Origin of the sequence: Kitasatospora sp. NPDC057015, assembly GCF_042673745.1 — a bacterium.
Classification (GTDB): Bacteria; Actinomycetota; Actinomycetes; order Streptomycetales; family Streptomycetaceae; genus Kitasatospora.
This window is the reverse complement of record NZ_JBHUSG010000061.1, coordinates 1-55,253: the sequence shown is the minus strand read 5'-3', so window position 1 is coordinate 55,253 and position 55,253 is coordinate 1. Positions and strand designations below refer to the sequence as shown.

The 55,253-nt window shown below is 73.7% G+C and carries 48 protein-coding genes and 1 tRNA gene; 32 read left to right on the top strand and 17 right to left on the bottom strand.

The window, feature by feature from the left end; translation table 11 throughout:
• Positions 1-189: 189 nt before the first annotated feature.
• Positions 190-2,007, bottom strand: coding sequence for a SpoIIE family protein phosphatase (locus tag ACFTWP_RS36725; protein ID WP_380269427.1), 1,818 nt, complete (start codon positions 2,005-2,007; stop codon positions 190-192).
• Between the two features lie 229 nt (positions 2,008-2,236).
• Between ACFTWP_RS36725 and ACFTWP_RS36720 the strand changes: the two genes are divergently transcribed.
• Entirely contained in the window at positions 2,237-2,872 is a 636-nt protein-coding gene (locus ACFTWP_RS36720; RefSeq protein WP_380269426.1) for an O-acetyl-ADP-ribose deacetylase, read from the top strand.
• A gap of 247 nt (positions 2,873-3,119) precedes the next feature.
• On the opposite strand, the gene ACFTWP_RS36715 is transcribed toward ACFTWP_RS36720, so the two are convergent.
• Complete coding sequence (locus tag ACFTWP_RS36715) at positions 3,120-3,950, bottom strand: class I SAM-dependent methyltransferase (RefSeq protein WP_380269425.1); 831 nt, start codon at positions 3,948-3,950, stop codon at positions 3,120-3,122.
• Positions 3,951-4,431: 481 nt separating this feature from the next.
• On the opposite strand from ACFTWP_RS36715, the gene mshA reads away from it, so the two are divergent.
• Positions 4,432-5,796 (top strand): D-inositol-3-phosphate glycosyltransferase, encoded by a 1,365-nt coding sequence (gene mshA, locus ACFTWP_RS36710; protein WP_380269424.1) that lies wholly within the window; start codon positions 4,432-4,434, stop codon positions 5,794-5,796.
• Positions 5,797-5,971: 175 nt separating this feature from the next.
• Positions 5,972-6,526: a YbjN domain-containing protein gene (locus tag ACFTWP_RS36705; RefSeq protein WP_380269423.1), complete on the top strand. Its 555-nt coding sequence runs from the start codon at positions 5,972-5,974 to the stop codon at positions 6,524-6,526.
• 46 nt (positions 6,527-6,572) lie between these two features.
• On the opposite strand, the gene ACFTWP_RS36700 is transcribed toward ACFTWP_RS36705, so the two are convergent.
• The gene (locus tag ACFTWP_RS36700; protein WP_380269422.1) at positions 6,573-8,027 is read right to left on the bottom strand and encodes an MDR family MFS transporter; all 1,455 of its coding nucleotides are present in this window, start codon (positions 8,025-8,027) and stop codon (positions 6,573-6,575) included.
• A 148-nt stretch (positions 8,028-8,175) separates the two neighbouring features.
• Between ACFTWP_RS36700 and ACFTWP_RS36695 the strand changes: the two genes are divergently transcribed.
• Together ACFTWP_RS36695 and ACFTWP_RS36690 are read left to right on the top strand one after the other, a co-directional pair.
• Positions 8,176-8,934: a phosphoglyceromutase gene (locus ACFTWP_RS36695; RefSeq protein ID WP_380269421.1), complete on the top strand. Its 759-nt coding sequence runs from the start codon at positions 8,176-8,178 to the stop codon at positions 8,932-8,934.
• Positions 8,935-9,246: 312 nt separating this feature from the next.
• Positions 9,247-9,834, top strand: a complete 588-nt coding sequence (locus ACFTWP_RS36690) for a lytic polysaccharide monooxygenase (protein WP_380269419.1) — start codon at positions 9,247-9,249, stop codon at positions 9,832-9,834.
• Between the two features lie 646 nt (positions 9,835-10,480).
• Here the strand turns inward: ACFTWP_RS36690 and phoU are convergent.
• Entirely contained in the window at positions 10,481-11,161 is a 681-nt protein-coding gene (gene phoU / locus ACFTWP_RS36685; protein ID WP_380269418.1) for a phosphate signaling complex protein PhoU, read from the bottom strand.
• Between the two features lie 302 nt (positions 11,162-11,463).
• Between phoU and ACFTWP_RS36680 the strand changes: the two genes are divergently transcribed.
• A complete protein-coding gene (locus tag ACFTWP_RS36680) occupies positions 11,464-12,747 on the top strand; it encodes a sensor histidine kinase (protein WP_380269417.1) in 1,284 nt (427 codons plus the stop codon).
• A complete protein-coding gene (locus ACFTWP_RS36675) occupies positions 12,744-13,439 on the top strand; it encodes a response regulator (RefSeq protein WP_380269415.1) in 696 nt (231 codons plus the stop codon). Before ACFTWP_RS36680 ends, ACFTWP_RS36675 begins: the two co-directional genes overlap by 4 nt.
• Positions 13,440-13,518: 79 nt before the next feature.
• Here ACFTWP_RS36675 and ACFTWP_RS36670 read toward each other — a convergent pair whose 3' ends face one another.
• Positions 13,519-14,193 carry a DUF461 domain-containing protein gene (locus ACFTWP_RS36670; protein ID WP_380269413.1) on the bottom strand — a complete coding sequence of 225 codons (675 nt, stop codon included), beginning with the start codon at positions 14,191-14,193 and terminating at the stop codon, positions 13,519-13,521.
• A 523-nt stretch (positions 14,194-14,716) separates the two neighbouring features.
• On the opposite strand from ACFTWP_RS36670, the gene ACFTWP_RS36665 reads away from it, so the two are divergent.
• From ACFTWP_RS36665 to ACFTWP_RS36635, 7 genes are all read left to right on the top strand, one after another.
• Positions 14,717-15,199, top strand: coding sequence for a CarD family transcriptional regulator (locus ACFTWP_RS36665; protein WP_030244332.1), 483 nt, complete (start codon positions 14,717-14,719; stop codon positions 15,197-15,199).
• Between the two features lie 162 nt (positions 15,200-15,361).
• Positions 15,362-16,114 carry a 2-C-methyl-D-erythritol 4-phosphate cytidylyltransferase gene (gene ispD / locus ACFTWP_RS36660; protein WP_380269430.1) on the top strand — a complete coding sequence of 251 codons (753 nt, stop codon included), beginning with the start codon at positions 15,362-15,364 and terminating at the stop codon, positions 16,112-16,114.
• On the top strand, positions 16,104-16,622 hold the full coding sequence (gene ispF / locus ACFTWP_RS36655; protein WP_380269412.1) for a 2-C-methyl-D-erythritol 2,4-cyclodiphosphate synthase: 519 nt from the start codon (positions 16,104-16,106) through the stop codon (positions 16,620-16,622). The genes ispD and ispF overlap by 11 nt, the downstream gene beginning before the upstream one ends.
• 162 nt (positions 16,623-16,784) lie before the next feature.
• Positions 16,785-17,180, top strand: coding sequence for a PPOX class F420-dependent oxidoreductase (locus ACFTWP_RS36650; protein ID WP_380269411.1), 396 nt, complete (start codon positions 16,785-16,787; stop codon positions 17,178-17,180).
• 107 nt (positions 17,181-17,287) lie between these two features.
• Complete coding sequence (gene cysS, locus ACFTWP_RS36645) at positions 17,288-18,682, top strand: cysteine--tRNA ligase (protein WP_380269410.1); 1,395 nt, start codon at positions 17,288-17,290, stop codon at positions 18,680-18,682.
• Between the two features lie 121 nt (positions 18,683-18,803).
• On the top strand, positions 18,804-19,799 hold the full coding sequence (rlmB, locus tag ACFTWP_RS36640; protein ID WP_380269409.1) for a 23S rRNA (guanosine(2251)-2'-O)-methyltransferase RlmB: 996 nt from the start codon (positions 18,804-18,806) through the stop codon (positions 19,797-19,799).
• Between the two features lie 211 nt (positions 19,800-20,010).
• A complete protein-coding gene (locus ACFTWP_RS36635; RefSeq protein ID WP_380269408.1) occupies positions 20,011-21,573 on the top strand; it encodes a DoxX family membrane protein in 1,563 nt (520 codons plus the stop codon).
• Positions 21,574-21,867: 294 nt separating this feature from the next.
• On the opposite strand, the gene ACFTWP_RS36630 is transcribed toward ACFTWP_RS36635, so the two are convergent.
• The 3 genes from ACFTWP_RS36630 to ACFTWP_RS36620 form a co-directional block, all read right to left on the bottom strand.
• Complete coding sequence (locus tag ACFTWP_RS36630) at positions 21,868-22,641, bottom strand: NDP-sugar synthase (RefSeq protein WP_380269407.1); 774 nt, start codon at positions 22,639-22,641, stop codon at positions 21,868-21,870.
• 215 nt (positions 22,642-22,856) lie between these two features.
• Positions 22,857-23,303 (bottom strand): hypothetical protein, encoded by a 447-nt coding sequence (locus tag ACFTWP_RS36625; protein ID WP_380269406.1) that lies wholly within the window; start codon positions 23,301-23,303, stop codon positions 22,857-22,859.
• Between the two features lie 229 nt (positions 23,304-23,532).
• Positions 23,533-24,624: an ABC transporter ATP-binding protein gene (locus ACFTWP_RS36620; RefSeq protein ID WP_380269405.1), complete on the bottom strand. Its 1,092-nt coding sequence runs from the start codon at positions 24,622-24,624 to the stop codon at positions 23,533-23,535.
• A gap of 283 nt (positions 24,625-24,907) precedes the next feature.
• Here ACFTWP_RS36620 and ACFTWP_RS36615 point away from each other — a divergent pair.
• The 3 genes from ACFTWP_RS36615 (at position 24,908) to ACFTWP_RS36605 (ending at position 25,964) form a co-directional block, all read left to right on the top strand.
• A tRNA-Thr gene (locus ACFTWP_RS36615) sits at positions 24,908-24,981 on the top strand.
• A 279-nt stretch (positions 24,982-25,260) separates the two neighbouring features.
• The gene (locus tag ACFTWP_RS36610) at positions 25,261-25,398 is read left to right on the top strand and encodes a hypothetical protein (protein ID WP_380269404.1); all 138 of its coding nucleotides are present in this window, start codon (positions 25,261-25,263) and stop codon (positions 25,396-25,398) included.
• A complete protein-coding gene (locus tag ACFTWP_RS36605) occupies positions 25,395-25,964 on the top strand; it encodes a hypothetical protein (RefSeq protein ID WP_380269403.1) in 570 nt (189 codons plus the stop codon). The genes ACFTWP_RS36610 and ACFTWP_RS36605 overlap by 4 nt, the downstream gene beginning before the upstream one ends.
• A 40-nt stretch (positions 25,965-26,004) precedes the next feature.
• On the opposite strand, the gene ACFTWP_RS36600 is transcribed toward ACFTWP_RS36605, so the two are convergent.
• A complete protein-coding gene (locus tag ACFTWP_RS36600) occupies positions 26,005-27,777 on the bottom strand; it encodes a histidine decarboxylase (RefSeq protein WP_380269402.1) in 1,773 nt (590 codons plus the stop codon).
• Positions 27,778-27,966: 189 nt separating this feature from the next.
• Here ACFTWP_RS36600 and ACFTWP_RS36595 point away from each other — a divergent pair, with 189 nt between their 5' ends.
• Positions 27,967-28,458: an Lrp/AsnC family transcriptional regulator gene (locus ACFTWP_RS36595; RefSeq protein ID WP_380269400.1), complete on the top strand. Its 492-nt coding sequence runs from the start codon at positions 27,967-27,969 to the stop codon at positions 28,456-28,458.
• A gap of 83 nt (positions 28,459-28,541) precedes the next feature.
• On the opposite strand, the gene ACFTWP_RS36590 is transcribed toward ACFTWP_RS36595, so the two are convergent.
• The 3 genes from ACFTWP_RS36590 to ACFTWP_RS36580 all read right to left on the bottom strand — a co-directional run bounded on the left by ACFTWP_RS36590 (position 28,542) and on the right by ACFTWP_RS36580 (position 31,453).
• Positions 28,542-28,976, bottom strand: coding sequence for a hypothetical protein (locus ACFTWP_RS36590; RefSeq protein ID WP_380269399.1), 435 nt, complete (start codon positions 28,974-28,976; stop codon positions 28,542-28,544).
• Between the two features lie 51 nt (positions 28,977-29,027).
• On the bottom strand, positions 29,028-30,662 hold the full coding sequence (locus ACFTWP_RS36585) for a SulP family inorganic anion transporter (protein ID WP_380269398.1): 1,635 nt from the start codon (positions 30,660-30,662) through the stop codon (positions 29,028-29,030).
• Between the two features lie 119 nt (positions 30,663-30,781).
• Positions 30,782-31,453, bottom strand: a complete 672-nt coding sequence (locus ACFTWP_RS36580; RefSeq protein WP_380269396.1) for a GAP family protein — start codon at positions 31,451-31,453, stop codon at positions 30,782-30,784.
• A gap of 400 nt (positions 31,454-31,853) precedes the next feature.
• On the opposite strand from ACFTWP_RS36580, the gene ACFTWP_RS36575 reads away from it, so the two are divergent.
• The 5 genes from ACFTWP_RS36575 (at position 31,854) to ACFTWP_RS36555 (ending at position 35,526) form a co-directional block, all read left to right on the top strand.
• Positions 31,854-32,258 (top strand): SHOCT domain-containing protein, encoded by a 405-nt coding sequence (locus ACFTWP_RS36575; protein WP_380269429.1) that lies wholly within the window; start codon positions 31,854-31,856, stop codon positions 32,256-32,258.
• 340 nt (positions 32,259-32,598) lie between these two features.
• The gene (locus ACFTWP_RS36570) at positions 32,599-33,189 is read left to right on the top strand and encodes a histone deacetylase (RefSeq protein ID WP_380269428.1); all 591 of its coding nucleotides are present in this window, start codon (positions 32,599-32,601) and stop codon (positions 33,187-33,189) included.
• 91 nt (positions 33,190-33,280) lie between these two features.
• Positions 33,281-34,438: a hypothetical protein gene (locus tag ACFTWP_RS36565; protein ID WP_380269395.1), complete on the top strand. Its 1,158-nt coding sequence runs from the start codon at positions 33,281-33,283 to the stop codon at positions 34,436-34,438.
• 126 nt (positions 34,439-34,564) lie between these two features.
• Positions 34,565-34,798, top strand: a complete 234-nt coding sequence (locus ACFTWP_RS36560) for a hypothetical protein (RefSeq protein WP_380269394.1) — start codon at positions 34,565-34,567, stop codon at positions 34,796-34,798.
• Positions 34,799-34,962: 164 nt separating this feature from the next.
• On the top strand, positions 34,963-35,526 hold the full coding sequence (locus ACFTWP_RS36555) for a methylated-DNA--[protein]-cysteine S-methyltransferase (RefSeq protein ID WP_380269393.1): 564 nt from the start codon (positions 34,963-34,965) through the stop codon (positions 35,524-35,526).
• A 78-nt stretch (positions 35,527-35,604) separates the two neighbouring features.
• On the opposite strand, the gene ACFTWP_RS36550 is transcribed toward ACFTWP_RS36555, so the two are convergent.
• The gene (locus tag ACFTWP_RS36550) at positions 35,605-36,675 is read right to left on the bottom strand and encodes an ATP-grasp domain-containing protein (protein ID WP_380269392.1); all 1,071 of its coding nucleotides are present in this window, start codon (positions 36,673-36,675) and stop codon (positions 35,605-35,607) included.
• Positions 36,676-37,199: 524 nt separating this feature from the next.
• Here ACFTWP_RS36550 and ACFTWP_RS36545 point away from each other — a divergent pair.
• The 5 genes from ACFTWP_RS36545 to ACFTWP_RS36525 all read left to right on the top strand — a co-directional run bounded on the left by ACFTWP_RS36545 (position 37,200) and on the right by ACFTWP_RS36525 (position 44,301).
• Positions 37,200-38,627: a family 2B encapsulin nanocompartment shell protein gene (locus ACFTWP_RS36545; RefSeq protein ID WP_380269391.1), complete on the top strand. Its 1,428-nt coding sequence runs from the start codon at positions 37,200-37,202 to the stop codon at positions 38,625-38,627.
• Positions 38,628-39,093: 466 nt separating this feature from the next.
• Positions 39,094-40,143 (top strand): family 2 encapsulin nanocompartment cargo protein polyprenyl transferase, encoded by a 1,050-nt coding sequence (locus ACFTWP_RS36540; RefSeq protein ID WP_380269390.1) that lies wholly within the window; start codon positions 39,094-39,096, stop codon positions 40,141-40,143.
• Between the two features lie 214 nt (positions 40,144-40,357).
• Positions 40,358-41,116 carry a hypothetical protein gene (locus ACFTWP_RS36535; protein ID WP_380269389.1) on the top strand — a complete coding sequence of 253 codons (759 nt, stop codon included), beginning with the start codon at positions 40,358-40,360 and terminating at the stop codon, positions 41,114-41,116.
• A 286-nt stretch (positions 41,117-41,402) separates the two neighbouring features.
• Positions 41,403-42,728 carry a DUF1254 domain-containing protein gene (locus tag ACFTWP_RS36530; RefSeq protein WP_380269388.1) on the top strand — a complete coding sequence of 442 codons (1,326 nt, stop codon included), beginning with the start codon at positions 41,403-41,405 and terminating at the stop codon, positions 42,726-42,728.
• Between the two features lie 238 nt (positions 42,729-42,966).
• Complete coding sequence (locus ACFTWP_RS36525) at positions 42,967-44,301, top strand: DUF1254 domain-containing protein (RefSeq protein ID WP_380269387.1); 1,335 nt, start codon at positions 42,967-42,969, stop codon at positions 44,299-44,301.
• A gap of 43 nt (positions 44,302-44,344) precedes the next feature.
• On the opposite strand, the gene ACFTWP_RS36520 is transcribed toward ACFTWP_RS36525, so the two are convergent.
• Positions 44,345-46,786 (bottom strand): hypothetical protein, encoded by a 2,442-nt coding sequence (locus ACFTWP_RS36520; RefSeq protein WP_380269386.1) that lies wholly within the window; start codon positions 46,784-46,786, stop codon positions 44,345-44,347.
• A gap of 222 nt (positions 46,787-47,008) precedes the next feature.
• Between ACFTWP_RS36520 and radA the strand changes: the two genes are divergently transcribed.
• Together radA and disA are read left to right on the top strand one after the other, a co-directional pair.
• Positions 47,009-48,535: a DNA repair protein RadA gene (gene radA / locus ACFTWP_RS36515; protein WP_380269384.1), complete on the top strand. Its 1,527-nt coding sequence runs from the start codon at positions 47,009-47,011 to the stop codon at positions 48,533-48,535.
• A gap of 179 nt (positions 48,536-48,714) precedes the next feature.
• Positions 48,715-49,773 carry a DNA integrity scanning diadenylate cyclase DisA gene (gene disA / locus ACFTWP_RS36510; protein WP_073924767.1) on the top strand — a complete coding sequence of 353 codons (1,059 nt, stop codon included), beginning with the start codon at positions 48,715-48,717 and terminating at the stop codon, positions 49,771-49,773.
• Positions 49,774-49,804: 31 nt separating this feature from the next.
• On the opposite strand, the gene ACFTWP_RS36505 is transcribed toward disA, so the two are convergent.
• The gene (locus tag ACFTWP_RS36505; protein ID WP_380269383.1) at positions 49,805-50,257 is read right to left on the bottom strand and encodes a hypothetical protein; all 453 of its coding nucleotides are present in this window, start codon (positions 50,255-50,257) and stop codon (positions 49,805-49,807) included.
• A 135-nt stretch (positions 50,258-50,392) separates the two neighbouring features.
• Positions 50,393-51,298, bottom strand: a complete 906-nt coding sequence (locus ACFTWP_RS36500; RefSeq protein WP_380269382.1) for a hypothetical protein — start codon at positions 51,296-51,298, stop codon at positions 50,393-50,395.
• Between the two features lie 316 nt (positions 51,299-51,614).
• On the opposite strand from ACFTWP_RS36500, the gene ACFTWP_RS36495 reads away from it, so the two are divergent.
• Entirely contained in the window at positions 51,615-52,508 is an 894-nt protein-coding gene (locus ACFTWP_RS36495) for an A/G-specific adenine glycosylase (RefSeq protein WP_380269381.1), read from the top strand.
• Between the two features lie 174 nt (positions 52,509-52,682).
• Here the strand turns inward: ACFTWP_RS36495 and ACFTWP_RS36490 are convergent, their stop codons facing one another.
• Positions 52,683-54,311 (bottom strand): MDR family MFS transporter, encoded by a 1,629-nt coding sequence (locus tag ACFTWP_RS36490; RefSeq protein ID WP_380269380.1) that lies wholly within the window; start codon positions 54,309-54,311, stop codon positions 52,683-52,685.
• A 217-nt stretch (positions 54,312-54,528) separates the two neighbouring features.
• Between ACFTWP_RS36490 and ACFTWP_RS36485 the strand changes: the two genes are divergently transcribed.
• Entirely contained in the window at positions 54,529-55,146 is a 618-nt protein-coding gene (locus ACFTWP_RS36485) for a TetR/AcrR family transcriptional regulator (protein ID WP_380269379.1), read from the top strand.
• The last annotated feature ends 107 nt before the right edge of the window (positions 55,147-55,253 follow it).

The following is a 55,253-nucleotide window of genomic DNA, read 5'->3' as shown; positions in this document are numbered from 1 at the left end:
CCGCTCCTCCGGGACGTTCGTCAGCCTCGACGCCTTCAGCGTGAGGTAGTACTCCGTCACCTCGGACCGCGGCGCCCCACGCGGGGCCGGGGGCCCCGGGGGGCCGGGGGGGCGGGGGGCCCCGGGCCGCCGGGTGCGCCCGGCGACCGCCGGGGGACGCAGTCGGGGCCCGGCCCCGGACCGGCGGCGTCAGCCCAGGATCAGCGGGGCGGGGTTGCGTTCGAGCAGCAGCACGGCGACGTCGTCCGTGAGCGCGCCGCCGTTGAGCTCCTCCACCTCGGCGATCGCGCTGTCGACCAGCCGGCCACGGGTCAGCCCCGCGGCCTGGTGGTCGCCGATCAGCTCGGCTAGCCCGTCCTGGCCCAGCCGGCGTGAGCCCGCGCCGACCCGGCCCTCGACCAGCCCGTCGGTGTAGAGCAGCAGGCGCCAGCCCGGGCGCAGTTCCAGCCGGTGGGCCGGCCAGGCGGCCTCGCAGTCGTCGCAGGGGAGCAGCCCCAGGGCGGGCCCGGCCTGGTCGGCGGGCAGCAGCTCGGGCGCGTGGTCCGGGCCGAGCAGCAACGGGACGGGGTGCCCGGCGAGGTACAGCCGGGCGTGCTCGACGGTGTCCTCGCCCGGCGCGGTCGGCGTGGCCCGGTGGGCCCCGGGGCCTCGCCCGGCCTTGGAGGGCTGCCCCACCCTGGAGACCTGCCCGGCCTTCCCGGCCCGGCCGGACTTCGCCGTTCGGTCGGTGAGTGCCGTGTCGCCACCCTGCTCGCCGCCGGGTTCGATGACCAGCATGCAGAGGGTCGCGAAGATCTCGTCGCTGCGGCGCTCGTGCTCCAGCACGTGCTGAAGCGTCGTCAGGAGTGCTTCGCCGGTGAGGCCGGCGAACACCAGGGTCCGCCACGCTATCCGCAGGGCCACGCCCAGGGCGGCCTCGTCGGGGCCGTGGCCGCAGACGTCGCCGATCACCACGTGGACGGTGCCGTCGTCGGTGCGCACGGCGTCGTAGAAGTCACCGCCGAGCAGGGCGCGGCGGCGGCCCGGGCGGTAGCGCCGGGTGAAGGCGAGCCCCGCGCCGTCGAGCAGCGGGGTGGGCAGCAGGTGCCGTTGGAGGCGGGCGTTCTCCTGTCCGCGCAGCTCGGCCTCGACCAGTCGCCGCTGCGACTCGTCGGCGCGCTTGCGCTCCACCGCGTACCGCAGGGCCCGGGCCAGGAGCGGGCCGTTGGTCTCGTGCTTGATCAGGAAGTCCTGGGCGCCGGCGGCCACCGCGGCCGCGCCGAGTTCCGCCCCGGCGGCGTCGGTGAGCACCACGACGGCGGTCTGCGGAGCCCGCTGCAGCAGCTCGCGCAGCCCGTCCAGGCCCGAGGCAGGGGTCGGACCCGGCCGGCCCGCCGGTCCGTCGCCGGCCGTGGGCTCGGCGGGGTGCGGGCCGGTGGAGGGACGCTCGCCGAGGGTGGGGGCGGCGGTGGGGGCGCCGGGCGCCGCGAGGTCGAGGAGCACGCAGCCGAAGTCGGTGGCGCGCGCACGGGTCCGCCGGGCCCAGGAGGGCGCGGGGGTGAGCAGATCGACGGCGTGGTCCAGGCCCCGGGCCCAGTGGATCTCGATGGACGCGCCGCTGCCGGCCACGGCTGCCTTGATCAACTCGGCGTCGGAGGCGTCGTCCTCGATCACCAGCACCTTGAGGGGCGCGGCTTCGACGGGGGGCGTGCCGGTGGTGGACGCGGTGCCGTCCGCGGGCACGGCGGCCCTGCGCGCCTCGGGTGCATTCGCGCCGGCCGGGCCCGCACGGGTCGCGTCCGGGTGCGCGGTGTCCGGGCGCGCCGCGTCCGGGTGGGCCCTGTCCGGGCGGGTCGGACCCGGCGCGGGAGTGGCGCGCGGATGCGGTATCGGGGCGGTGGCCAGCGCGGCGGTGGCCGGTCGCTCCTCGCGGACCGTCCGGTTGAGGGCACGCCCGTCGTGGGCGCCGGCCAGGGCGCCCGGCAGGTCACCGGCGCCAGGTGCCCGCCCGTCTCCCGTTGCGGGCATCGGTCGATCCTCCCTTTCCCCGACTGGGCAACGGTCAGCGTCCGTGCGCAGTGCCCGCCTGGCACCGCGTGTCGGGGAACTTCTCGCGACCATAACGTGATCTCCGGGGATTTCTGTGGCTCGTCGGTCTGGGTGTGGTTATCGCCACGCAGGTGCGGGCGCGGCTGAGTAGCGTCGAAGGCGTGGGCGGCCCGGCGAATCCGGGCCCTGGACGGAGGGCGGTGCGGCGATGCGGATCACGCTGGTCGAGGGTGACATCACGGAACAGCAGGTGGACGTGGTGGTGAACGCCGCGAACTCCTCCCTTCTGGGTGGCGGCGGGGTGGACGGAGCCATCCACCGCAGGGGCGGCCCCGAGATCCTGGCGGAGTGCCGCGCACTGCGGGCCTCCCACTACGGCCGGGGGCTGGGGACCGGTAGGGCGGTGGCGACGACGGCCGGCCGGCTGCCGGCCCGCTGGGTGGTGCACACGGTGGGGCCGGTGTACCGGGCGGAGGACTACGAACGGCGGGCTGAGCTGCTGGCCTCCTGCTATCGGGAGTCGCTGGCGGTGGCGGTGGGGCTGGGTGCTCGGACGGTGGCGTTCCCGGCCGTCTCGGCCGGGGTGTACGGCTGGCCGCTGGACGACGCGGCGCGGATCGCGCTCACCACGGTGGCGGAAGCCGGGGTCGGGTCGGTGACGGACACGCCGGACACGGGGGACGGGGCGATCACCGCCCCGGAGCCGGGGCCGGTGTCGGACTCGGTGTCCAGGACGGAGCCCGCGGTGGGTTCGGTTCCGGAGGAGGTGCGGTTCGTGCTGTTCGGGGCGGAGTCGTACGCCGCCTTCGAGCGGGCGTTGCGGGCGCTGGAGCAGTGGGACTGACGTCGGGTCAGGGTCGGAGCGGAAGCGGTCGGGCGGGTGGCGGCGAGGGGCCGATGGCGGCCCCGGCCGGCTGGACCCATGGTGGCGTGACGGGACGTCAACACGCCAGAGTTATTCGATAACTCGTTCGAGTGAATCCCCGCGTTCGCTCACCAGCACCCGAACGGGGCCGGACGTCGACCGCTCCCGGGCGGCGCCCACCGTGCCCGGATCTCGCCCGCCCCGCCCGGGCCGACCCCGGCCGCGCCTACGGCGCCAGCGCCGCCCAGGGCACGGTGACCTCGCCCTGCCGCCACCGGCCCCGCGCGTCGACCAGCGGCCAGTCGCCGCTCAGCGCCGTGCACGCCGCCACCCACCGCTGCCGGGCGCCGAACGCCCCGTACGGCGCCGCCGCGGCCCAGGCCCGGTCGAAGTCCGCCAGGAAGCCGTGCACCTGCCGGCCGGGCACGTTGTGGTGGATCAGGGCTTTCGGGAGCCGTTCTGCCAGGTCGGACGGCTGCCCGAGGCCGCCGAGGCGGGCGGCGAAGGTGACGGTCCGAGGGCCCTCGGGGCCGATCGCGACCCAGACGTGCCGCCGCCCGATCTCGTCGCAGGTCCCCTCGACCAGGAGTCCGTCGGGCGCGAGCCGGCCCCGGAGCCGGTCCCAGACGGCGGCCACGGCGGACTCCTCGTACTGCCGCAGCACGTTCGCCGCCCTGATCAGCTGGGCCGGCGCGGCGCCGTCGAGCGGGACCTCGAAGCCCCCGCGCCGGAAGGTCAGCAGCGGCGGCAGCGCGTGGGGGAGGGCCGCGGCGACGCGCTCCGGCTCGATCTCGATCCCCACCACCCGGACGTCCGGTCGAACCGCGCGGAGCCGGGCGGACAGCTCCACCGCCGTCCACGGCGCGGCTCCGTAACCGAGGTCGACGGCGATCGGCGGCCGCCCGGCCGCGCGCAGCGCCGGGCCGAGCGTGTGGGCGATCCAGCGGTCCATCCGTCGCAGCCGGTTGGTGTTGGTGGTGCCACGGGTCACCGTGCCCACCGGTCGGGCCGCCCGGCCGCGGGCAGTCGGGGGCGCTGGGTCGAAGGAAGCGGCCATCCCAGCAGGGTACGCGGCGGCCCCGTGCGGATCTTGCGGGGCGGGACGGGAATGCGGATCGAGGGTCCGGTGGTTGGCACACTGGTGGCGACGTGTGTCCGACCGGCCCTGCGGTCGGCAGACGCCGCCGAACGGTGTGCGCCCACGGTTGCCGACGGGCGGACGACCGAGCGGTGGCCCCCGTCACACCGGGGGCGATCCGGCGGGGGGAGAGCCGCAACGGCGCGGCACACCGCGGCAGCGTCGCCGCGGCAGGGACGGCCCGACAGCAGTACGGCCCGACAGCAGTACGGCCGGGGCGTCACCACAGCCGGGGCATCCGGTCGCGGCCCAGGTCCGGGGCACACGTCCAGGGCGGCGGCACGGCCGGGCACTACCACGGCCGGGCAGTACCACGGCCGGGCCGGCAGCGGCCCGGGGCAGCAGTACCGCAGGAAAGCAGTAGCAGGCAATCGGGGAGCACAGAGGAGGCTTCAACCAGGTGATCCAGCACCCCGTCCGTTCGGTCCGCCGTGTCCCGGGGCGGCCCAGTCGTCGCCGGCTCCAGACGCTGGTCGGCGGCAGGTCCCGCGGGCCGCGCCGGATAGCCATGCTGAGCGTCCACACCTCGCCGCTGCACCAGCCGGGTACCGGCGACGCGGGCGGGATGAACGTCTACATCGTCGAGCTGGCCAAGCGCCTCGCCGAGCTCAACATCGAGGTCGAGGTGTTCACCCGGGCGATCTGCTCGGACGACGAGCCCACGGTGGAGCTGGCCCCGGGCGTGCTGGTCCGGCACGTCACCGCCGGGCCGTACGAGGGCCTGCTCAAGGAGGACCTCCCGGCGCAGCTCTGTGCCTTCACCCACGGCGTCCTGCGCACCGAGGCCGGCCACCGCCCCGGGCACTACGACCTGGTCCACTCGCACTACTGGCTCTCCGGCCAGGTCGGCTGGCTGGCCGCGCAGCGCTGGGGCGTGCCGCTGGTGCACACCATGCACACCATGGCCAAGGTCAAGAACGCCGCGCTGGCCGAGGGCGACAGCCCCGAGCCGCCGGCCCGGGTGATCGGCGAGACGCAGGTGGTGGAGGCCGCCGACCGGCTGATCGCCAACACCGCCGAGGAGGCGGCCGAGCTCTCCCGGCACTACTCCGCGCGCCCCGACCAACTCGCGGTCGTCCACCCGGGCGTCAACCTCGACGTCTTCCGGCCGGGGGACCAGCGCTCCGCCAGGTCCCGGCTCGGCCTCCCGCAGGACGCCGCGGTGCTGCTCTTCGCGGGCCGGATCCAGCCCCTGAAGGCGCCGGACGTCCTGCTGCAGGCGGTGGCGGTGCTGCTCGACCGGGAGCCGCGGCTGCGGGAGCGCCTGGTCGTCCCGGTGGTCGGCGGCCCCTCCGGCTCCGGGCTCGCCAAGCCGGAGAGCCTGCACAAGCTCGCCGCCCAGCTCGGCATCGGCGACGTGGTGCGGTTCCACCCGCCGGTCGGGCAGGACCGCCTCGCCGACTGGTACCGCGCTGCGACGGCCCTGGTGATGCCCTCGTACAGCGAGTCCTTCGGCCTGGTCGCCCTGGAGGCGCAGGCCTGCGGCACCCCGGTGGTCGCGGCCGCCGTCGGCGGCCTGCCGGTCGCCGTCCGCGACGGTGTCACGGGCACCCTGGTGGCCGGGCACGACCCGCAGGACTGGGCCCGGGCGCTCGCGGCCTACGCCACCGAGCCGGACATGGTGGGCCGCCAGGGCCGCGCCGCCGCCCGGCACGCCGCCGAGTTCGGCTGGGGCACGGCCGCCGCCGCCACCGCGGAGGTGTACGCGGACACGCTGGTGCGCCCCTCGGGCCGTCTCACCGGCTCCCGCCTGCGGCTGGCCTGAGCACTCTCGCCCGGGGCCGGGGCGCACCGCCCCGTCCCCGGGCCGGCCGCGCCCCGGCACCGAGGACCCCCGGCTCCGACGGGTGCGGCCGGACCGCACGAGTGGCCCCCGGGCGACCGCGCCGTCGTGCGCCCGCTGCTGCGCGGGGCCGGTACCGCCGAGTAACGTCACTCCCATGGCAATCCGCACCAAGGACGAGGCCCTGACCCTCCTGCGTTCCGCCCTGGACGAAGCCGGGGTGGCCTGGGAGCCCGCCGCCACCGACCCGTTCACGCTGGTGGCGGCGCTGCCGGGGACGCGCAAGCTGAGCACCGCCTGCGCCCTGCGGGTCGGGGACCACACGCTGTCCGTGAACGCGTTCGTGATCCGCCGGCCCGACGAGAACCACGAGGGCGTCTACCGCTGGCTGCTGGAGCGCAACACCCGGCTGTACGGCGTCGCGTACGCCATCGACGCCCTCGGGGACGTCTACCTCGCGGGCCGGCTGCCGCTGGAGGCGCTGACCACGGACTCGGTGGACCGGCTGCTCGGCACGGTGCTGCAGAACGCGGACGAGCCCTTCAACACCCTGCTCGAACTCGGTTTCGCCTCCGCGATCCGGCGCGAGTGGGAGTGGCGCACCAAGCGGGGCGAGTCCACCCGCAACCTGGACGCCTTCGCCCACCTGGCCGGGCCCGTCCACAACGGCCCGGTGCCCGTCGAGGACGCTCCGGCCCCGGCTGGCGACTGATCCCCACGGGCGGCCGATCCCGGCGGGCGATCGATCTCGGCCGGCCTCAGTCGCGCGCCACCCTGGCCGCGCCGGCACCGTCCGCCGCGACGGCACTGCCCACCGCGACGGCACGGTTCGCCGCGCCGGCACCGTCCAACGCGGGCGCGTCCGGGAGACCGTCCGCGGCGAGGCCGGGCGCGACGTCGGGCCGCTTCGACGGCGCCGGGACGGCCCCGGTCGGAGCCGGCAGCGCCCGTGCCGGGGAGGTCCACCGGCCGAGCGCCAGGTAGCCGGCCGCGGCGAGCGTCCCGCAGAGCGCGCAGGCGCCCCAGACCGCGCCACCGCCCGCGTGCTGGAGCAGCAGGCCTCCCACCGCGGGGCCGAGGAAGGACGCCAGCGACCAGGAGAGCGAGTAGACGCCCTGGTAGCGGCCGCGGGCGTGGGCCGGGGAGAGTTCGGCCACCAGGCCCATCATGGTCGGCGCGTTCATGATCTCGCCGATCGTCCAGACGGCGACGGTGACCGCGAAGAACATCGCCGAGGAGCCGGCCAGCGCCGTGAGGCCGAAGCCCCAGCCGGTCAGCAGCGCGCTGGCGACCAGCAGCGCCGTCCGGTTGCGGCCCTCCATCAGCCGGGTCACCGGAATCTGGAGCAGCACGATGAGCAGGCCGTTGAGGCCGATCACCAGCCCGTACCCGGAGGCGGAGATGCCCGCCTGGCCCATGTCGACGGCCAGCGTGGTGCTGCCCTGCTGGGCGACCAGCGCGAGCAGCAGGGTGAGCCCGACCACCGTCATGAAGCGGCCGTCCCGGAAGACGGTGCCCAGGCCGACCGTGTGAGCGCCGGCCGTTCCGCCGACCGTGCCGGGACGGGCGGCGTCCGCCCCGGCGGCCGACCCCTCGTGCGGTGCGGCCGGCGCCTCGGGCCTGGTCTCCGGGATCCGCACGAAGATGATCACGGCGCAGAGCAGGGTGGAGAGCGCGTCCAGCAGGAAGAGCGTGAGGTAGCCGTGGGTGGCGATCAGGCCGGCCGCGGCGGCGGAGACCCCGAAGCCGATGTTGATCGCCCAGTAGTTCAGCGAGTAGGCGCGGACCCGGTCCTCGGCGGGCACCAGGTCCGCGATCATCGCGGAGACGGCGGGCCGGGAGGCGTTGTTGAAGAGGCCGACCAGGAAGGCGACGACGGCGATCGCCACCGGGCCGTCCGAGAAACCGAGCACCGCCGTGAAGACGGCCGTCCCGAGCTGGGCGGTGACCAGGGTGGGACGCCGGCCCACCCGGTCCGCCAGCACCCCGGCGCCGAGGGCCGCGACGGCCGAGCCGAGTCCGAAGAGCGAGGCGACCAGCCCGGCGTAGGAGGCCGAGTAGCCGCGGTCGGCGGTCAGGTAGAGGGCCAGGAAGGTGACCACGAAACCGCCGAGCCGGTTGACCAGCGTCGAGGTCCAGAGCCACCAGAACTGTCGGGGGAGGCCACCCGTCGTCTCGCTCGCGATTCTGCTGATACGGGCGGGGACGGGCATGGCGGGACTCCCGGACGACAGGTATCGCGGTGAGCGGTACGGGGTGGACCGGACACCGGGACAGTAAGTGGCGCGTGCGATGCGCACACATTACACAGCAGCCCTGGCCCCTGCCAGGCCTTAAATCGCCTCCACTAAGCTGGGGGCCATGGCTGATACGACCTACCGACTGATCCTGCTCCGCCACGGCGAGAGCCAGTGGAACCAGAAGAACCTGTTCACCGGTTGGGTCGACGTCGACCTCAACGAGAAGGGCGAGAAGGAGGCCGCCCGTGGTGGCGAGCTGCTCGCCGCCGAGGGTTTCCTCCCGGACGTGCTGCACACCTCGCTGCTGCGCCGCGCCATCCGCACCTCGCAGATCGCGCTCGACAAGGCCGAGCGGCACTGGATCCCGGTCAGCCGCAGCTGGCGGCTGAACGAGCGCCACTACGGTGCGCTGCAGGGCAAGGACAAGGCCCAGACCCTGGCCGAGTTCGGCGAGGAGCAGTTCCAGCTCTGGCGCCGTTCGTACGACACCCCGCCGCCGGTGCTGGCCGACGACAACGAGTACTCGCAGGCCGGTGACGCCCGCTACGCGGAGATCCCGAGCGAGCTGCGTCCGCGCACCGAGTGCCTCAAGGACGTCGTCGACCGGATGCTGCCGTACTGGTACGACGCGATCGTCCCGGACCTCGCCGCCGGCAGGACCGTGCTGGTCACCGCCCACGGCAACAGCCTGCGCGCGCTGGTCAAGCACCTCGACGGCATCTCCGACGAGGACATCGCCGGCCTGAACATCCCCACCGGGATCCCGCTGGTGTACGAGCTCGACGCCGACTTCAAGCCCGTCACCAAGGGTGGCCGCTACCTCGACGCCGACGCCGCGGCCGCCGCCATCGAGGCCGTGAAGAACCAGGGCAAGAAGTAACCCCTCACGTGATCAGGCCCCCCATCGGCGAGTGCTCGCCGGTGGGGGGCCTTCGACGTTCCGCGGGCCGTCCGCTCCGGGGAGCGCGGGCCGGGGGGCGCGGGCATGCGCGCTCATCTTCCGTGCGGACGGCCGGTGGTGACCGGGAGTCAACGGCCGGTGGCCAAAATGGTTCAGACCATTGACGGGTCGAGCCCCCGGCTTCTAGCGTGGGGGTACTGGCCTGGCGCAGGCATGCCAACGATCGCTGTCGGCCGCTCCCCACACGCGGCCTGTGTCCGGCGTGTTCATCCACCCCCACGGAGGAGCACCATGCGCAAACGTCATGTTCTCGCGGCGACCCTGGCGGCCGCCGCCGTCCCGCTGGGTCTCGCGTTCCCCGCCCAGTCGCACGGCTACATCTCCACCCCGCCCAGCCGCGCCGCCCTGTGCGCCGCCGGCACCGTCACCGGCTGCGGTGACATCCAGTGGGAGCCGCAGAGCGTCGAGGGCCCGAAGGGGTTCCCCTCGGGCGGCCCCTCCGACGGCACCATCTGCGCCGGCGGCAACTCGCGCTTCGCCCAGCTGGACGCCCCCCGCAACGGCAACTGGCCCAGCACCAAGGTGACGGCGGGGCAGAAGCTCACCTTCACCTGGAAGTTCACCGCGCGGCACGCCACCACGTCGTTCCGCTACTTCCTGACCAAGGCCGGCTACAACGCCACCCAGCCGGTGACCCGGGCCAACCTGGACCTCACGCCGTTCCTCACCGTGCCCTACAACGGCGCCCAGCCGCCCACCACGCTCAGCCACACGGCGACCCTGCCCGCCAACCGCACCGGGCACCAGGTCGTCGTCGCGGTCTGGGAGATCGCCGACACCGGCAACGCCTTCTACTCCTGCACCGACCTCACCTTCTGAACGGTCCGGAGCAGTCCTGAACGGACCCCGAACGGTCCGCGGCTGCGGACCCCGCCCTGAGCACGACCACGACGTGCTCCTGAAGCTGTCCCGGGCCTGGTCCTGAGCCTGCCCGGGCAGAGTCGGCCGGCCGAGTGCCCCGCGTGTGGCGGTGGCACCCGGCCGGCCGATGGTCGTCTCCGCCGGTGACCGTCCGGCCCGTACCGGGCGTCGGTCGCCCGTCGGCGGGCGGTGGTCCGTGGGTGTCGGTGGTTCCCGCGCCGGTGGTCCGCCGCGGGCGGGGTGCTGCCGGGGAGCGGGCGGCCGGGTGGGTCAGTGCCCGCCGCAGCATCCGCCGCTGGCGCCGCCGCACTGGCACGGCGCGCCGCTCTGGCAACCGCAGCCGCAACCGGGGCCGCACCCGCAGCCGGCGGCGAGGACGGGCAGCAGTCGGGGGGCGGGGGATTCGGTCGGACGGGTCGGCGGGGCGGGCCGGACGGGGGTTGCCTTCATGGCGCTGGACCCTCCTTGTGACGGGCACGCTTCCGTGCCTACACCTTCGAGTGAAGCGTCGCGCCGGAGGAGCGTCAACGGGCGCGCGGGGGTGGAGGGCCGGGCGAGCCGTGCTCCTCCACCCCCGCGGTGCGCAGGTTTAGGCCGGTCGGCCTTACTCCGCGCCCGCCCCGTCGGTCGAGGCGACGAACTCGTCCACGTGCTCGCCGGTCACCAGGTAGACGACCCGCTTGGCGACCGAGACCGCGTGGTCGGCGAAGCGCTCGTAGTACCGGCCGACCAGGGTGACGTCCACGCCGGTCTCGATGCCGTGCTGCCAGCGGTCGTCGATCAGGTGGGCGAAGAGCTCGCGGTGCAGGGCGTCGATGGCGTCGTCGTCCCGCTCCAGCTCCAGCGCCGCGTCCACGTCCTTGGTGGCGATCACCAGGCCGGCCTTGGCCACCAGGCGCTGGGCGAGCTGGCCCATCTCCAGGACGATCGGGTGCAGGTCGTTCGGCACCGCCGAGGCGGGGTAGCGCAGCCGGGCGACCTTGGCGACGTGCCGGGCCAGGTCGCCGCAACGCTCCAGGTCGGCGCTCATCCGCAGCGAGGTGACCACGATCCGCAGATCGGTGGCCACCGGCTGCTGGCGGGCGAGCAGGTCGATCGCCCGGTTCTCCAGATCGTGGTGGAGGGCGTTGACCTTCTCGTCGGCGGCGATCACGCTCTCCGCGAGCGCCAGGTCCGCGTCCAGTAGCGCGGTGGTGGCGCGGCCCATGGCCGAACCGACCAGCCGGGCCATCTCGACCAGACTGTCGCCGATCGAGTCGAGTTCCTCGTGGTACGCGTCGCGCATGCTCTCTCCTCAGAAGCTGTGTCGGTGGCGGTGCCGACCGGTCGCCCCGCAGTCCGGGGACTGGCGGGACGGCCGCTGCTGGTGGCGCGAATCGTACGCGCGCACCAGGGGCGGCGTGCGGGAGTCCGCTGCCGCCGCCCCGTCCCACACGGGCCGTGCGACCACAGTGGGCCGTCCGGGCGACGATGCCCGCGCCAGACAGTGAATCGGCGGCTACCTGAAGGTGAATTCTCGGCAACGTCACGTCGATCCCTTGATCGGACCCCGGGGGAGGCCCGCCGGGATGCGCTTACGCTGGCCACATGGACGTGAATGTGGCCGCCGCCGCTGCCTGCGCCATAGCCGGGCTCGGCGTCGGCCTCACGGCCGCCATCGCCTTCCGTTGGAGCGAACGCGAACAGGCCCGCGACCGGTACGGCAGCAGCGGCAAGAACGCGAACGGCACCACCGGCACCCAGGAGTCCCCGCTGCCTCCCGGCGTGGACACGGTGCTGTCGGTGCTGCGCTCCTGCGCGATCGTGCTCGGGGACGGCGACGAGGTGGTCAAGGCGAGCTCCGCCGCCTACGCGATGGGTCTGGTCAGAGGCGGCGCGGTGGCCGTGGACCAGATGCTCTCGCTCGCCCGGGCGACCCGCCGCGACGGCGAGATCCGCCAGGCGGAGCTGGAGCTGCCGCGCCCCGGCGTGGCCCGCGCGGCCGATCCGCTGGCGGTGTCGGTCCGGGTCGCGCCACTGGGCTCCCGGCTGGTCCTGGTGCTGGTGGAGGACCTCACCGAGCGCCGCCGGGTGGAGGCCGTCCGCCGCGACTTCGTCGCGAACGTCAGCCACGAGCTCAAGACCCCGGTCGGCGCCCTGTCGCTGCTCTCGGAGGCGGTCGCCGACGCGTCCGACGATCCGGAGGCGGTGCAGCGCTTCGCCGGCCGGATGCAGATCGAGGCGACCAGGCTGGCCAGCCTGGTCCAGGAGATCATCGACCTCTCGCGGGTCCAGGACGACCGGTTGATGGTCGACCCGGAGCCGGTCCCGGTGGACGAGCTGATCGCCGAGGCGATCGACCGCTGCCGGCAGCAGGCCGCCGCCAAGCAGATCCACATAGCGGCCGGCGGCATCGCCGGGCTGTACCTGCACGGCAACCGCGGCCAGCTGGCCGCCGCGCTGGGCAACCTGGTCGAGAACGCGGTCAACTACAGCCCGCCCCGGACCAGGGTGGCCATCGCCACCCGCCGGATCTCCAGCGCCGCGGCGCTCGGCGAGGCGGACGGCGAGCTGATCGAGATCTCGGTGACCGACCAGGGCATCGGCATCTCCGAGAAGGACCGCGAGCGGGTCTTCGAACGCTTCTACCGGGTGGACCCGGCCCGTTCCCGCCAGACCGGCGGAACCGGCCTCGGCCTCTCCATCGTCAAGCACGTTGCCGCCTCCCACGGCGGCACCGTCTCGGTCTGGAGCGTCGAGGGCCAGGGATCCACCTTCACCGTACGGCTGCCCGCCGGGCAGGCCCCCACGGACGGCACGCCCCCCGGCGGGCCGTCCGCCCACCCCCTGTCATCCACATCCCCCCAGCTTGCCCCGGAGGCCCGAAAGTGACCCGAGTACTGGTGGTCGAGGACGAGGAGTCGTTCAGCGACGCCCTGTCGTACATGCTCCGCAAGGAGGGCTTCGAGGTGGCCATCGCCGCCACCGGCCCCGACGCCCTGGAGCAGTTCGAACGCAACGGCGCCGATCTGGTCCTGCTCGACCTGATGCTCCCGGGCCTGCCCGGCACCGAGGTCTGCCGCCAGCTCCGGGTGCGTTCCAACGTGCCGGTGATCATGGTGACCGCCAAGGACAGCGAGATCGACAAGGTGGTCGGCCTGGAGATAGGGGCGGACGACTACGTCACCAAGCCGTACTCGACCCGCGAGCTGGTCGCCCGGATCCGCGCGGTGCTCCGCCGCCGGGGCGAGGACGGCGGTCCGGGTGCGGACGGCGGCGGCCCCGGCGCGCTGGAGGCCGGCCCGGTCCGGATGGACGTCGACCGCCACGTGGTGACGGTGGACGGCGGCAAGGTCGACCTGCCGCTCAAGGAGTTCGACCTGCTGGAGATGCTGCTGCGCAACGCGGGCCGGGTGCTGACCCGGATGCAGCTGATCGACCGGGTCTGGGGCGCGGACTACGTCGGCGACACCAAGACCCTGGACGTGCACGTGAAGCGCCTGCGGGCCAAGATCGAGCCGGACCCGGGCGCCCCGCGCTACCTGGTGACGGTCCGCGGCCTCGGCTACAAGTTCGAGCCGTAGACCGCGACCGCGTGACCTTCGGGCCGACGGCCCCCGCCCCCGTGAGGGGACGGGGGCCGTCGTACTGCCGCGGGGGTGCTCAGTGCGCGGCGGCGATCGGGCTGCCCGAGGGATTGGGCGAGGTGGAGCCGGTGGGCTTCGCGCCGGCCGCGGCCGTGGCCGACGCCGCGGGCGAGGCGGTGGGGCTGCCCGAGGCGGACGGGGAGGCGGTGGCCGACGGGGACGCCGAGGCGGAGGGCGCGGCGCTCGGGCCGAAGCCCTTGTAGTAGCCGAGGTCGGGGTTGACCGAGGCCTGGGTCTCGGCCGTGCCCGCGCCCTCGAAGGCGAAGGTGGCCGGCACGAAGCCGCCGACCTGCACGGTGACCGAGGACACCTGGGCCGAGGGCTGGCCGGGGCCGCCGAGCAGGACCGCCGCGCCGGGCGCGATCACGAGTTCCTTGACGGAGGCGCCGGTCGCGTCGCTGAGGTTCGCGGTGGTGCCGGCGACGGTGACGTTCTGCAGCTTCGCGGGCGCGCTGCCGGTGTTGCTGATGTTGACCGTCACGTTGGCCGGTCCGGTGTGCTCGCCCGAGGACTCGACCCCGGTGACGACCACGACGTTGTTCAGCGTGAGGTTGTCGCCGAGGTCCACCGCGGCGCTGTCCGGCTTGACCTCCAGCGTCTCCGCGTTGTTGCCGGCCGCACAGGCGGACAGCGAGGCGATGGCGATGGCGGCGATGGCGGCGAGACTGCCGCGTCGAAGGCTGCGGCTCACGGCGGCGGCTTCTCCTTGGTGACGTTTCGGATGGTCAGGGCTCAGGTTACCGACCGCTGTTATCGGCTCCTCACGGGGTGGCCCCGTGTCGCGGGCCGAGTGCCGGACGTGCCGTCCGCGGTGGCGGACGGGGCGGAGGGGTGAATGTGCCGCCGTCCCATGACAGCACGAGTGGTGCACGCACGCCCCCGGGTGCCCCCGCGCGCCGCGCCCGGGCATTCGCCGTCCACGAACCAGGCCCCGGCCCGGGCGGCCGCCACCGACCAGGATCGGATCACGATCCGGAAACGGCGGGATAAAGAGCAAAAACTCAAGATCCAATCATGGTTTCGCGAGTGTTGCAGCATGTTTCACTCGGCGCCGGAACCGCCTCCGACCTGCGGGAAGCCCCCGCCGGCGACCGGTCGCAGCACGTCATGGGGGTGCTTGTCAAGCCCCGAGACCGGCCCTGACCTGCGAAAACGCCCTTCGGGTGCGCCGAAAAGCGTGTTATTCTGGAAAGCCACGGAAGGGGTCCTGTCACATGACGTTCAAGGTTGGCGACACGGTGGTCTACCCCCATCACGGGGCTGCGCTGATCGAGGCCATCGAAATTCGCCAGATCAAAGGTGTGGACAAGACCTACCTGGTGCTGAAGGTTCAGCAGGGAGACCTGACGCTGCGCGTGCCCGCCGAGAACGCGGAGTTCGTCGGCGTGCGTGATGTGGTCGGCCAGGAGGGTCTGGACCGGGTCTTCGAGGTGCTTCGCGCACCGTACACCGAAGAGCCGACCAACTGGTCCCGCCGCTACAAGGCGAACCTCGAAAAGCTCGCCTCGGGCGACGTTATCAAGGTCGCCGAGGTTGTGCGCGACCTTTGGCGTCGCGAGCGCGAGCGCGGTCTGTCGGCCGGCGAGAAGCGCATGCTCGCCAAGGCGCGCCAGATTCTGGTCAGCGAGCTCGCGCTGGCCGAGAACACCAACGAGGACAAGGCGGAGACGCTGCTCGACGAGGTGTTGGCCTCGTAGTTCCGCGTTCCACGTTCACAGCGCCCGATGCCGGCGCGCCGCTCAGGGTGCACACGCTCCCCGATGTGGTGCAGTGGCACTTCGGGCGCTGAGGCGTGTCCGGAAGGGGTCGCGTCCGTTGTGCACGCCATGGCCATACCCACTTCTCCGAAGGAGTGAAACCTGAACGCCGCACCAGCAGTCGCAGCAGCAGTGGTGCCCGCCGCCGGCCGCGGGGAGCGACTGGGGCCCGGAGCCCCCAAAGCCCTGCGGGAGCTCGGCGGCGTCCCGCTGCTCGTGCACGCCGTCCGCGCCCTGGCGCGCAGTCGCGCGGTCGGCCTGGTCGTGGTCGCCGCGCCGCCCGACGGGGTGGCGGAGGTGGTCGCCCTGCTCGCCGGCCACGGACTGGACACCGCGGACGTCCGGGTGGTGGCCGGCGGCGCGACCCGCCAGGAGTCGGTGCGGCTCGGGCTCGCGGTGATCCCGGCCGAGGTCGACGTCGTGCTGGTGCACGACGCGGCCCGCCCGCTCGTCCCGGTCGAGGTGGTGGACGCCGTGGCGGCCGCCGTTCGCGGCGGGGCGCAGGCCGTGGTGCCCGCGGTCCCGCTCGCCGACACCGTCAAGCGGGTCGAGCCGCAGGCCGGCGGCGGGCCCGAGCCGGTGCTCGACACCCCCGACCGCGCCACCCTGCGCGCGGTGCAGACCCCCCAGGGTTTCCGTCGCGAGGTGCTCGCCGAGGTGCACGCCAAGGCGCTGGCCGAGGAGGCCGGCGGCGGGCTGCCGCCGGTCACCGACGACGCCGGCCTGGTCGAGCGCTACGGCGGCCGGGTGGTCGTGGTGCCCGGCCACGAGGAGGCCTTCAAGGTGACCCGCCCGCTGGACCTCGTGCTCGCCGAGGCCGTACTCGCCCGACGGAGGGCCTCCGATGGCTTCTGAGCCGCAGACCGCCCCGCTCCCGCTGATCCCCAGGGTCGGCATCGGCACCGACGTGCACGCCTTCGAGGCGGGCCGGCCGCTGCGGGTGGCCGGTCTGGACTGGCCCGGCGCCGAGTTCGGCCTGGCCGGACACTCGGACGCGGACGTCGCCGCGCACGCGGCCTGCGACGCGCTCTTCTCGGCCGCCGGGATCGGCGACCTGGGCGCGCACTTCGGCACCGACCGTCCGGAGTGGTCCGGCGCGTCCGGGGTGACGCTGCTCGGCGAGGCGGCCCGGCTGGTGCGGGCGGCCGGGTACGAGATCGGGAACGTCTCGGTCCAGGTGATCGGGGTCCGCCCGAAGATCGGCAAGCGCCGGGCCGAGGCGCAGGAGGCCCTGTCCGCGGCGGTCGGCGCGCCGGTCTCGGTCTCCGGCACCACGACCGACGGCCTCGGGCTGACCGGGCGGGCGGAGGGGTTGGCGGCGATCGCCACCGCACTGGTCTACCGGCTGCCCGTTCACCCGTAGGAGTGAATGTCCCCGGAGGCGAACAATCCGGGAATGGGCCGGAAGTGACGGGTGTTCAGCGATGGTGACCGTGGTGCCCGGCCCCTGGGGCCGCCGCGCCGTGGTCGGCGCACTTCGTCAACCTTCGGCCCCGACGGCCGAGCGAACGAGAAGAAGAGGCTCATGGCGGCACAACTCTCCGACCGCGCGAAGGCACTGATCGACGGCAAGGCGTTCGCGGTGATCGCCACCGTCCAGCCCGACGGCAGCCCGCAGGCGTCCGTCGTCTGGATCAAGCGGGACGGCGACGACCTGCTCTTCTCCACGGTGGAGGGGCGCCGCAAGCACCTCAACCTGCTGAAGGACCCGCGGATCTCGGTGGTGATCTACCCGACCGACGACCCCTACGCCTACGTGGAGGTCCGCGGCGAGGTCTCGTTCACCCGGGAGGGCGGGCGGGAGCTGATCGACGAGCTGGAGCTCAAGTACCGCGGCAACGAGACCTACGACTTCGACGGCCCCGACGACGTCCGCGTCGTGGTCCGCCTGACCCCCCGCAAGGTGGTCGGGAACCTCTGAGCGGAGGGGCCCCCTCCGCCCGGCCACATCCGGGGAACGACCCCGCGGCAGCATTGACATTCCAGAATGTCGCGGGGCACCCCCCTCTGCCCACTACGCTTGACGCTGTGAGCATTCGCCTGTACGACACCGACGCCCGCCAGGTACGCGACTTCGTCCCGCTTGTACCGGGTTGTGTCTCGATCTACCTGTGTGGCGCCACCGTCCAGGCGCCCCCGCACATCGGGCACATCCGGTCCGGCCTCAACTTCGACATCATGCAGCGCTGGTTCGCCTACCGCGGCTACCAGGTCACGTTCGCCCGCAACGTCACCGACATCGACGACAAGGTGATCGCCAAGGAGCGCCAGCTCGGCACGCCGTGGTGGCAGATCGCCTACGCCAACGAGCGCGCCTTCAACGACGGCTACTCGGTGCTCGGCTGCCTGCCGCCCACCGTGGAGCCGCGCGCCACCGGGCACATCCCCGAGATGATCGAGATGATGCAGGTCCTGATCGCCAAGGGTCACGCCTACGAGGCGGACGGGAACGTCTACTTCGACGTGAAGTCCTTCCCCGACTACCTCTCGCTGTCCAACCAGAAGCTGGAGAACCTCCGCCAGCCCGAGGGCGACGGCGAGACCGGCAAGCGGGACAGCCGCGACTTCGCGATGTGGAAGACCACCAAGCCGGGCGAGCCCAGCTGGAGCACCCCGTGGGGCAGCGGCCGTCCCGGCTGGCACCTGGAGTGCTCCGCGATGGCGCACAAGTACCTGGGCAGCTCCTTCGACATCCACGGCGGCGGCCTCGACCTGATCTTCCCGCACCACGAGAACGAGATCGCCCAGTCGAAGGCCTACGGCGACGGCTTCGCGAACTTCTGGGTGCACAACGCCTGGGTCACCATGAGCGGCGAGAAGATGAGCAAGTCGCTCGGCAACTCGGTGCTGGTCTCCGAGATGGTCCAGCGCTGGCGCCCGATCGTGCTCCGCTACTACCTGGGGGCCCCGCACTACCGGTCCATGATCGAGTACAGCGAGGAGTCGCTGCGCGAGGCCGAGGCCGGGTTCGGCCGGATCGAGGGCTTCGTCCAGCGGGTCGTGGAGCGCTGCGGCATGGTCGAGGCGGCGCCCGAGGTGCCGCCGGCCTTCGCCGAGGCGATGGACGACGACCTGGGCGTTCCGCAGGCCCTGGCCATCGTGCACACCGCCGTTCGGCAGGGGAACAGCGCGCTGACGGCGGACGACAAGGAGAACGCGGTAGCACGTTTGGCCGAGGTCCGTGCGATGCTCGGTGTTCTGGGCCTCGACCCGCTGGACCCGCAGTGGTCCGGCGCGGAGCGCGGCGAGGACCTCCACGGGGTGGTCGACTCGCTGGTCCGGCTGGTCCTGGACCAGCGGCAGGCGGCCCGGGCCCGCAAGGACTTCGCCACCGCGGACGCCATCCGCGACCAGCTCGGCCTGGCCGGGCTGGCGATCGAGGACACCCCGTCCGGCGCGCGCTGGACGATCAACAACCAGTAACCCCTCGCGCTGGAGGGGTGAGGGTGGGCCGCACCGGATCGGTGCGGCCCATCCACATGACGCAGAGCAGGTCGCGGACGGAATCGCCGTCGGACGTGCGAGACAGACAGGAAAGACAGCCATGGCCGGCAACAGTGCACGCAGGAACCGTCGCAACCCCGGATCGAAGAAGGGCGCGAGTGTCGGTACCGGCGGCCACAGCCGGAAGGCACTGCAGGGCAAGGGTCCCACCCCGCCCGCCTCCGCGCGCAAGGGGCACGTCAAGCAGCGCCAGGCCAACGCGGCCGTCAAGCGCGAGATGGACGCCAAGTCGCGGGCCGGCATGCGCCGCAGCGGCGGCGGCGGCCGCGGCGGGCGCGGCGGTGCCGGTGCCGCCGAGCTGGTGGTCGGCCGCAACTCCGTGGTCGAGGCGCTGCAGGGCGGCGTGCCCGCCACCGCGCTCTACGTCATGCAGTTCATCGACACCGACGACCGCGTGCGCGAGGCCTTCCAGGCCGCCAACGAGCGCGGCATCCCGCTGATGGAGGCCCCGCGCCCGCAGCTGGACCAGATGACCAGCGGCCTGAACCACCAGGGCCTGGTGCTCCAGGTCCCGCCGTACGAGTACGCGCACCCCGAGGACCTGCTGGGCGTCGCGGCCGACCTCGGGCAGGACGCGCTGATCATGGCGCTGGACGGCGTGACCGACTCCCGCAACCTCGGCGCGGTGGTCCGCTCGGCCGCCGCCTTCGGCGCGCACGGCGTGGTCATCCCCGAGCGCCGGGCGGCCGGGATGACGGCGGGCGCCTGGAAGACCTCCTCGGGCGCGGCGGCGCGCCTGCAGGTGGCGCGCGCCACCAACCTCACCCGCGCGCTGGAGGCGTACCAGAAGGCCGGCTGCCTGGTGGTCGGCCTGGCCGCCGACGGCGAGGCCGAGATCGGCGAGCTGGACGCGCTGACCGGCCCGGTCGTGATCGTCGCGGGCAGCGAGGGCAAGGGCCTGTCCCGGCTGGTCTCGGAGACCTGCGACATCCGGGTGCGGATCCCGATGCCGGGTGCCACCGAGTCGCTGAACGCCGGCGTCGCGGCGGGCATCGTGCTCTACGAGGCTGCCCGTCTGCGGTCCAGGACCTCCTGACCGGCACGTTTTTGGGTGAAAGCGATCGGGCCTGACCGGGCTCGATCGCTTTTCTCATGATCACTTCAAGTGGCCGCCAAGAATCCACCCGGGAGAGTGTCCTAATCGGCCGTCACCCGGTTAGACGGGTGTGGACACCAGAACACCTCGGTTCCCCGGGCAGGGCGGTACGGCGGGGATAGATTCCGGCCCCGGTCTCAACACGGTCAAGGTGCCGTCCGACCCCGCCCGGCTCAGCAGCACCCAGGCGAGCTTCCGGCTCAGACTCGGCACCCCCGTGGCGCCGCTGATCGACGCGCCCCACGACCTGCTGTCGTACGGCGCCGCCTTCGGCGACCCCTACGCCGGCCAGGGCTACCTCCGGCGCCCGCTGACCACCCCGCAGGTGGTGGTCGACACGGCCCAGGTCCCGCTGCTCGCGGGCGCGGCCGTCGGCGCACCGCGCCGCAAGGGCCGGGTCACCGCCGTCACCTGGACGGGCCAGGCCGCACCCGGCGACGTGGCGGCCACCCGGCTGCTGGAGGCCGTCCGGCTCAGCACGGTGCCCGCCCCGGCCGGCGCGCCGCGCGGTCCGGGCGCCCGGGCGGACGACGACACCCGGGTGATCCCGGCGTACGGCGGATCGGCGACCGTGCCGCGCCAGCCCGGCTCGCCCGGCCACGCCGCGGGCGGCCCGAAGGGCTGGACGCCGGCCGGCGAGCTGCCGGAGGTCTCCGCCACGGCGGCGGGCGACTCCAGGCACGCCCGGTACCCGGGCCGCCGCGTCGACCTCGGGCTCGTCCTGCTCCCGCTGCGCGTGCTGCTCGGCTCGCTCTCCGTCTACGCCGGCTTCAGCAAGCTGTGCAACCCGGTGTACTTCGACGGCGGCGACCGCGGCTCGATGATGCGCTGGCTGGCCTCGCTGCACCCCTGGCGGGTCGCCGAACCACTGCTGGACCTCGCGATGGCCCACCCGGTGGGCGCCGGCCTCGGCGTGGCCTTCACCGAGATCGTGGTCGGCGTGCTCTCCATCCTCGGTCTCTGGCAGCGGCTCGCGGCCGGCGCCGCGATGGTGCTCTCCGCCTCGCTGCTGTTCACCGTCAGCTGGCGGTCGGTGCCGGTCTACGACACGCCCGACCTGATCTTCCTGGCCGCCTGGAGCCCGCTGCTGATCGCCGGCGCGCCGTTCGGTTCGCTGGACGGTCGCCTCGCCCTGGAGGCCTGGCGGCGGTACGGGGCCGGCGCGCCCGGCGCGCTGCGCCGGCGGGTCCTGCGCCGCGGCGCCGTGGTCACCTCGCTGGTGGTCGGAGTGACCCTGCTGCTCGGCTCGATGCTCGGCGCGGCCGTGCGCACCGGCGGCCGCCCGGCCCCCGGACCGGCCACGCCCAGCAGCGACTACGGCACCCCGCTCTGGCCCGGCACCGCCTCGACGGCCCCGAGCCCGGCGGCGACCCCGACCAGCAAGCCCTCCGCCACGGTCTCGCACCCGCCCAGCCCCACCGCGACGCCCTCGGCCTCCGTCCCGGCCTCGCCGAAGGCGAGCCAGAGTCCCAAGCCGCGGACGTCCAAGACCGACTCCGCCCCGTCGGCCGGTACGCCCAACGCCCCCGCCGCCGGAACCTCCTCCAGCGGCCGCACCACGGCCCCCGGCGGAGCGGCGCCCAAGCCGAGCCAGAGCAGCGGCGGGTCCGGCCTGCTCGGCGGGGTGCTGGGCAGCGGCCCACTGGCGGAGCTGCCGACCCTCGGAGCCCAGCAGGGCGGGCGCCCGCAGCCCGGCACGGTGGTGTCGACCTGACGGCAGCGGTCGCCGGTACGAACAGCGACGAGCCGGCCGGGACACTCCCCGTGGAGTGTTCCGGCCGGCTCGTCGCTGTGCTCGTCGCTGTGCTCGTCGCTGTGCTCGTCGCTGTGCTCGTCGCTGTGCTCGTCGCTGTGCTCGTTCGCCGGCCGTGCGCGGAGCGGGCCGCTGGCGGGCCTTCCCGGCCCCCTCAGCGGCCTGTCCGGCGCTGCCGGGGCCGCGGGCGCCTGAACCGCGGGGTGGAGCGGCTCCGGGCCCGCCGGGGCCGCGGGGGCCGCGCGGGGGCGGACGCTACTGGGCGGCGGGCCGCGGCGTCACCGGGCTGAGCCCGGCGGCGGAGGCGAGCTCCTTGGCGGCCTCGGTGAGGTCCTTGGCGGTGTCGATCGCCCGCCAGTACACGCCCTGCGGGAGCTGGTACCCGGCCAGCCGCTTGCCGCGCGCCAGCTGGGGGAAGGTCGTGCGCTCGTGGTCGCCGACGTCGGGCAGCAGCGCGGCGAACTCCGGGCTGAAGACGTACAGACCGGCGTTGATGAGGAACGGCGAGGGCGGCGCCTCGATGAAGTCCAGCACGTTGCCGAACTGGTCGGTCTCCACGGCGCCCCACGGGATCCGGGGCCGGGCCAGGGCGAGCGTCGCGACGGCGTCCCGCTCGTGGTGGAAGGAGGCCATGTCGCGCAGGCTGAAGCGGGTCCAGATGTCGCCGTTGGTGGCGTACCACGGCTCGTCGGGGCGCGGGAGCGCCCTGGCCGCGTACTTGAGGCCGCCGCCGCGTCCGAGCGGTTCGTTCTCGACCACGGTGCTGACGTTCAGCGGCAGGTCGGCCCGGTCGAGCCACTCCTGCAGCACCTCGGCCAGATGGCCGCAGGAGATCACCGCGTCGGTGACGCCCTCCGCGGCCAGCCAGGCGAGCTGGTGACCGAGGATCGGCGTGCCGGTGCCGGGGATCTCGACCAGCGGCTTGGGCCGGTCGTCGGTGTACGGGCGCAGCCGGGAGCCCTGGCCGCCGGCCAGGATCACGGCCTGGGTGACGACGGGGGCTGCGTGGGGAGCGGATTCAGCGGTCATGCCGAGAACAATAGGTCCGCACCGTTCGGCGGGTACGGGCGCCCGGACGCCGGCACCGGGTGCCCGCACCCGGCCGCCGTCCGAGCGGTCGAGCAGGGGAGAGGGCACCGGCCCTCGTTGGCGGGTTCAGCGGGTTCGGAGGGTTCATCCGGTTCAGCGGGCTTCGCCCGGTGCCGGGCGGCGCCGGGCCGCTCCGGGCCGCCCGGCGGAGGCCGTCAGCCAGCCGCGGCGCCGGAGGCGAAGGAGCCGTCGCAGACCGGGCGGGCGAAGGAGCGGGCCCGCTGGACGTCGCCCTGGTACTTGCGCACGGCGGCCTTGCCCAGGTCGGAGGCGAGCGTGCTGCAGTAGGGGGTGAGCGAGGGCTTCTCGCGCATCGTCCGCTCCAGCAGGTCCAGCGCGGTGCCGGGGTTGTTGGAGCGCAGCTCGTCCAGCAGGTCGGCGCGGAGCGCGTCCTGCGGGGCGAGGCCCTGGGCGGCGGCCTGGCCGCTCGGGGCGCGCCCGATGCCGGCGCCGTCGTTGCTGGACGCCGCGACCACCTGCTGGTCGAGCGAGGTCGGCGGGGCCCAGGGCACCCGGGTCACGGCGAGGGTGCCGGTGGTCACCAGGATCACGGGCAGGGTGAGGGCGACGGTCTGGCCGATGCGGCGCACGAGCTGTTTCACGCTCAGGAGCGTAGCGCTGGGTATGCCCGGTATCGCACTCCGTTACCCCAACGAGTGACCGGTGTCCCGATTCGTCCCGTCACCGTGTTGACGGCGCGGTGCCGGCGGCGCCCGGCCCGGGACGCGACTGAGCCCTGCCGGACCGCCGTCCGGCAGGGCTCACTCGTACGTCAGGGTCGGTACCGCGTCAGTGCCGCGGGTACCGCGGGGCGCGTCGCCCCCGAGGCCGTCAGGCGCTCAGGCGGGCACCGGTGGTGGTGTTGAACACGTGGGTCTCGTGGCCGATCGGCACGACGTGGATGGTCTCGCCGCGCTCGGGGATCTGACGGCCGTGGACGCGCACGACGATGTCCTTGTCGTCGCCGCCGATCTTGGTGGTGCCGTAGACGAAGCCGTCGGCGCCGAGCTCCTCGACCACGTTCACGGTGACGGCGACGCCCTCGATGCCGCCGGCCGGGACGATCTCGAAGTGCTCCGGACGGATGCCGACGGTCACGGTCTTGTCGGTGCCCGCACCGGCCAGCTCGTCACGCGAGATGTTGATGACCGAGCCGCCGAACTTCACGCCGCCGTCGACCAGCGGGACCTCGACCAGGTTCATCGCGGGGGAGCCGATGAAGCCGGCGACGAAGAGGTTCGCCGGGCGGTCGTACATGGTGCGCGGGCTGTCGACCTGCTGCAGCAGACCGTCCTTGAGGACCGCGACGCGGTCACCCATGGTGAGGGCCTCGACCTGGTCGTGGGTGACGTACACGGTGGTGATGCCCAGGCGGCGCTGCAGGCTGGCGATCTGCGTACGGGTCGACACGCGGAGCTTCGCGTCCAGGTTGGACAGCGGCTCGTCCATCAGGAAGACCTGCGGCTCGCGGACGATCGCGCGGCCCATCGCGACACGCTGGCGCTGACCGCCGGAGAGCGCCTTCGGCTTGCGGTCCAGGTAGTCGGTGAGGTCGAGGATCTTCGCGGCCTCCTCGACCTTGCTGCGGATCTCGGCCTTGTTGACGCCGGCGATCTTGAGCGCGAAGCCCATGTTGTCGGCGACGGTCATGTGCGGGTACAGCGCGTAGTTCTGGAACACCATCGCGATGTCCCGGTCCTTCGGCGGCAGGTGCGTGACGTCGCGGTCACCGATGCGGATGGCGCCACCGTTGACGTCCTCCAGGCCGGCCAGCATGCGGAGGCTGGTCGACTTGCCACAGCCCGAGGGGCCGACGAGGACGAGGAACTCGCCGTCCTCGACGTGCAGCTCAAGGGCGTCGACGGCGGGCTTGGTGCCGCCCGGGTAGAGGCGGGTCGCCTTGTCGAACGTGACAGAAGCCATGGCTGTGTTCTCCTTCACCGGCAGGAACGTGCCGGACGATCCGAGTAAAGGGCGGGGTGCCTGTTGCGCCGGCCCGTGCTGGTCTGAACCACTGCACGAACCAACTCCGGGCGACGCTACCTCCCTGCTCCGCCGCTTGTCAGCCCCCCACGGCCCCCGATTTGCGCATCGGTTCGGTCACGCGGCCCCCGCACCCCGTAGTGGGCCAATTGCAGACAACGTCCCACCGCCTCCCGGTAGACTGCCCCCGGTGCCGCCGTGGTCCGCCGCGGACGGTCACCATGCCTCCTTAGCTCAGCTGGCCAGAGCACCGCTCTTGTAAAGCGAAGGTCGTCGGTTCGAATCCGACAGGGGGCTCACCGCACCACCCCGGACGAGCTGCGGCTTCGGCCGCCCGGGGGCTCCACCGCCGGCCCCGGACGACTCGTCCGGGGCCGTTCGCGTGCGCGGGGCCGGCCGTGGGGCGCGGAGGGTGGTCCGCGCAGTGCTGCGCGCGATCCCACGGCACGGTCGCCGGTCGTGACGATGACCGGACGCGGTCGGCGAAACCGGGTGGTGCCCGGGCTCCCGGCGCGGAATGCTGACCCGCGGGGACACCCGTCCGGGATTGACGGCATCGACCGACAGGAGGTCGCCGTGGCGATCGCAGGTCTCACCGCGGAAGTCCGTTCCCGTCTGGGGGAGTTGCGCGACGATCCGCTCGCCCGGGAGGTCCGCCGGGGGCTGCGCCGGCGCCTCACCGGGCCGCCGGCCGGTTCGGGACCGGCCCGGTGACCCCGCCGAAGCTGACGGTCGACGAACTCGAACTGGCGGTCCGTTCGCTGGTCGGCCGACGGATCGCCAGGGTGGTCTACTACGACCTCCCCTCCTACGGTGGGTCGGAGCCGGTCTGGGACCTCGGCCAGTGGCACGACGTGGTGATGGGCGTCGAGTTCACCACCACGGACGGCGGCGTGCACTCGGCGAGTTGGGACAACTCCTTCTTCGAGTACGGCATCGAACTGGTGCCGGCACCGATGGCCCACTACCTGCTCGGCATCGGTGCTGCGGACGGCCCCCGGGTGTGGGAGGTCACGGACCACCCCCGGTGGAGCGCGTTGCTCGCCGATCCCGTCGCCGCGGCGAGGGTGCTGTGGGACCAGGACCCCGCTGACCGGTCTCGCATCGTCCCGCTCGCGATCCACCTGGGCTTCCCGGCCGGAGACGCCTGGGTGGTCGCCGGCCGTTCGGCGGTCTGGCCCCCGGACGGGAGGTTCCACCTCGGTACCGACGACGTCATCGTCGGCTTCACCGAGGAGTTCGTCGGTCGTCTGGGGCTGGAGTCCCGCGGGAGTTCGTAGCTGGGCGGGCGTCACACCGGCGGGTGTCACGTCGCGGGCGTCACACCCCGTCGAGCTCCGGGAGGCCGAGGATGACGGGGTCGTTGCCGAGATCCTCCAGCAGGGCGTCCAGCTTGGAACGGTCCACCGAGGACATCAGGAAGACGTGCACGTAGCCGCGCCGGGTGCTCTCGTCGCCCGGGACGGGCAGGACGTCCTGGGAGGAGAGCGACCACTTCGCCACCAGCTCGGGGCTCGGTTTGCGGAACCGCACCGTGATGGTGCCCGGGGTGCGGGCCGGCCAGAGCTCGACGCCCTTCTCCCGCTCCAGGAGGCGCAGCCGCCGTTCGAGGTAGGCGGCCAGCTCCTGGGCGTGCCGGATCCGGTCGACCTGGTCCTGGTAGGAGTGCCGCGACAGGTGGTCCCAGAGCACCAGCGGCGAGAAGCCGTTGCGCGACCCGGCGAAGGTGGTGTCGGGGGCGCCGATGTACTCGGGCTGCGAGGGCGGTGAGATCTGGTACTTGACCTTCGTCATGTAGATGCCGCAGGGCCACGGCGCGCCCGGCCACTTGTGGCCGCTCATGGCGATCGAGGACACCATGTCGAGGTCGCCGTGCTCCCGGGTGGGCAGCGTGATGCCGAAGTCGAACTCCGGGATGTCGGTGTCGGGGGTCCAGCCGAACCGGGCCGGGTCCTCGGCGGCCATCCGCAGGAACGGCGCGTATCCGGCGCCGAGCGCGCCGTCCACGTGGATCCAGAACCGCCTGCGCAGGTCGACCGGCGGCCCGCCGGCGCTCCGGGCCCCGCCCCGGGCCACCTCGGCCTGGATCAGCCCGTGCTCCTCGAAGATCGGCAGCAGGCGCTCGCAGACCTGCCGGACGTCGTCGTGGGCGCCCTTGAAGGTGCTGCCGAGGTTGAGGCTGATGAAGATCGGGTGCCCCTTCGCGGCGAAGAACTCCACCAGCACCGCCAGGGCGTCGACGTCGATCTCGCCGGTGCCGTCCCAGGACCGGCCGGAGGGGCCGCCGCGGGAGGGCACCTCGGCGGGCCACGCGCCCGGTCGGCCGGTCGGGTCGGCCAGCGGGCACTCACCGGGGTAGTTCTCGGTGCCCACGGTGTGGAAGGTCTCGACGCCCAGGACGTGGACCGCCTTGGCGAAGGAGTAGTGGGTGTCCTCGGAGTAGAAGGCCACCGGGCGGTAGGCGTTGGGGTTGCTCGGCTCGGGCGGGGCCTGGACGTACCGCGGGGCGACCGACGGAGCGGTGGGCTGCTGGATCAGCGCCTTGCCGCTCAGGTAGTCCCTGGCGTTCCAGAGCGCGTACATGTTGCCCTCGGTCGAGCCCATGGAGAGCACGTACCCCCAGTACGACTCGGGGTCGTCCGCGTCGTACGGCCGCGCGGCGTGCCACAGGGCGGCGTAGTAGTCGAGCACCGCCCGCTCGACGATCTTGGTGTTGGGCTTGTAGCCGCCGCTCTGGAACGGGTCGCCGAGGTTGTTGATGTTGTGCTGCATGAACCGGCCGAGGTCGAAGGCGCAGCCGCCCGTCTCCTGGGTGGCCTGGTAGCCGAGCAGGGACCGGCTCTTCCTGGTGAGGTACTCGTCCATCGTGTCGAGGGCGCGCAGCCGCTGCGTGTTGCCGAGGCCGCCCGCCGGCAGTGCGAAGTCGGCGGCGTCGGGCTCCTCGACCGGGGGGCGTGACCCGTGGCGGGCGGTCGTGCGCGGGGACGCCGTCCGGACACCCGGCCGGGCGGGCTCCTCCCGGGGCGCCGGCAGCGGCACCTGCGCGGGCGGGGAAGCCGGTGCGGGCACGGGCAGGGTGTCGGTTCGGCTCATGGCGCAGCACTCCCGGGTCGCTGGGGGTCGGACGATCCGCCGGGCGAGTCCGGTGGGGTGGCGAGGGCCGATCCGATCGACGGCCAGGATGGAACCCGTGACGCCGCAGGGGGAAGGGATCCGCAGATAATTCGGAATCCGTTCGCCGTACCTTGCGAATCATCGGGATGGCTTGCGACCCTGGGTCACGTGCCGAACATTCCTCACACCCGGCGGGACCCCCTCGACGAGGTGGACCGGGCGATCCTGCGCATCCTCGCCGACAACGCCCGCACGCCGAACAACGCGCTCGCGGACGCGGTCGGCATCGCCCCCTCGACCTGTCTGGCCCGGGTTCGGGCGCTGCGCGAGCGCGGGGTCATCCGGGCGTTCCGGGCGGAGATCGCCCCGGCCGCGATCGGGCTGCCGCTCCAGGCGATGATCTCCGTCCGGCTCCGGGCCCACACCCGTGAGCAGAACGAGAGCTTCCGCGACGCCGCCCCCGACATGCCCGGCGTCGTGGCGGTGTTCCACATGGCCGGGTCCGACGACTACCTGCTCCACGTCGCCCTCGCGCACCCCGACGCCCTGCGCGACTTCGTGGTGGACCACCTGACCACCCATCCGGCGGTGGCGCAGACCCGCACCAACCTGATCTTCGAGCAGATCGCCGGCCGCCGGCACCTGGCCTCGGACCTGTGAGGTCGTGCGGGCGCCCCGGGCCGCGGCCGGCCCGGGGCGCTCCGCGTGCTGATCGGTTCGGGCGGTGAGGCGGTGTCGGCCCGTCAGAGGACGGAGTCGTCCTTGCGGTAGACGCAGAGGGCCCAGATCACGAAGACGTCCAGCGCGATGACGACCAGGTTCCACACCGGGTAGTAGGGGAGCCAGAGGAAGGCGCTGATCGCGCTGAGCGAGGCGAGGGCGATCCCGGCGACGCGGCCCCAGAGTGCTCCCCGCAGCACGCCGAGGCCGGCCAGCGCGACCAGGGCCCCCAGCACGATGTGGATCCAGCCCCAGGAGGTGGCGTCGAAGCGGAAGGCGTAGCGGGGAGTCGTCACGATGAGGTCGTTGGTGAGGACGGCGACGATGCCCTGGCAGAAGTCCAGGATGCCGTTGACGAGCATCATGACGCCGGCGAAGAGGGCGAGCCCGGTGACCCAGCCGCTGTTGGCGGGCGGGCCGGCGGTGGTCCGGTAGGAGGCGCGCGGGGTGGTGGTCATGGTGGGTCCTCTCTCTCGGTGGCTGCGGGCCGGCTGACGGTCGATCGGGACTCACGGGGCCCGCGGGTTGGACGGGCCCGCGTCGCCGCGGGCGATCCACCGCCGGCCGCGGGAGACGGCCTCCTGGAGGGATTCGCCGAGTACGGGGGTGGCGGCGACCACGGCGTCCTCGCCGAGCCGTTCGGTCAGTCCGGTGGTGCGGATCACCTGCTCGAAGGCCGGTTCGGCGCCGGCCAGGACGAGCCGGCCGCCCTGCGCGTGCAGCTCGTCCGCCCGTCGGCCGAGCCACTTGATCACCGCGGAGGACGGGACGTCCGGCAGGCCGCGGACCACCAGGACCAGGACGGCGCGGTCCGCCCCCGTGGAGTCCGGCCAGTCGCTCTGGATCCTGGGCAGCTCGGCGAACAGGCTGACGCCGCTGTAGTGGAGGACGGTCACCTCGGCGGGCGGGAGCCGCTGGGGCAGGGGCGCGGTCCGCCAGCGGCCGTCGCCGACGGGGGCCAGGGCGGTGAGCTTCGCCTGCCGGGCCGCCTGGACGCAGTACAGCAGCAGGGACAGGACGGCGCCGATGATGATGGTCCGCTGCAGCGGCAGCTGGGTGGTGAGCGCGAAGGTCAGCACCATCGAGGCCGCCGACAGCCAGGAGGTGCGCAGGACGAGCATGATGTCGTGGCGCTTGCCCCAGATCAGTTCGGCGCCCACCACGATGATCAGCCCGCCGATCACCGGCATCGGGATGCGTTCGGCGAGCGGGGCGAGGGTCAGCACGATCAGGGCGAGCCAGACTCCGGAGAGGACGCCCGCCCAGCGGGTCCGGGCGCCGGCGGACACGGCGACCCCGGTGCGCGACAGCGAGCCGCCGACGGGGAGGGACTGGAACAGGCCGCCGGCCAGGTTGGCCAGCCCCTGGGCGGTGAAGTCCCTGTTCATGTCGGGCTTCGAGCCGTCCGGGTTGGGCACGGTCGGAGCGATGCCGGCGCCCTGGGCCAGTGCGACCAGGGCGATCGAGAAGGCCCCGCCGGCTAGCGCGGGGAGGGCGGACCAGTCGGGGGCGGTGAAGTGCGGCAGCGCGGAGGGGATGTCCGCGATGCTCCGGACCAGCTCGACGTCCACGTCCAGCAGCGCCACCACCAGGCTCACCGCGACCATGGCGATCAGCAGGGCGACGGTGCGCAGCCGGGGCACGGCGTGCGCCACTGCCCAGACGGCGATGGTCGCGGCCGCCACCAGGGCGCTGGAGACCTGCCAGGCGTCGGGGTGCACCAGCCAGTCGAGCAACTGCGCGAGCTTGTTGTGCCCCTGCGGCTGGTAGCCGGTGGCGTCCTTGAGCACGCCGGTGATGATCTGGAGGGCGATGCCGGTGGCGAAGCCGGTCATCACGGCGTTGGAGACGAAGCTCAGCACCACGCCGAACCGCAGCAGGCCCATCAGCAGCATCACCACCCCGGTCATCAGGGAGATCAGGGCGACGTTGCCGGGGTCGAGCGGATCCAGCCCGGCCTGGCTGAGGACGCTCTGCGCGGTCAGGGCGATCGCGCTGGTCAGCGTGGTGATCATCAGGACGGTCCGCGCGGTGAGCGAGCCGACGATCGCGGGCACCACGCCCGCGAACAGGCCGGCCACCGGGTTGAAGCCGGCGATCGACGCGTACGCCATGCCCTCGGGGATCGAGAAGAGGCCGGTCACGAAGCCTGACGAGACGTCGGCCCGCTGCGGTCGCCCGATGCTCCGCCACCGGGACCGGAGCGTGCGCCACCGGCCGGCGTACGACCGCTCGGGTGGGGCGTTGCGCCGCGGGGGCGGGGTCACGTGGTCAGGCCGGAGATCGCGTCGCCGACGTACTTGGCGCCGAGGACGACCAGGACGACCATCATGATCGCCGCGTTGTGGGCGGACATCCAGGCCTTCCAGCCGCCCAGCACCCTGGCCGCCTCCGCCCCGCCGAAGAGGTAGACGCCGAGCGGCAGCAGCGTGCAGAGCGAACCCACCAGCACCATCAGCACCACGGCCACGGTCTTCCCGCCGGCGGAGGCGGTGCTGGTCGCGATCGACACCGCACCGCCGACGGCCAGCACCAGGTTCTTGGGGTTCGCGGCCACCAGGACGGCGGCGAGGCCCGCCGACTTTCGCGGTGTGAAACGGTCGATCGCCCGCATCCACTTCGGCGGCTCGGCGACGCGGCCCTCGCGCGGGCGGTCGCTCCACTGCTTGGCACCGAGCACGAGGAAGAGCGCACCCAGGGCCAGCTTGAGCCAGTACGACCAGTCGGGTTTCGCGGCGTCGGTGTCGATGGAGGAGCCGGCGAGCACCACCACCGTGGTCACCGCGGCCAGTGCCAGGATCCAGCCGACCGTGAACGCCGTCCCGTTGGCGCGGCCCCGCGGGGTGGCCAGCATCAGGATCACCGCGATCAGCGGTACCGGGCTGATCGCGATGCCGACCGCGGAGGCCAGCATCTGGCCGACTGCATCTCCCACTGCACACTCCCTGGAGCCTGGTCGGGCCGGGGCCCGGTGGGGGCCGCGTCGTCGTCCGACGCGTCACGCCGGCGTCCCACTCCCGCGGTCACCGCCTCCGGGTCGGAGGCCGGCTCCCGCGGTGTCGCCGTCGGGTGCGGCGGTGGACTGGTCGGTGGCGGCTCCTTGGGCTGTCCGGGGTCGGTGCGCTGCTCCAATCTCCCGTGCCGCGGGCGTGATCGGCACGGTGGCTTGGGCCTTCCGGGTGAACCGCTCCCCGTTCCCCGTAGTACGACCGAGGACGGCAGGCCAAGGTCAATATCTGGTGATATGACTCGATTCAGTGCCGCCTCTGTCACCGGCGACGCTGTTGGAATTGAGTGGTCACCGGGAGCCGGTGGCCGGCTGGGACGGGAGCACCATGGACGACTATCCGCTGCTCAACGTGTTCTGGACCATGCTGTGGTTCTTCTTGTGGATCCTCTGGTTCTTCCTGCTTTTCAAGATCATCACGGACATCTTCCGCAGCAACGACATGGGCGGCTGGGGCAAGGCGGGATGGATCATCTTCGTGATCCTGCTCCCCTTCCTCGGCGTGTTCGTCTACCTCATCGCGCGCGGCAAATCCATGGGTGAGCGCGACGTCGAACAGGCGCAGAAGGCCGACGCCGCCTTCAAGGCCTACGTCAAGGACGCGGCCGGCTCCTCGGGCGGCGGCCAGGGCCCCAGCCACGCCGACGAACTCGCCAAGCTCGCGGAGCTCAAGAGCAGCGGTGCGATCAGCGAGGCGGAGTTCCAGAAGGCGAAGGACAAGCTGCTCGCCTGACGGGCGCCGGCTCCCGCGGTGTCCGACGGGCTGCCGGCCCGCCGGGCACCGCTGTCGTCGTGGCGGGGAGGGGCGGCGGCCCGGCCCGTGCCCTCCCGCCCGCGGCGGGTCGGCGGTCCGCCGAGCCGGGAGTGGTGCTGCTGCGCGGGCGGCCGGGCGGGGATGGCATCGGACGGACGGTCACTCCGCCGGTCCGGCACCGGCCGCCGGGACGTCCGGCACCGGAGCGGGCCGCGGATCGAGGGAGGACGACTCGGTGGAGCCGCTGCGCCCGGCCGCCGCCCCCGCGGCCGGGATCCTGCCGACGGACCAGGTCTGGTACGCCGCGTACGCCTCGAACATGCACCTGGCGCGGCTCTCCTCCTACCTGTCCGGCGGCCGCGCGCCCGGTGCGGCCCGCGTGCACCCGGGGTGCCGGGACCGGCGGCCGCCCCGGCGGGCGGTGCCCGCCCTGCTGACCGGGCAGCTCTACTTCGCGCTGGAGTCGCGGACCTGGACGGGTGGCATGGGGTTCTACGACCCGTCGGAGGAGGGTGAGCTGCCCGTCCGCGCCTACCTGCTGTCGACCCGGCAGTTCGCCGACATCGCGGCCCAGGAGATGGCCAGGGCGCCCGGCGCCGAGCTGGACCTGCGCGAGGTGCTGACCGCCGGCCGGGCCCGGCTGGGGCCGGGCCGCTACGAGACGCTGGTCTGCGCCGGGCTGCTCGACGGCCTGCCGGTGCTGACCTTCACCGCTCCCTGGCGGCGCGCCGACGCCGCGCTGAACCGCCCGGCCGCGGCCTACCTCGCCCACCTGGGCGCCGGTCTGCGCGAGGCCCACGGCTGGGGGAACGGGCGGATCGCGGCGTACCTCAGCAGCAGGCCGGGGGCGGCGGGGGAGTGGACTCCCGCGGAGGTGGAGGGGCTGCTCCCTGCCGACGACCGGCCCTGACGGCCGGACGCCCGGACGGCCGGGTTCACCGTGCCACGAAGAATCCCGGTCGGTGCCATTACCGATCGCCCTTTGGCCCGTTGGCAGATACGTGGACAAACCTCTTTCGCTGACCGGTGGCAGCGAGGGCCGCGACGGCAGTGGCTTCGGCGGGTACGGCGGATACGACGGGCGCAGCGAGGGCCCGGTGCGCAGCGGGTACGGCGGCTTCGCCGGCCCGGTGCTGAGCCTGCGCCCGCTGCGCCTGACGCGCTTCGACCGGGGGTGGGCGCTCCAGGTCCCGGCCGGCGAACTCGCCGGGCTCGCGGCCGGGCCGGCCGCCGCCCAGCGGCTCGGGGCCCGTCGCGGCTTCCTCTCCGAGAGCGCCCACAACCGGGAGCTCGCCGAGCTGCTCCGCCTGCGGCCGGAGGAGTTCGGGCGGGTGGGACTGCTGGCGCTCGGCACGGAGGGGATCCGGATCCAGGGCGGGGTGGTCGAGCTGATCCGGCCCGAGTCCATCGACGGATTCCAGCGGCTGACCCTGCTGGCGCGCGCCGCGGCCGAGCGCGGCCGGCCCCACCTCGACCGTTCGACGGTCCGCCTTGAGGTGTTCACCAGCCCCGAGCGGGAGCACGTCCGGCGGCTGCACGACATCGCGGACCTCTACCTGAATCCGGCCACCGCCCAGGACTGCCTCCGGCGCTGCCCCGAACTGCGCCGACTCGCCGAGGAGTTCGAGTCCGAGGGCTGGTTGCCGCGGTTCTCGATGGCGGACGTGACCCGGGCGCTGGCCTGCCTGTCCACGGCGCCCACGCCCTACCTGTCGCAGCTGGTCTCCACGGACCGGGGGCTGGACGTGCTCTGGGCGGACATCGCCTCGCCGCACTACGGCGCGCTGATCCACCCGGGCGTCCACCCGCTCGGCGTGCTCCGGGCGCTGGAGGCCCGTCGCACGGCCCGGGAGGCGCTGGCCCGGATCCCCAAGGCGGCCAGGACCGGGCCCGCGCGGCTGCTCGACGACGCGCCGGACCTGATCTGCTGGGCGGCCTGCCGCCACCTGCCGCTGCACCAGCTCCACGACGAGCGCAGCACCACCAAGTGGGACCGGCTGATCGACCAGGAGCTCCCGGCCTGGACGGTGAGCGCCGCCCACGACTACATCGGCCGGTACCGGCGCGCGGAGCCGGCGCACTCGCCCGGATCGGCGGACCGGACGGGCCTCGCGCTCTGGCTGCAGTTGGCGGGAGCCGGGCCGGGGCCCGTGCGCTGACCTCCCCGGGCGGCGCACCCGCCGGCGGGGCCCGCCCCGGCCGGCCCCGCCGCCGCTTCCCGGGCGCGGCGGCGGCGGGCGCCGTACCGTGGGTGCAGGAACAGGGGGTGTACGGAGGAGGTTGCGATGCCCGGTTCTGTCACCATCAGTCATCACGAGAACGCGGTAACGATCGGCGCCGCGGATGCCCACCGGCTCGGGTCGATGCTGGCGGAGATCGCCTATCTGCTGGAGATCCCGGGGCCCAACCGGCTCACCGACGCCCAGCTCACCGTCCTCTGCGACGGCCGGATGGCCGACCGGGACGAGGTCATGGAGTGGGCGCGCGGGCTCGCGGGGGAGCTGAAGGCCCGGCACTGACCCCGGCCCACGGACGGGTCGAATCGCCCCGCACCGCGCGCGGGACGGTCGTACCATGGCCCCGGAGGCGGCCGCGACGGCCGGCTCCGGGGCCTCGGAGCGCTACGGACCCGGCGCGGGGCCCCGACGCGCGGGCCGGGGCGGACGAGGGCAGGGCGGCCGGAATGTCGATCTCCTGGATCACGGTCGGCACACCGCTGCCCAGCGGGCCGATGCGGTTCGCCGTGACACCGGCCGGCGTGGCGGCGGTGGCCTACCTCGCGGCCGACGCCGACCCCCGGGGCCCGGAGTGCACCGACCCGGCCAAGATCGACGCGGTCACCGGCCGGATCACCGACTACCTGGCCGGACGGAGCCGCGAACCGGGCCTGCCGATCGACTGGGACCGGGCCGTCGGCCCGCACCGCGTGGTGCTGCGCACCCTGCTCACCGAAGTCCCCTACGGACGGACCATCACCTACGGTGAACTGGCCGCCCTCAGCGGGGTGTTCGAGGGTGTCTCGGAGCCCGGGCTGGCGGCCCGGACGGTCGGGCAGATGATGGCCGCCAACCCGCTCGCCCTGCTGGTGCCCTGCCACCGGGTGGTCGCGGCGGACGGCATCGGCGGGTTCGGCGGCGGCCGGGTGGGCATCGAGGTCAAGCGCTGGCTGCTCACCCTGGAGGGCGTGCTGGAGCCGACCCTGGACTGGAACGGCCCCGACTGGGTCGAGGCCGTCCGGCCGCTCTAGGGTCTGCCCGGCGGATCCCGGCGGATCCCGGCGGATCCCGGCGGATCCCGGCGGATCGCCCGGTGGCGTCCGCCGGTCCTAGACCAGGTCGAAGGCCACCGGTACCCGCTCCAGCGCCTGCGGCACCTGACGGGGCAGCACCGGCCGGACCCCGGCGACGAGGGTGTACTCGATGCCCGCCAACTTGTCGGCCGGCCCGGGCACCGGGATCTCGCCGAGCGCCAACTGCACCGCGTTCCACGGCAGGTTGAGGCCGGCGAGGCTCAGCTGGTGCAGGCCGCCGGACGGCCTGGTGTTGACGTCGATGATGACCGGCTCGCCGTGGTGGTGCCGGAACTGCACGTTCGAGAGGTACGCCATGCCGAGGGTCTCGACGAGCACGCGTGCGGGCTCCAGGTAGCGCGCGGCGGTGGTGAAGCTGCGCCGCCGGCGGTGCTTGGTGCGGCCCACGGCGGTGATCAGCCGGCCGTCCAGGTCGGCGAGGCAGTCCACCGACACCTCGGGGCCCTCCAGGTAGGGCATCACGAGCAGGTCGACCGCGGCGCCGGGCGCCTCCATGGCGGTCAGGACCTGGTCGAGCTGGACGTGCCCGCTCGGCCACCCGGTCAGTCCGTCGAGGCCGAACGGCTCGCGGGTGAGCACCCGGAACCCCTCGCCGCCGGCGCCGGAGGCGGGCTTGAGGCAGGGCACTCCGTCGGCCGCCTCGATCGCGGTGACGGCGGCCAGCAGCTCCGCCGCCGTGCGCACCTGCCACCACGGCGGCGTGGGCAGACCGGCCGAGGCTATGGCCGCGTAGCCGTCCACCTTGCTGTCGAAGGCCGCGATCGCGGTGGCCGGCGGGCAGGCCAGGGCCGTCCCGATCTCCTGGAACTCCTTGCGGTGGAGCGAGATCGCGAGCTGGTTCAGCCGCGGCAGGAAGACGTCGACGGCGTTGCGGGCGCAGTACTCCAGGGCGAAGGCGACGTACTCGTCGGGGGCCAGGCCCTCGGGTTCCAGGGAGGCGACGTCGGCCGCTGCCAGCACCGGTGAGTCGGCGTCGACATGGGTGGCATGGACCTCGACGGGGCGCGGCGCGGCGCGCAGCTGCTCGATGAAGAACACGTTCTCGGCATAGGTGCGGTTGAGCCAGACGCGTACGGGTGCGCTCACGGAGGTCTCCCGGGGCAGGAGTGAACGTTCGGGAGGGCATCCGGTCCGGCCGCTCGCTCGGTGCGTAGGCATACGAAACCCGGCGGTCGGCCAACGGCTTCAGTGACTTCGGCGCTTTGGACGTGCCCTTGAGGTGGCACCTTAGCGCTCCTGCGGCCCCTGCGTGAACGGCGGGTGGGGGTCGGCCCGAGCTTCATTGGGCGTGTACCTGACAGGCTTGTCGCGGCGCCTGTCGAAACGGGTGAACCGCCTGGTCGCAACGGGTTTTCCGAAGAATTTCCAGCGTGTGAACCGCGAGGGGTTCGCGAGTTCGACGGAGGCGGTCCGGTGGATTTCCGACCGCACCGCGGATGAATTTCAGCCAATTCGAACGACGAGCGGATCACAATCGTTCAACTGATCCAGTCGTACTAATTATCCCGCTTTTACAACCACTCGAAAGAGTGATTGCAGGTTAGCTCGAACGGCCCCACCATGATTGGTGCAAGGCGACACTTCATTCGGTTAACGCGGAGGGTTCCTGTATGTCGACCGAAACCAACGTCGGTATTCCTGCGCAGGGTGGACAGGCGCAAACCCGGCAGCAGCAGAGCCTTGGTACGGCGGGCGCGAAGAACCTCGCGACGACCACCAAGTCCGCGCCGCAGATGCAGGGCATCAGCTCGCGCTGGCTGCTCAGGATGCTCCCGTGGGTGCAGGTGGCCGGCGGTACGTACCGCGTCAACCGGCGCCTCACGTACGCGGTCGGGCGCGGTCGGGTGAGTTTCGTCAAGACGGGGGCGGACGTCCGCCTGGTGCCGCCCTCGCTGCGCGAGCTGCCGGTGCTGCGCGGGTTCGAGGACGACGGCGTGCTGGCGGAGCTGGCGGCGCGCTTCACCCAGCGCGAGTTCTCCGCCGGTGACGTGCTGGTCGACGTCGGGCAGCCGGTCGAGGAGGTCTTCCTGATCGCCCACGGCAAGGTCAACAAGGTCGGCACCGGCAAGTACGGCGACGAGACCGTGATCGGCTTCCTGGCCGACGGCGACCACGTCGGCGACGAGGCGCTGCTGCAGGCGGACGCGACCTGGGAGTACACCGTCAAGGCGGCCACCGCGGGCACCCTGCTCGCACTGCCGTGGCCCGCCTTCCAGGAGCTGGCGGACCGCTCCGAGGCCCTGCGCGGGCAGATCCTGGCCTACCTGGCGGGCTCCCAGGCCGCGCAGAATCGTCACGGCGAGGCGGAGATCGAGCTGTCCGCCGGCCACGAGGGCGAACACGAGCTGCCCGGCACCTTCGTGGACTACGAGCTCGCCCCGCGCGAGTACGAGCTGAGCGTCGCCCAGACGGTCCTCCAGGTGCACAGTCGGGTCGCGGACCTCTACAACCAGCCGATGAACCAGATCGAGCAGCAGCTCAAGCTGACGATCGAGGCCCTGCGCGAGGCGCAGGAGCACGAGCTGATCAACAGCCGCGAGTTCGGCCTGCTCCACAACGCCGACTACGACCAGCGCATCCAGACCCACTCCGGGCCGCCCACCCCCGACGACATGGACGAGCTGCTCAGCCGGCGCCGGGGCACCAAGTTCTTCCTCGCCCACCCGAAGGCCATCGCCGCCTTCGGCCGGGAGTGCAGCCGCCGCGGCCTCTACCCCGACGCCCTGGAGGTCCAGGGGCACCACGTACCGGCCTGGCGCGGGGTGCCGATCTTCCCCAGCAACAAGATCCCGATCCTGGACGGGCACATGAGTTCGATTCTCGCGCTCCGTACGGGAGAGGACAACCAGGGCGTCGTCGGCCTCCACCAGACCGGAATTCCCGACGAATACCAGCCCAGCCTTTCGGTCCGTTTCATGGGCATCAACGAGAAGGCCATCATCTCCTACCTCGTCAGTGCCTACTATTCCGCCGCCATCCTGGTGCCCGACGCGATCGGTGTGCTGGAGAACGTCGACATCGCCCGCCCCCGGGACTGACCGAGCGGTATCGGGGGCTCGACGTACGGTCCCCCACCCGTATCCGTACCGGAACACCATTCACCACCCCCGCCCGGCGACCTGACCGCCAGGGGTGCCCGGCCCGCCCGTCGGGGCGGGTCCGGGCGCCCCGAGGTCGGCCCACCGGGCAGGCCCCCTCGCTCCGCGCGAACGGCCGATCACCCCTCACCCCGGCACCGCCCGGCGGGGGCTGGACCGTCCGACGACCCGCCACCCGACCTCGACCCGCCGACCGACCTCGACCCGCGCGCCGTCCGACCCGTCAATCGTCCGTACCGCCGTCCGTGCCGCCGTCCGCCGGCGTACGGCCGCCCGTACGGCCGTCCGCCCGGTCGAGCGCGGGGGCGGTCGTCGGCAGGTCGGGCCGATCGCAGGGCATGCCGGCGCGCGAACCGCCGGCATGCCGCAGCACCCAGGACAGCGTTCTCACAGCAGGGGAGGAACCATGGGGATCTTCACAGTGGAGCGGGACCAACGGGAGGGAAGCGACGTCGACGACGTCCTCGCCCGGGCCCGGGGCCTCGTCGAGCCGGCTCTGCGCGCGGCGGTCGACACGCTGCCCCCGTCACTGCGGCGCATCGCGAGCTACCACTTCGGCTGGTCGGAGTCGGACGGCTCCCCGGCGGCCGGGCCCTCGGGCAAGGCGATCAGGCCGGCTCTGGTGCTGGCCGCGACCCGGGCCCTCGGCGGGCGCCCGGAGGCCGCGGTCCGTGCCGCCGCGGCCGTCGAACTGATCCACAATTTCACGCTGCTCCACGACGACGTCATCGACGGCGACGACACCAGGCGTCACCGGCTCACCGCCTGGCGGGTCTTCGGCACCACCGAGGCGATCCTCTCCGGCGACGCCGTGCACTCGCTGGCGCTGCGCGTCCTCGCGGAGGACGACCACCCGGCGGCGCCCGCCGCCGTCCGTCGCCTCGCCGACTGCGTCGTCGAGCTCTGCGCCGGCCAGCAGGCCGACTGCGCCTTCGAGCAGCGCAGTGACGTCTCGCTGGCCGAGTGCCTGGCCATGGCCGAGGCGAAGACCGGCGCCCTGCTCGGCTGCGCCTGCGCGATCGGGGCGCTGTATGCGGGGGCGGGGGAGGAGGTGGCGCAGGCGATGGACGCCTTCGGCCGCGAGATCGGCCTGGCCTTCCAACTGATCGACGATCTGATCGGCATCTGGGGCGACCCCGAGGTCACCGGCAAGCCCGTCGGCGCGGACCTGGTGGCCCGGAAGAAGTCCCTGCCGGTGGTGGCCGCGCTGGGCGCCGGCACCTCCGAGGCCGCCGTCCTCGCCAGCCTCTACGGACTGGACCGACCGCTCACGGACGACGAGCTCGCGCGCTGCGCCAGGGCGGTGGAGGCGGCCGGCGGCCGGGCCTGGGCGCAGGGCGAGTCCTGCGAACGGATGGCCGCGGCCATCGCTCACCTGGCCCGGGCCGTTCCCGAACCGGCCGACGCCGACGACCTGCTGGCCCTCGCCGAACTGGTCACCCGGCGCAGTCACTGAGACGCGGGTCCGGCCGGGCCCCGGCCTCCGCCCGCACCGCGGCCGGCCGGCGATCCCGGCCCGTGCGGCCGTATCCGACGGCTGTGGCCGGGCGGCGGCGTGCCCGGACCCTGCCGCCGGCCGAGACGGTCCGCCGACGGCCGCGCGCTCCGCCCGGCCACGGCCGTCCGCACCGCCCGACCACCACAGTCCGCTCGATCACGAGGAACCGCCCATGAGTTGGATGGACATCGGCACGCTGGTCATCGTCCTGCTCTGTCTGGCCGCTGCCCTGAAACTGCTGCAGCGCTACGTCCCCCACCCCGTCCGCGAAGCCCACAACGACGTGGCCGGCTTCATCTTCGCCGCGGTCGGCGTGCTCTACGCCGTCCTGCTCGCCTTCGTGGTGATCGCCGTCTGGGAGAACAACGACTCCGCCCGCAAGACCACCTTCCAGGAGGCCGACTCGCTGGCCGGCATCTACTGGATCTCCCGGGAGCTCCCGGCCCCGCTCGGTCCCCAACTGGAGAAGCGGACCCTCGACTACGCCCGCCTGGTGATGGACACCGAGTGGCCGCTGATGGCCAAGCACCACAGCAGCTCCGACGCCACCCAGCTGGTGTACGGGATGCGCTCGGACGTGTTCTCGATCAAGCCGGAGAACCAGCAGCAGAACGTCCTCTACGAACACGCCGTCAGCCACCTGGAGAAGCTCGCCTCGGAGCGCCGCCAGCGGCTCAACCAGGTGGACGACGAAGTCCCGACACTGCTCTGGGTGGCGCTGATCGCGGGGGCGGTCCTCACGGTCGGGTTCACCTTCCTCTTCGGCCTCTCCAACACGCTCTCCCATACGCTCATGGTGCTGGCGTTGAGCGGTCTGGTGGTGATCTCACTGATCGTCATCAAGGAGATGGACTTCCCGTTCACGGGGGTGACGGCCGTGAAGCCGACGGCCTTCGAGGTCTTCCTCAACCGTCTCCCACCCCCGCGCTGACTCCGGCCGCACGCCCTCGGGGGGGGGGCCGAGACGCCCGGCGCCCGCGGCCGGGGCGGCGGACCGGCCGGGTCCGCCGCCCCGGCCGGCGGTCGGCCGGTCCGGCGGCGTTCCCCTCCCGGTCCGGTCGTCGCCCGGCCCGCCGAACCGTTCCTCGCACCTACGCTGCCGCTCCTGCTCGCCACGCCCGTGCGAGCCGGGAGAGTGCTCATCCATTCGGGGACACATAGCATCCATTCGTCCAGCTATGTCCGAATCGGAGTGCAGCCTAGGAGAGATCGTCCGTATGGGAAACCCGACGCTCGTTGACCCGGCCACCGTCCGCCAGACCGCCGCCGAGGCGTGGATCTGGGGATACGCCCTCCTGGAGAACTACCGCACGATGTACCCGCAGGCCGTCGACGACGCGGACCCCCGCCACGTCGGCGGCTTCGGCGTCTTCCGGCACTACCCGCAGCCGTTCACGCCGGCCAACACGGACGTCGTCACCCCCAACAACGACACCCCGTACTCCTGGGCCTGGCTCGACCTGCGGGCCGAGCCGTGGGTCGTCTCGGTGCCCGCCGAGGACCGCTACTACGTGATCCCGCTGCACGAGCTGGACACGGTGTACGCGGGCTTCGTCGGGGCCCGCACCACCGGGCAGCAAGCGGGGGACTACCTGGTCGCGGGTCCGGGCTGGCAGGGCGAGGTGCCCGCGGGCATCGACGGCGTGATCCGCACGGCCACCCAGCTGATCGGCGTCCTGGGCCGGACGTACCTGGCGGGCACCTCGCCCGAGGCGGTGGAGGAACTGGCGGCGATCCAGCGGCAGTACCGGCTCCGCCCGCTGCACGAGTACGCCGGTACCGAGGCCCCGCCGCCCGCGCCGCAGCCGGTCTGGCCGGTCTGGCGGGAGGAGGTGCTCGACACCATCGAGTTCTTCAGCTTCCTGGACTTCCTGCTGGGCTTCTTCCCCGTGCTGCCCGCCGAGGCGGACCTGCGCCGCCGGCTCGCGGCCCTGGGCATCGACGGCCGGGGCGAGTTCGAGCCCGCCGTGCTGCCGGCGGAGCTGCGCGGCGAGATCGAGGGCGGGATCGCCGACGGCCGGGCGGAGCTCGACCGGGCGGCGGCCGGGGCCACCAGCGGGGTGGGCCTCTTCGGCACCCGGGAGCAGCTCGGCGATGACTACCTGAAGCGGGCCGTCGGCGCCAGGGAGGGCCTCTACGGCCTGCCCGTGGAGGAGGCCTGGTACGGCGGCTGGCTGGTCGACAGCGAGGGCAACCGGCCGCCGAACGCCGCCGACCGCGACTACGTGCTGCGGTTCGCGCCCGACGCCCTGCCGCCGGCCGCGTTCTTCTGGTCGGCCACCGTGTACGCGCTGCCGCACCGGCAGCTGGTGGACAACCCGATCAACCGGTACTCGATCGGCGACCGGACCCCCGGGTTGGTCCGCGACCCCGACGGCGGCCTCGCCCTGTACGTGCAGGTCAAGCGACCGGCCGACGCCGAGCACAGCGCCAACTGGCTGCCCGCGCCGGACGGCCCGTTCAGCCTCGTCATCCGGGTGTACGGGCCCGGCCCGTCCGTTCTGGACGGCAGTTGGACGCTGCCAGCGCTGACGCCGCGCTGATGCTCCCCGCACTGACACCGTCGCACTGACGCCGCGCTGATGCTCCCCGCACTGACACCGTCGCACTGACGCCGCGCTGATGCTGCCCGCGCTGACGCCGCGCTGAACCGGGAACCGCCTTCGCGCACCGGCCCCCCGGTCGCGGATCGCCGGCCCCGCCCCCGTTCGAGTCGCCCCCGCACGTCCGGACCTGTGCCGGCCGCCCCCGTGTCGCCCCTCCCGTCCGGAAGGACCCCGCATGATCGAGCCCGCACTCGAAGCCCTCGCCGCCGACGCCTACATCTACGGCTACCCCCTGGTGGCCGACCTCTCGTCGGTCGACCAGATCGGGACCGAGGGCCTCGGCAGCCTCCCGCCCACGTCCTTCAACCGGTTCGGCCACGCGTCGCGGTTGGCCACCCCGGCGGACGAGTTCGTCTCGGTCAACAACGACACCGTCTACTCGGTCGCCCTGCTGGACCTCTCGGTGGGTCCGCTCGAACTGCACGTGCCGGACACCTCCGGCCGCTACCTCGTGCTGCAGTTCGTCGACGCCTGGAGCAACAACTTCGCCTACGTGGGCCGCCGGGCGAGCGGAACCGCCGAGCAGACCTGGCTGGTCGTCCCGCCCGGCTGGCACGGGTCGCCGCCGGCGGGCGTCCGGGTGATCACCTCGCCGACCACCGTCGCCACCGTGGTCGGCCGGATCGCCTGCGACGGGCCGGCCGACCTGCCGCGGATCGCGGAACTCCAGGCCCGCCTGACGATCGCCCCGCTGGAGCCCGGCGGCGTCGCGGCCGGACTGCCCCGGCCGGACCCGTCCGTGCCGGAGGAGCTGGCCTTCTTCGAACGACTGCGGGTCTGGATGCCCGCCTTCCCGCCCGCCGCCGCCGACGTCGAGTACCAGCAGCGGTTCGCGCCACTGGGGCTGCTGGACGCCGGCCCGTCGCCCTACCGCGCGGCCGCCCCCGAGTGGGCGGCCGCCCTGGCCGGAGGCGTGGCCGCGGGGCGGCAGCGGGTGGAGGAGGCGACCCGTCCGCCCGAGGGCCGCCCGACCGGTGACTGGAGCGCCAACCTGCACCTGTTCGACTACAACCTCGACTTCCTGGGCCCCGGCACGGTCGACGATCCGCAGTGGCGGATCGCCGACCGCCGCGCCGCGTACCTGACCAGGGCGGCGGCGGCCCGGGCCGGTCTCTGGGGCAATCACGCGTACGAGGCGGTGTACGCGACCGCCTACCAGGACGCGGAGGGCCGACAGCTCACGGGCGCCCACGCGTACACGATGCGCTTCGACGCCCCACCGCCCGTCGACGCCTTCTGGTCCGTCACCATGTACGCCATGCCGGACTACCACCTGGTCGCCAACCCGATCGAGCGGTACTCGATCGGGGACCGGACGCCCGGGCTGGTGCGCGGCGACGACGGGTCGCTGACGCTGGTGCTGCAGCGGGAACGGCCGGCCGATCCCGTGGAGGCGGCCAACTGGCTGCCCACGCCGCCCGGCGACTTCCGGCCGATGGTCAGGCTCTACCAACCGCAGGCGGCGCTGCTCGCCGGCACCTACCGGTTGCCGCCGATCGAGCCGCGCTGAGGCCCGTACCGTCCGACCACCCGGGCCGGCCGCCGCCGTGCGGTCACCCGGCCGTCCGATGGTCCTGCGGCTCGGCCGCGTCGCCGCTCCGCTGCCGGTGCCGGGCGCCCGGCTCCGCCGGGGCGGTCGAGCCGGCGGCGGGCGAGGCTTCCGGCGCCGGCGTGGTCGGGGCGGTCGTGGCCGAGCCGCCGTCCGCCGGGGAGCCGGTCGGGCCGGTGGTGGGGGCCGGGGTCGCCGGCGGTGCGGTGGGGGGAGGTGTGGCGGAGCCGGTCGGCGACCCGCCCGGCGGGGTGGCCGGGGCGCTCCCGGAGGAGTCCGTCGGACCGCCGCCCGTCCCGCCCGCGGGGGTGCCGGTCGCGGGGCCCTCCGAGGGGCTACCGGCGCCGGTGCCAGTAGCCGGGTCGGCCGGGGTGGAGGCACTCCCGCCGCGCTGCTGCGGGCCGCCCTCCAGGGTGACCACGGCCTGCGAGGGCGGCAGGGCGATCCTGGCCGTCCAGGCGGTGTGCGGGGCCCGCTCCTCGTCGACCGTCACGGTGACGGTGATCCGCTGCCCCGGAGCGAGCGTCCCGGCGTCCCGGCTGAGGCGGAGCCAGTCCACGTCCAGGACGGCGTGCCAGTGGATCTCCGTGCCACCGGAGTTGGTCAGGGTGACCACGGTGCGGCTGCCGTACTCGGCGGCCTCGACGGTGAGCAGCCCGACCGCCGCCGGCCCGGGGGCGGCCGGCAACGGCGCGGGGGTGGAGCGCAGTGCGGGGCTGGCGATCGGTGTGGCGCCGAAGGCGGGCACCGGTACGGCGGGGCCCTGGATCCTGGGGAACGACGTCTCGGCGGGGAGGCCCCCCGCCAGCTCCAGACCTCCGCCGGCGCGGTCGGCGCCGCGGTCCGCACCGGAGCCGAGCGGGGGCTGAGCCACCGGCAGGCCCTCGCCCGCCCGGTTGCCCCGCTCCCGGGTGCCGTCGCTGTCGCCGTCGACCCGCACCGAGGACACCGTGGCGGCCGCGCCCGCGCCGCCGTCCTGATGGGCGGCCCAGAGCGCGACCACCGGGGCGGCCAGGACCGCGGCGAGGACCCCGGTGGTCAGCACCCGCTGCCGGACCGCCCCGGACCGCCCGGGCCCGGTCGCGCGGTGCCGGGGGAAGCCGCGCTGGTCGAAGCGCAGGCCCGGTTCCTCGGCCCGGGCCCGGCCCGCCCGCGCGGCCCGGCGCCCGGCGGCCGCGCCGGCCAGGAACGCCGCCCCGGCCGGCCCCGAGCGGCCCCCGGGCCGGTCGCCACCGGTGCCCCGCCCGGGGGCGGGGCCGCGCGCGGGGCGGGGCTGACGGACGGGGGAGTGGACGGGCGCCGGGTCGAGGACGGTCGGTGCCTCGGTCGCGCCGTCCGGCGTGGTGGTCGATGCCGCAGCGGCCGCCGTGCGGTGCAGTCCCGCTCCACCGCGCGCCGCTCCGCCGGATCCCGTCCCGCCGGCCGTCCGGTCCGTCCCCGTCCCGTCCTGCGGTGCCTCGCCGCCCGTGCCGCCGTCGCCCGTGCCGCCGTGGCCCGTGCCGCCGTGGCCCGCACCGCCGTCAGGCACCGTCGCCGGTCGGGGCGCGGGCGTCCGGGCCGCCTCCGGGGCGGAGAGCACCGGCAGCCCGGGCAGGCCGGTGAGCCCCTCGCGCACCTCGCCGGCGACCCGTTCCGCGGTGCCCCGGCAGGTCGGGCAGTCGACCACGTGCTGCACGAGTTCGCGGCGCAGCCCCGGGCCGAGCACCCGGCCGCCCTGTCCGCCGTCCGGCTGCGGCCCGCGCCCGGCCGCCGGGCCGGCCGAGACGGGCCCGCACCAGCTCTCGGCCCCGGCGCCCGCCAGCCGGTCCAGCTCCGGGCAGCTGCCCACCAGCAGGACCAGCAGGGCCGCCCTGGTCCGCCGGACCTCGGTGCCGCCGGAGGCCAGCAGGGCGCGGGCGGTGTCGGCCGGCACCCCGAGCACCGCCGCCACCTCGATCGGGCTGAGCCGGTGGCGGACCGCCAGTTCCAGGGCCTCGCGTTGCTCCGGGTCCGTCCCGGCGGCCTCGGGCCAGGCCAGCGAGGCCAGCTCCCGGCGGCGTTCGCCGGCCGTGGTCGCGGCCGGTCCGCGGCCGTGGCCGTCACCGGGGCCGTCACCGGGGCCGCCGGCCGCGCCGGGCCCGCCGTCGGGGAGGCCGCCGGTGAGGGTTCCGGAGGGCCACCGTCCCGGGCCGTGCTCCTCCGCCCCGACCGGCGCCGCCGTTCCGGGGCCGTGCTCCAGCCGGTACAGGCAGCAGTACCTGGCCAGCGAGTACAGCCAGGCTCTCAGCAGGCCCGGTTCGGCCAGTCGCGGGCCGTGCCGCAGGGCCAGCTCGCGGACCTCCCGGACGGCCTCGACCGCCGCCTCGTGCTCGCAGAGCACCGAGAGGCAGTAGGTGAACAGCCCGTCCAGCTGGCCGTCGCAGGCCGCCAGCACCTCGTTGCGGGACCTTTCCACACTCGTAGTCACCCGCCCGACGGTAGAGAGCCGGCGGGCCGCGGCCGGGCGATTCGGGGCCGTTGTACTTCTTTCGGGTAACAACACGACCGGGCCGTGTCCCCCGCGCCCCGGCCCTCCGCGGTCCGTGTCGGCTGCCACCCGCCCCCGCCCCCGGGCCGTGGTCCGGTCGGGGACGGCGCGGACCGCCCGGGGCGGCGCCGACTGTCCGAGGCAGGCACTACGGTGGGCCGCATGGCTGCCCGTACCAAGACCACCGCCAAGCCGCGCCCGGCCTACCGCTGCACCGAGTGCGGCAACCAGCTGCCGAAGTGGGTCGGCCGCTGCCCCGAGTGCAACGCCTGGGGCACGGTCGAGGAGTACGGCGCCGTCCCGATCCGGACGACGGCCGCCGGGCCGGTGAGCGCGCCGGCCCGGCCGATCGGCCAGGTCGACGGCCAGGTGGCGACCGCGCGGACGACCGGCGTGCCCGAGCTCGACCGGGTGCTCGGCGGCGGGATCGTGCCCGGCGCGGTGGTGCTGCTGGCGGGTGAGCCGGGTGTCGGCAAGTCCACCCTGCTGCTGGACGTCGCGGCCAAGGCGGCCAGCGACCAGCACCGCACGCTGTACGTCACCGGCGAGGAGTCCGCCGGCCAGGTCCGGTTGCGCGCGGACCGGATCAACGCGCTCTCCGACCACCTCTACCTCGCCGCCGAGTCCGACCTCGGCGCGGTGCTCGGCCACATCGACCAGGTCAACCCCGGGCTGCTGATCCTCGACTCGGTGCAGACCATCGCCTCCGCCGAGCTGGACGGCGCGCCCGGCGGTCCGTCCCAGGTCCGCGAGGTGGCGGGGGCACTGATCCGGGTCTCCAAGGAGCGCGGCATGGCCACGCTGCTGGTCGGGCACGTCACCAAGGACGGCTCGATCGCCGGGCCGCGCCTGCTGGAGCACCTGGTCGACGTGGTGCTCAGCTTCGAGGGGGACCGGCACGCCCGGCTGCGCATCATCCGCGGCATCAAGAACCGGTACGGCGCGACCGACGAGGTCGGCTGCTTCGAGCTGCACGACGAGGGCATCGTCGGCCTGGCGGATCCCTCCGGCCTCTTCCTGACCCGCCGCGACAAGCCCGTCCCGGGCACCTGCCTGACCGTCACGCTGGAGGGCCGCCGTCCGCTGGTCGCCGAGGTGCAGGCGCTGATGGTGGATTCGCAGATCCCCTCGCCCCGGCGGACCACCTCCGGCCTGGAGTCGCCCCGGATCGCGATGATCCTGGCCGTGGTCGAGCGGCACGGCGGGGTCAAGCTCGGCAAGCAGGACATCTACACCGCGACGGTCGGCGGAGTGAAGCTGACCGAGCCCTCCGCCGACCTGGCGATCGCCCTCGCCGTCGCCAGCTCCTCCTCCGACACCCCGCTGCCCAGCAACCTGGTGGCGATCGGCGAGGTCGGCCTGGCGGGCGAGGTCCGCCGGGTGACCGGCGTGCAGCGGCGGCTGGCGGAGGCTCACCGGCTGGGCTTCACCCACGCCCTCGTCCCGCCGGACCCGGGGAAGGTGCCGCGCGGCATGAAGGTGGTCGAGGTCGCCGACATCGGCGAGGCCCTGCGGGCCATCCCCGGGCGCCGCCGGGCAGCGGCCAAACCGCGCTCGGAGGCCCGCGCCGAGGCTCGTGCCGAAGCCCCCTCCGAGGCACCTCCGGCACCCCGCCGGGCACCGGTCGCGGCCTACCCCGAGGAGCTGATGGAGGGCTGGGAGCCGGTCGACTCCGACGAACTGGGCTGACCCCGGCCCTGTTATTGCCGCACGCAGTTAGACTTTCCCCTGTCTAATTGGCAATAAGGCAGTAATGAGCGCGAGAGACCGTAGGCCGGCGCACGGCGCGGGGCGCACGGCAGGTCGACCGGAGGAGTCACGTGGCAGCCAGCGACCGGGCGGACAAGTCCTCCCGTGAGGAGGCCCTGTTGCGGGCTTCCCTCAGTGCCATCGCGCCGGGGACGGGGCTGCGCGACGGCTTGGAGCGGGTGCTGCGGGCCAACACCGGCGGGCTGATCGTGCTCGGCTTCGACAAGACCGTCGAGTCGGTGTGCACGGGCGGCTTCGTCCTGGACGTCGAGTTCTCCGCGACCCGGCTGCGCGAGCTCTGCAAGCTCGACGGCGCGGTGGTGCTCGACAAGGACATCACCAAGATCGTCCGGGCCGGGGTGCACCTGATGCCGGACCCGGGCATCCCCACCGAGGAGACCGGCACCCGCCACCGCACCGCGGAGCGCGTCAACAAGCAGACCGGGTTCCCGGTGGTCGCGGTGTCGCACTCGATGCGCCTGATCGCGATGTACGTCAACGGCACCCGGCGGGTCCTGGAGGACTCGACCACCGTGCTGTCGCGCGCCAACCAGGCGCTGGCCACCCTGGAGCGCTACAAGCTGCGCCTGGACGAGGTGGCCGGCACGCTCTCCGCCCTGGAGATCGAGGACCTGGTCACCGTCCGGGACGTCACCGCCGTCGCCCAGCGGCTGGAGATGGTCCGGCTGATCGCCACCGAGATCGCCGGGTACGTGCTGGAGCTCGGCACCGACGGCCGGCTCCTCTCGCTCCAGCTCGACGAGCTGATCCAGGGCGTCGAGCCCGAGCGCGAGCTGGTCGCCCGCGACTACTTCCCCGAGCGGGCCGCCAAGCGCGGGCGGACCGTCCCCGAGGTGCTGGCCGACCTGGAGGCGCTCACCCACTCCGAGCTGCTCGACCTGCAGACCGTCGCCAAGGCGCTCGGCTACTCGGGCACCCCGGAGTCGCTGGACTCCGCCGTCTCCCCGCGCGGCTACCGCCTGCTGGCGAAGATCCCGCGACTGCCGAACACCGTGATGGAGCGGCTGGTCGAGCACTTCGGCGGGCTGCAGAAGCTGCTCGCGGCCAGCATCGACGATCTGCAGACGGTCGAGGGCGTCGGCGAGACCCGGGCCCGCTCGGTCCGTGAGGGGCTGTCGCGGCTCGCGGAGTCGTCCATCCTGGAGCGCTACGTCTGATCCGCCGGGTCCGACCCGCCGCGGCTGATCCCTACATCCGGTCCGCGGCGGCGTCCGGCCTCGCCGGGTCCGACCCGCCTACGTCGTCCCGCAGAGGTTCGCGCGGGGTGTCGCGCCGGGCCGCGTACTCGTCGGTGAGGATGCTGCAGGTGCAGTGGTCACCGGTGCAGTGGTCACCGGTGCACGGGGAGCCGGTCTCGGCGCCGTAGGGGCCCAGGCCGGCCATGAGGCGCAGTACCTCGGCGCGTTCCGGCACGGTGAGGGCGGGCGGCGTCGTCCGGGGCGGCAACCGCCAGGCGGCCGGGGCGTCGTCCAGGTCGCCGACGACTCGCCCGTCGACGAACAGGGTGAAGAGGGGATGCTCGGGAAAGTCGTTCAGCCGAAGGACCCACCGGCGTCCGTCGGCCCGGGCCGTGTAGGGGAAGACACCGCTGCCGGTGGCGTGCCAGGTGGCCTGCGGGGGCGGTGTCGGCAGAGGGCTCACGATCGGATCTCCCGGGGGCGACGGGTCGGACAGGGGCTGCCAGGGCGTTCTACGGCCCGCCGGGTTCGACCCTCCCGCCGGCGCCGACCCCCCGCCTGCTCCGGCTCGGTCGCCCTCTCCGGCTCGATCGCCCGCTCAGCTCTCCAGGCGGATGGAGGAGCGGGCGGAGACCAGGCCGCCGGAGAGGCCGGAGAGGTCGGCCACCACGAGGTAGTTCCCGGTGGGTGCGGGCGAGGTGTCGGGGGAGGCGCACTGCGGCTTGCTGCGGCTGCGGTCCCAGGTGAAGGTCTCGGTCAGGCCGCTGCCGGCCGCGATCTGCACCCAGGTGCTCTGACGGTCCGTGGGGCAGTCGCCCGAGGACCAGATCCGCTCGCCGTTGCTGGCGCTCAGGGTGACCAGCGAGCTCGCCCGGCCCAGGTCCACCCGGCAGCCGGCCTGCCCGGCGTTGCGCACCGTCAGGGCCAGCCGGGGCTTGTCCTTGGGCTGGTAGGCGTTCTGAGCGCTCGACAGTTCCAGCGTCACCTGCGAGGAGGCGCAGACCGGCAGGGCCATCACCTCGGCGGTGTTGACCGGCGGGGTGCCGGAGCCGCCGCCCGTGGTGCCGCCCGCCCCGCCGCTGCCGCCGCTCGTGCCGCCACCGCTCGTACCGCCGCCGGCCGTGCCGGGGGCGGCCGTTCCGCCCGGGGCCGTGCCGGCGCCGGGAGCGGGGGCTCCGCCGTCCGCGCCGCCCGAGGTCAGGCTGACGTCGCCGCCGCCGGACCCCGAGACTCCGCCCGAGCCTGAGCCGCCGCCCGAGCCGCCGCCGGGGCCGCCGGGGCGGCCCGTGATGGCCGGGCCGGTCGGCGCCGCGCCGGGGGTGATCGCCTGGGCCGGGGACGAGACGGGCTTGGCCGTCTGGTCCTTCCCCCCGCCACCCCCCTGATCGGATGTCAGCCAGAGGACCAGGGCCAGGACCGCGGCCAGGGCGACGAGCACGACGACTCGCCGACGCCAGTAGATCGAGGCCGGCAGCGGTCCCACGGGTTGACGCAGAGAAGGCACGCGCAAACTCTACGAGAGAGTGTGCGTCCCTTGACGCACCAACACCGCACTCCGGCCCCTTCCTTCACATGATCCGCAATTTGGGCCGGATGGGGGAGCCGCCCGCCGCCACCCGGGTGGGAGGCGGCGACGGGGTGCTTGGTGCACGGAGGGCGCCAGCGGGACGGGCGCCGCCGGGGCGGGCCCGGCGCGGACGCCGATCCGAGGGCGTGCGGAGGGAGCGTCCGAGCGGCGTCGGCCCGGCGGAGGAAGCACCGGCGGCCGGGGCGACGATCCGGCACGGCGGGCACCGCGCGCGTGGGAGGATCGGGGTGTCATGGCTACCACTTCCACCGCACCCGCGCCGCTGCTGCACTCGACCGTGCTCGGCTGGTACGAGGCCCATGCCCGCGATCTGCCCTGGCGCACCCCGGACGCCTCGCCCTGGGCGGTGATGGTCAGCGAGTTCATGCTGCAGCAGACGCCGGTCAAGCGGGTGCTGCCGGTCTACGAGGCTTGGCTGGAGCGCTGGCCCACACCGGCCGACCTGGCGGCGGACGCGCCGGGCGAGGCCGTCCGGATGTGGGGGCGGCTCGGCTACCCGCGGCGCGCGCTGCGCCTGCACGGCGCCGCCACCGCGATCACCACGACGCACGGCGGCGAGGTGCCGGAGGACCACGCGGCCCTGCTCGCCCTGCCGGGCGTGGGCGAGTACACGGCCGCCGCGGTGGCCTCCTTCGCCTTCCGCCAGCGGCACGTGGTGCTGGACACCAACGTCCGGCGGGTGTTCGCCCGGGCGGTGACCGGAGTCGAGTACCCGGCGCAGGCGACCACGGCGGCCGAGCGACGGACGGCCACCACGCTGCTGCCGGAGTCCGCGGAGACGGCCGCGACCTGGGCGGTCGGCGTGATGGAGCTGGGCGCGCTGGTCTGTACGGCGCGCAGCCCGGAGTGCGGCGCCTGCCCGTTGAAGCGGTACTGCGCCTGGCAGGCGGCGGGCCGCCCGCCGTACGAGGGCCCGGCCCGCCGGGGGCAGACCTACGAGGGCACCGACCGGCAGGTTCGGGGCAAGCTCCTCGCCGTCCTGCGGGAGGCCCACGGCGAGGTGGAGCAGGCCCGGCTGGACGCGGTCTGGCCGGAGCCGGTGCAGCGGGCCAGGGCACTGGACGGCCTGGTCGCGGACGGCCTGGTGGAGCCGGTGGCCCAGGGCGTCTACCGGCTGCCGCGGTAGGTCGCGGCCCGTCCGGGAGCCCCCCGTCCGGAGCTCCGGAGCGGTCGGAGCGGCCGGAGCGGTCTGACTGGTCTGAGCGGTTCGGGGGGGCCGAGCGGCCCGAGCCGCCGGGGCGGACGCGGACATGCGCCGGCCCCGCCGCGACCGGTGTCGCGACGGGGCCGGCGGGGTGGATCAGACGGCGGCGGCTTCGAGGTTCTTCTCGGCCGGCTGACCGGTGCCGCGCAGCGGCACCTCACGCATGAAGACGGCGGCGGCGACGGCGATCAGCGCGGCCGCGGCGCCCCACAGGAACACCGTGTGCATGCCGTTGGCGACGGCGTGGTGGTACGCGTCCTGCACCGGCGCGGGCAGCGTGCGCAGCGCGGCCGGGGTCATCTGGCCGGGGTTCGCGCCGGCGCTCGCGCCGGCCTGCTCGCCCAGGCGCTCCTGCATGGTGGCGGTGACCCGGTTGTTGAACAGTGCGCCGAACAGTGCGACACCGAAGGAGCCGCCGATGGTCCGGAACAGGGTGGCGGTGGAGCTGGCCACGCCCATGTCCTTGAGCTCGACGCTGTTCTGCGCGACCAGCATGGTGATCTGCATCAGGAAGCCCATGCCGGCACCGAGCACCACCATGTAGCAGGCGGAGGTGAAGGTGCTGGTGTCGGTGGACAGCCGGGAGAGCAGCAGCATGCCGCCGGTCATCACGATGGTGCCGATGATCGGGAAGATCCGGTACTTGCCGGTCTTGGTGACGGCCTGGCCGACCACCAGCGAGATCACCAGCATGCCGAGCATCATCGGCATCAGCAGCAGACCGGAGTTGGTCGCCGAGGCGCCCTGGACGGTCTGCTGGTAGAGCGGCAGGAAGACGGTGGAGCCGAACATCACGAAGCCGACGATGAAGCCGATCAGCGAGACCAGCGTGAAGTTGCGGTTGCTGAACAGGGTGAGCGGGAGCATCGGCTCCTCGACCCGCTGCTCGACGTAGCAGAAGGCGATCAGCGAGGCGGCGGCGAGCGCGGCCAGGCCGAGGATCTGCTTCGAGCCCCACGCGTACTCCTGGCCGCCCCAGGTGGTGATCAGGGTCAGCGCGACGATGCCGGTGGTGAGCAGGACGGCGCCGAGGTAGTCGATCCGGGCGGTGGAGCGGACCTTGGGCAGGTGCAGGGTGGCCACGACGACGGCCAGCGCGACGATGCCCAGCGGCAGGTTGATGTAGAAGATCCAGTGCCAGCTGAAGTGGTCGGTGATGAAGCCGCCGAGCAGCGGGCCGCCGATGGTGGCCAGGGCCATCACGGCGGCGAACATGCCCTGGTACTTGCCGCGGTCGCGGGGCGGGATCAGCGCGCCCATGATCGACATCACGCCGACCATCAGACCACCGGCGCCGAGGCCCTGGAGGGCGCGGAAGCCGATCAGCTCGCCCATGTTCTGGGAGAGCCCGGAGAGCGCCGAGCCGACCAGGAAGATCACGATCGAGGTGAGGAAGGTGCCCTTGCGGCCGTAGAGGTCGCCGAGCTTGCCCCAGATCGGGGTGGAGGCCGCCGTGGCCAGGGTGTAGGAGGTGACCACCCAGGCCAGGTGCTCGCCGCCCCCGAGGTCGCCGACGATGGTCGGCATCGCGGTGCCGACGATCAGGTTGTCGAGCATGGCGAGCAGCATGGTGACGACCAGGCCGGTCATCACCAGCCGGATCTCGCGGGGGGAGCGGACCTGCTCCTCGGTCGCCTTGGCGGCGGCTGCGGGGCCGTCGGGGGAGGCCTCCCCGGCTGCTGCGGCGGAGTTGTCCGCCGCGCTCCCGACCTGCTTCTGTGGCATTGCGCTTCTCCCAGGAGAGGGTGCCGATCGTCGTGTGACCATCGTACTTACTTGACGACCGGCTAGTTATACTTTCGTCGGCACGGTAGGTTGTCCTGAGCCGGGCGTCAAGCCGGTTTCGGCGGTGGACCCGTGGGCGGGGAGAATGGACCCAGGGGTGAGCGTCCGGACCGGTACTCGCCTACCGTCAACGCAGTCTGAGGCAGGCCAGGACGCCATGGGTACGACGCAGAGCCCCCGTAGTGACACTCGGGAGCGCATCATCCGGGTGGCGTTGGAGCTCTTCTCCGAGCAGGGGTACGAGCAGACCTCGCTGCGCGAGATCGCCGACCGCCTGGGCGTGACCAAGGCGGCGCTGTACTACCACTTCAAGACCAAGGACGACATCGTCCACGGCATCGTCGACAGCATGGCGGCGCCGATCGACGAGGCGATCGCCTGGGGCGAGCAGAAGCCGTGGTCGCCCGAGCTGCGCGACGAGCTGGTCCGGCGGTTCGCGGCCGGGATGGCCGAGCGGGCGCCGCTGCTGCGCTTCTTCCACGAGAACCAGCCCGCGCTGCGCGACTCGCCGTCCGGGCTGGAGTTCAAGGCGCGGATGATCGCGATGATCCGTCTGGTGCACGGTCCGGGCGCGAGCTACCAGGACCGCCTGCGCGCCAGCATGGCGCTGCTCACCATCAACTCCGCCCTGTTCCTGCTCAAGCAGGACCTCGCCGACGGGGAGGCGGCGCCCTGCGACACCGGGCCGCGGGTCGCGACCCTGGCGGAGAGCCTGTCGGCCGCCCTTGAGGTGTCGCTGGAGATCGCGGCCCTGATCGAGCCCAGGGACGTCTGAGGCGGCACCGGCCACGGCGAGTGGTGAACGACGACGGCAACGGCAGCGGCCGACCGGGGGGCGTACCCCGTCGGGCGCGGACGTTGGCGACGGCCCCCCGCGCGGCG

Bases quoted from the DNA above. Each gene is read 5' to 3' on its own strand.
- ACFTWP_RS36680 (WP_380269417.1), top strand. From the start codon at position 11,464: ATGGACGTGAATGTGGCCGCCGCCGCTGCCTGCGCCATAGCCGGGCTC.
- ACFTWP_RS36705 (WP_380269423.1), top strand. From the start codon at position 5,972: ATGGCAATCCGCACCAAGGACGAGGCCCTGACCCTCCTGCGTTCCGCC.
- ACFTWP_RS36495 (WP_380269381.1), top strand. From the start codon at position 51,615: ATGGCTACCACTTCCACCGCACCCGCGCCGCTGCTGCACTCGACCGTG.
- ACFTWP_RS36530 (WP_380269388.1), top strand. From the start codon at position 41,403: ATGGGAAACCCGACGCTCGTTGACCCGGCCACCGTCCGCCAGACCGCC.
- ACFTWP_RS36525 (WP_380269387.1), top strand. From the start codon at position 42,967: ATGATCGAGCCCGCACTCGAAGCCCTCGCCGCCGACGCCTACATCTAC.
- radA (WP_380269384.1), top strand. From the start codon at position 47,009: ATGGCTGCCCGTACCAAGACCACCGCCAAGCCGCGCCCGGCCTACCGC.
- phoU (WP_380269418.1), bottom strand. From the start codon at position 11,161: ATGCGCGACGCGTACCACGAGGAACTCGACTCGATCGGCGACAGTCTG.
- ACFTWP_RS36665 (WP_030244332.1), top strand. From the start codon at position 14,717: ATGACGTTCAAGGTTGGCGACACGGTGGTCTACCCCCATCACGGGGCT.
- ACFTWP_RS36720 (WP_380269426.1), top strand. From the start codon at position 2,237: ATGCGGATCACGCTGGTCGAGGGTGACATCACGGAACAGCAGGTGGAC.
- ACFTWP_RS36690 (WP_380269419.1), top strand. From the start codon at position 9,247: ATGCGCAAACGTCATGTTCTCGCGGCGACCCTGGCGGCCGCCGCCGTC.
- ACFTWP_RS36700 (WP_380269422.1), bottom strand. From the start codon at position 8,027: ATGCCCGTCCCCGCCCGTATCAGCAGAATCGCGAGCGAGACGACGGGT.
- ACFTWP_RS36630 (WP_380269407.1), bottom strand. From the start codon at position 22,641: ATGACCGCTGAATCCGCTCCCCACGCAGCCCCCGTCGTCACCCAGGCC.
- ACFTWP_RS36535 (WP_380269389.1), top strand. From the start codon at position 40,358: ATGAGTTGGATGGACATCGGCACGCTGGTCATCGTCCTGCTCTGTCTG.
- ACFTWP_RS36570 (WP_380269428.1), top strand. From the start codon at position 32,599: ATGCACCTGGCGCGGCTCTCCTCCTACCTGTCCGGCGGCCGCGCGCCC.
- ACFTWP_RS36560 (WP_380269394.1), top strand. From the start codon at position 34,565: ATGCCCGGTTCTGTCACCATCAGTCATCACGAGAACGCGGTAACGATC.
- ACFTWP_RS36590 (WP_380269399.1), bottom strand. From the start codon at position 28,976: ATGACCACCACCCCGCGCGCCTCCTACCGGACCACCGCCGGCCCGCCC.
- ACFTWP_RS36620 (WP_380269405.1), bottom strand. From the start codon at position 24,624: ATGGCTTCTGTCACGTTCGACAAGGCGACCCGCCTCTACCCGGGCGGC.
- rlmB (WP_380269409.1), top strand. From the start codon at position 18,804: ATGGCCGGCAACAGTGCACGCAGGAACCGTCGCAACCCCGGATCGAAG.
- ACFTWP_RS36485 (WP_380269379.1), top strand. From the start codon at position 54,529: ATGGGTACGACGCAGAGCCCCCGTAGTGACACTCGGGAGCGCATCATC.
- ACFTWP_RS36490 (WP_380269380.1), bottom strand. From the start codon at position 54,311: ATGCCACAGAAGCAGGTCGGGAGCGCGGCGGACAACTCCGCCGCAGCA.
- ACFTWP_RS36555 (WP_380269393.1), top strand. From the start codon at position 34,963: ATGTCGATCTCCTGGATCACGGTCGGCACACCGCTGCCCAGCGGGCCG.
- ACFTWP_RS36715 (WP_380269425.1), bottom strand. From the start codon at position 3,950: ATGGCCGCTTCCTTCGACCCAGCGCCCCCGACTGCCCGCGGCCGGGCG.
- ACFTWP_RS36540 (WP_380269390.1), top strand. From the start codon at position 39,094: ATGGGGATCTTCACAGTGGAGCGGGACCAACGGGAGGGAAGCGACGTC.
- ACFTWP_RS36650 (WP_380269411.1), top strand. From the start codon at position 16,785: ATGGCGGCACAACTCTCCGACCGCGCGAAGGCACTGATCGACGGCAAG.
- ACFTWP_RS36600 (WP_380269402.1), bottom strand. From the start codon at position 27,777: ATGAGCCGAACCGACACCCTGCCCGTGCCCGCACCGGCTTCCCCGCCC.
- ispF (WP_380269412.1), top strand. From the start codon at position 16,104: ATGGCTTCTGAGCCGCAGACCGCCCCGCTCCCGCTGATCCCCAGGGTC.
- ACFTWP_RS36575 (WP_380269429.1), top strand. From the start codon at position 31,854: ATGGACGACTATCCGCTGCTCAACGTGTTCTGGACCATGCTGTGGTTC.
- ACFTWP_RS36725 (WP_380269427.1), bottom strand. From the start codon at position 2,007: ATGCCCGCAACGGGAGACGGGCGGGCACCTGGCGCCGGTGACCTGCCG.
- ACFTWP_RS36545 (WP_380269391.1), top strand. From the start codon at position 37,200: ATGTCGACCGAAACCAACGTCGGTATTCCTGCGCAGGGTGGACAGGCG.
- ACFTWP_RS36695 (WP_380269421.1), top strand. From the start codon at position 8,176: ATGGCTGATACGACCTACCGACTGATCCTGCTCCGCCACGGCGAGAGC.